This is a genomic window from Streptomyces sp. NPDC005262 (assembly GCF_042872425.1).
In the GTDB taxonomy this organism is placed as follows: domain Bacteria; phylum Actinomycetota; class Actinomycetes; order Streptomycetales; family Streptomycetaceae; genus Streptomyces.
Genome location: NZ_JBIAKK010000012.1, coordinates 1 through 55,274 on the forward strand (window position 1 = coordinate 1; position 55,274 = coordinate 55,274).

Sequence of the window (55,274 nt, forward strand, 5' to 3'; positions counted from 1 at the left end):
GTACTGCAGGGGGGACCCTGTGGGAGAGTAGGACGCCGCCGAACAATTATTCCGGGAAAGCCCCGCACCTCTGGTGCGGGGCTTTTCTGCGTTTACGAGCCATCCGTTTCCTGCGTCGGCGACCATACATAAGGGGTCGTGGTGGTCACCGCGTGGAAGCCGAGTCGGCGCAGGATCGGTGCGCTGTCGCTGGACGCGTCCACTTGCAGATAGCGGACTCCGCGAGCTGCTGCGATTCGGGCGCGGGCGGCGACCAGGGCGCGATAGATGCCGCGTCCACGCCACGCGGAGAGCGTCGAGCCGCCCCACAGGCCGGCGAATTCGGTGCCTGCACGGAAGACCAGCCAGGCCGCGGAGACGACTTCGCCGCCCGCCTCGGCGACCAGGACGACGAGGTCGTCCGGGGCGGCAGCGACGCGTCCCGCCAGGTCGTCACCGATCACGCTCAGGTCCTGGCCCCAGATGGTCGATTCCAGTGCCGCGATGCGGTGCATGTCCGCGCGCTCGGTGACCTGGCGGAGTACGACGCCGTCCGGGAGCACGGGCGGTGACGCCATGTCCTCGGCTCGGCCGACGAGGACGGTCTCCTCCGCCTCCGCTGTGAAGCCCGCGGCGCGCAGGCGGTCGGTGAGGTCGGACGGCAGGTCGTGGCCGCGTACCTTCCACTCGACCGCCTCTCCACGGGCGGCGAATCGGTCACGTTGACGGGCGATCAGCGCGTCGAGTTCGGCGCCGTGTACCCGTATGTCGCGCGGGGCGCTGATGAAGCCGCGGAACCGGCCGACGGTCCGGGTCAGTGGACCGTCCTGCTCGTAACCGACCCCCGCCGGAGGGTTGGCCGACACGCCCCGCATCTGCTCGTCATAGGCCGCGAGCAGGCCGGCCACCTCGTCCGTTGTCTTGCCATCCATGTCTGTCACGGGAGTAGACGGTACGAGCTGAGGTGAGGGGGCCGGGAAGGAATTCGATTGCCGGGGGGCATGGGGCGGGACAGGATCGATGCATGGACTATGTGATTCGGCCCGTACGCGCCGAGGAATGGGAGCTCGGCAAGGAGCTCCGGCTCGCCGCTCTGCAGGATCCGGTGGCACCTGTGGCATTTCTGGAGACGTACGAGCAGGCCGTGGCCCAGCCCGACGAGTTCTGGCAGGGCCGCACGGCCCGTGCGGCTGAGGACGGTGGCGACGACGTGCGTCAGTTCATCGCCGAGGCACCCGACGGGAGCTGGGCGGGGTCGATCACCGTGCTTGTCGAGCGTCCGGACGACGATCTGCGGTTCGGTGAACCGGCCACGGTCCACCAGGCTCATGTGGTCGGTGTGTTCGTGAGGCCGGAGGCGCGTGGCAGCGGGTTGGCCGAGCAGTTGTTCCGGGCCGGGGTCGAATGGGCGTGGTCACTGGGTGCGCCGCGGATCGAGCGGGTGCGGCTGTATGTGCACGAGAGCAATCCGCGGGCCGCTGCCTTCTACCGTCGGTTCGGTTTCGCACCGAGCGGGGAGACCCTCGCCGTACCGGGCGATCCGACGGCGCGGGAGCTGGAGTACGAGATCGTCCGCCCCGTCTGACGTCTTCAGTACCGGTCGGCACGCCGTCGCCCCGGACCGGGTTCGGCCGGTTCCGGGGGCTGCTGCCGGAAGTCCCGTTCCTGGCTGCTGCTCCAGCCACCGAGTCACGGCTGGAGCGGAGACGTCCAGCGTGCTCGGGCCTGTTCCTGTGAGCGGAGCAGGACCAGCGTCGGCAGGGCCTGGTCCTGGTTCGTCGAGAGCAGCTCCGGGAGCTGGGGAAGGGGCGCCACAGCCGCGACGTCGTCGAGGACGAGCGTCATTGGTGGGTCGAGCCGACCGTCGGTTGACCGTGCGGCCATGCGGCGGCCGTGCTCGACCACGTGTGAGGCGAGGGCGGTGAGCAGGGGCATCGCACCCGGTCCGGAGCGAGGATCCTCGATGGATTCACCTACCACATAAAGAGTGCCCCCTTCGCCGGCAAAAGATTCCAGCGCGAGCGAATCGGTTCGGTTCGGTGTGCAGGCCTCGCGGATGTGGACCGAGGAGAGTGCGGCGAACGCCCGTACCGTCAGTTCCTGTGCCATCTCCCGGCGTTCGGGATGGCCGGTGAGCGCGGACTCCAGCAGGCCGGCGAGTCCGGAGGCGGCCTTGGTGTGGGTGCGGAGGAGCCGTACCGGTTCATGGGCGTTGCCACCGAGAGCCCAGCGGTGCACCTGGCGGAACGGCCGACCGTCTATGGCGGCGGCGTGCAGCCAGCACTGGAGGAGGGTCTCCGCGGTCTCGGCCGTCATCGCGTCGATGCGAGCCTGAGGCCGGACCGGGGCGAGGAGGGCGATGGCGCGGGCGGCGGCCGTGTCCGGTGCTTCGCACCCGGCGGTGGGAGACCAGTGGAGCCGGGCCGGGGTGTCGCAGAGGTGACCCGGGTCGTAGACGAGGACCGGGCCGAGCTTGGCGCGGGCGTCCTTCGTCTCCGCCCAGACGGTGGGGTCGGACGTGACGACGAGGGCCGGGCCGTCGGCCTCCCGGATCGCCTGCACGACGGTGGGGCGACGGGTGGCGGCCGGGCCGTAGACGACGAGGGGTGTGCGCGGGGAGGGGACGACCGGTGCGAGGGGGAGGAGCTCTGTCCGCACGTCGGCCTCGGCGGGCGCTTCTGTTGTCGCTGTGGCCGTGGTCGCGAGGGCCGGCTCAGGGACAGGCGCGGGGGCAGGCACAGGAGCAGGAGCAGGCACAGGAGCAGGAGCAGGCGACGGTGTCGCAGCGACAGCTGCTTCCACAGCTTCCACCGCGGCGGGCTCTGCTTGCTGATGGTGCTCCGCGTAACGCTCGTCATGACGTTCCTGGCGGCTCTCTTCCCGACGACGTGCCCGCACCACTCGCCAGCGGGTCACCACGCCCATCACGAACACTGTCAGCACCATCAGCACCATGAGCTCGCCGATGAACAGGCCCCAGAACAGCCCGTATCCGGAGAGCTCGCCCGCCGGTGTGCCGGGCCAGGCGGCGGTCATGTCGTGCGGGGACGCCGCCAGCCGGCGCATGGCCAGTGGGGTCTCGGTGAAGGTGACGCCCTTCGGCCAGGCGCCGTGCGTGAACAGTCCGGACAGGCCGGTGGCCGTCCAGACGAGGATCGTCAGCCCGAGCAGGAAGCCCAGCAGGCCGACCAGCAGACCGTCCGGGACACCGCCGGTGCTCGATCCGGCCTGCTGTTCTGTGCGTCCCGCCATGTCATGCCACCGTTGACTCGGACGACTCGTTCAGTCGTTGCTGGTGCTCGATGCGTGCCGCGCGCTGCTCCGCCTCCAGCTCCGCGGCTCGTACGTCCTCCGGCAGGAGATCTGCGGCCGAGGACTCGGTCATGGCGCGGTCGGTGTAGACGAGGGGGCGTTCCGCCTCGGTGATCAGGTGTTTGACGACCTGTACATTGCCGTTGACGTCCCATACCGCGATGCCGGGGGTGAGGGTGGGAATGATCTCGACCGCCCAGCGGGGCAGGCCGAGTACGCGACCGGTCGCTCTGGCCTCGTCGGCTTTCTGCGCGTAGATCGTCCGGGTCGAGGCCATCTTCAGGATCGCCGCCGCCTCGCGTGCCGCGGCCCCGTCGACCACGTCGCTGAGGTGGTGGACCACGGCGACGAACGACAGGCCCAGTCGTCGGCCGAACTTCAGCAGGCGCTGGAAGAGCTGGGCGACGAAGGGAGAGTTGATGATGTGCCAGGCCTCCTCGACCAGGAAGATGCGTTTCTTCCGGTCGGGCCTGATCCAGGTGTGTTCCAGCCATACGCCGACGATCGCCATCAGGATCGGCATGGCGATCGAGTTCCGGTCGATGTGCGACAGGTCGAAGACGATCAGTGGAGCGTCCAGGTCGATGCCGGCCGAGGTCGGGCCGTCGAACATGCCACGCAGGTCACCGTCGACCAGCCGGTCCAGGACAAGGGCGACGTCGAGGCCCCAGGCCCGTACGTCGTCTATGTCGACGTTCATCGCCTCGGCGGACTCGGGCTCCGGGTGGCGCAGTTGCTCGACGATGTCGGTGAGCACCGGCTGCCGGTCGGTGATCGTCTGGTTGACGTAGGCGTGCGCGACCTTCAGCGCGAAGCCGGAGCGCTCGTCGAGGCCGTGGCCCATCGCGACTTCGATGATCGTGCGGAGCAGGGCGAGCTGGCCGGTCGTGGTGATCGAGGGGTCGAGCGGGTTGAGCCGGATGCCGCCGTTCATGGCCGAGGTCGGGTCGAGCCGGATGGGGGTGAGGCCGAGCTCCTGGGCGATGAGGTTCCACTCACCGACGCCGTCCTCCCCCTGCGCGTCGAGGACGACGACCTGGCGGTCGCGGAACCTGAGCTGGCGGAGCACGTACGTCTTCTCCAGCGCGGACTTGCCGTTTCCGGACTCCCCGAGCACCAGCCAGTGCGGGGCGGGGAGCTGCTGTCCGTACAGCTGGAAGGGGTCGTAGATGTAGCCCTTGCCGGAGTACACCTCGCGGCCGATGATCACGCCTGAGTCGCCGAGGCCGGGGGCCGCGGTGGGCAGGTAGACGGCCTGGGCCTGCCCGGTCGAGGTTCGTACGGGCAGCCTGGTCGTCTCCACCTTCCCGAAGAGGAAGGAGGTGAAGGCATCCGACAACGCGGACAGAGGATCTCGCATGGCGTGACTGCCCTCTCGGTTAGCGACGGATGCCGGTGGCGAACGGCAGCGTGTTCACAAAGGCGCGGTGATGCTCGCGGTCGCACCACTCCAGCTTCAGGTACGACTTGCCGGCCGAGGCCCGGATCGTCCGCTTGTCGCGGGCGAGGGCTTCGGGTGATCGCGACGACACGGTGATGTACCCCACGAGGTTCACCCCGGCCGCGCCGCTCGCGAGATCTTCACCCCGCTGGTCCAGCCTGCCGTGCGCGGCGATGTCGCGCGGGTCGACGGTCCGGTTCATCTTGGCCTGGCGGCTCGCCTCGGCCTCGTCGTTCGTCTTCTCCGTGAGCATCCGCTCGATGGCGACCTCGGTGGGTTCGAGGTCCATGCAGACCGCGACGGTACGGATGACGTCCGGCGTGTGGACGAGGAGAGGGGCCAGGAAGTTGACGCCGACGGGCGTCATCGGCCACTCCTTCACCCATGCCGTGGCGTGGCACCAGGGCGCGCGGGTCGTCGACTCGCGGGTCTTGGCCTGCAGGAACGTCGGCTCGACCGCGTCCAGCTCGGCGGGCCAGGCGTTGCGCTTCGTCATCGCCTGGATGTGGTCGATGGGGTGGTCCGGGTCGTACATCGAGTGCACGAGCGAGGCGAGCCGGCTCTGGCCGAGCGGCTGGCGTACCCGGATGTCCGCCTCGGCGAGGCGGGCGCAGATGTCGGTCAGTTCGCGCGCCATGACGACGGCGAGGCCCGCGTCCCGGTCGAGCTTGCGGCCGGCCTGGGGGCGGGCGGCGCGGGCCATGGCGTTCGCCTCGGCGGCCAGTTCGCGGTTGAAGTGCATGCAGGCGACGAGGTAGGCACGGTGCTGTTCGCTGGAGGTGGAGACCATCGACTGCAGCTGGTCGTACGACTCCTGCAGCCAGCCCGGGGCCGCCTTGTCGCCGCGCTGGGCGACGTCCTTGGCATGTGCGTCTGGGTCGGCGGGGAGGGTGCGGGCCAGCATCTGGATGCGGGTCACGAAACCGTCGCCGTTGGCCACATGCTTCAGCAGCGTGCCGAAGCGGTCGACCAGCGCTTCCTGGTCCTCGCTGTCCCGCAGGCCGACGCCTGGTCCCTCGATCTCGATCGCCGCGGTGACGGTGCGACGGTCGGCGTGCAGCAGTACGGCGATCTCGTCCGGGCCGAAGGGCGCGGCCAGCCAGTTGATCCGGCCGATGCCGGGGGGCGGCCCGATCTCGATCTCGCGGCCGTCGGTCCGTACGCCGGCTTCCATCGCGGCGGAACGGTACGTGGTGCCGCGGCGCAGGGACCGCTTGAAGCTGCGGTTGATCTCGAACCATTTGTAGAAGGTGCGGTGCTTGTACGGCACGTACACCATGGCCAGCGCCATCAGCGGGAAGCCGGTGAGGAGCACGATCCGCAGGGACAGGACGGGGACGATCAGCCCGCTCATCATGCCGAGGAACGCGCCGGCGATGATCAGCGCGATCTCGCCGGTCTCGCGGTTCTTGCCGACGATCGCGTTCGGCCGGGCCCGGCCGATGAGATACGTGCGGCGAGGCGTGACCGGATGGGACTGGGTCGTCAACGCCCTCCACCTCCTGTGCGGTTGTTACCTGAGTTGCCTGTACCGCCGCCACGGGTGGCGCGGCTGCTGTGCGGGGTGCCCGAGGTGGGACCCGATCCGCTGCGGGGCGGAGGTGCGGCGGAGGGGACGGATCCGCCGCCGACCCCGCCCCCGCCGCTGTTACGGGAGCTGTGTGCGGCCACCCCGCCGCTGACCGGGTTGGCGGGCCTGCCACCGCTGTTGCCGCCGCCCTGCCCCCCGTTGTCCCCGCCGCTGCGGCTGCTGTGGGTCTTGATGCCCTGTGAGACGAGAGCGGCGGGGGAGCTGATCAGGGCGGCGGCCTGGGCGCCGTCGGTGGCCTGCTTACGGTTGGTACGGGCGCCCTGGATCTCGTCGCCGAAGCCGGGGACGAAGCGATAGATCATCGCCGAGGCGAAGATTGCGAGCAGGATGATGGCGAGGCCGGAGACGACGGCGGAGAACGCGTTCGGCCCGCCGTCGGAGGAGAGCGCGCCGGCCAGTCCGAGCACGATGACGATGACGGGCTTCACCATGATCACCGCGATCATGATGCCTGCCCAGCGACGGACGTGGCCCCACATGTTCTTGTCGACGAGACCCGAATAGACGACGACGCCGAGGAGCGCACCGACGTACAGCAGGGCCGCCCGGATCACGAGCTCCAGCCAGAGCACACCCGCGGCGAGGATCGACACGAGCGAGACGACGATCAGCATGATCGGCCCGCCGCCGATGTCGGAGCCCTTGCTCAGCGCCTCGGCGAACGCCCCGAAGAAGACATCGGTCTGCCCGCCGGAGGAGGACGCGATGACGTCGGTGACCCCGTCGGTCGCCGAGACGACCGTGTAGAGGATGAGCGGCGTGAACGCGGACGCGAGCACGGTCAGCCAGAGGAAACCGACCGCCTCGGAGATCGCGGTGGCCACCGGAACGCCGCGGATGGCGCGCTTGGCGACGGCGAGCAGCCAGAGGACGAGGGTGAGCACGGTGGAGGCGGCGAAGATGACCGCGTACTGCTGCAGGAACTTGGGGTTCGTGAAGTCGACGTTCGCGGTGCCCTTTACTGCCTCGCTGAGCTTGCCGACGATCCAGGCCGCGGCGTCGGCGCAGCCGCGAGCGAGGGAGGACAGGGGGTCGAGGGCGTTGGTGGCGTCGTCGGGGGAGACGGTTTTGGGGCTGCCGGCGTCGCCGTTTTCGCAGTAGTCCCTGGCAGGGCCGACGATGAGGCTGCAGTTGTCCTTGGAAGGTGAGCCCGACGGTGTGGGCGACGGTGAAGGTGCAGCGGCCACGCGGGTCGCCAGGATCACCATCGTGGCCTGGATGCTGGCCAGGACCGCACCGATTTTGACTAGGTGGTGTGGACTAGCGGGCATAGGTGAACCCTCCGTACTCCTCGACAGCCTTGGCGATCTCGTCGGCGTTGGAGGCCGTACGGTCGGTGTTGACTGGTGCCGGGCCCTCCTTCTGGGAGAAGCTGTCGACCTTCCAGTCGTTGGCTTCCCACTGGAGCTTCAGCGTCATGGTGAACCAGTCGTTGCTGACCGGGTTGGTCGAGCTGACACCGGCTGTACCGAAGACCCCGGTGCACCACACCTCCACAGTGGTGGAGTTGGCCGAGGAGTGGGTCACTTTGGTTCCGACAGGAGCGGTCCGCGACACGTAGGTCATGCCCGCGGCGGCATTGCCGTCCTCGTCGAGGCCGACCTTGTCGAGGAAGTTCTTGTTGTACGCCTCATCGAACTTGGCTTCGAGCTCGTCGACTCTGCTTGCGACGAAGACCTGCCGCACGATCGCGGCGCGCTGGACGGGCTTGAGGATGTCGGCGGACACGAGCGCCACCGAGTAGTTCGCCGCTGCGCTCTGCGCCCCCTGCTCATCGTGCGCGAACCCCGACGCGATCGTGCCGTTCTTCCCCGTCACCGGCTTCGTGCCCGTCACCGGCTTCGTGCCCGTCGCCGCGGTGGGTGCTGCCCCCGCTTTGCCGCCGCCGCTCCCGTCCGAGGAGCCGTTGTCGTCGCCGCCGCCGCCCAGGTTCGCGAACGCGATAGCCGCGACGAGTAGAACGACCACGCCGACCACCATGGTCAGGGACCGCGAGTTGCGGGCCGGGCGGCGGCTGCCGCCGTAGCCGTCGCCGCTTGTGCCGTCGGCGAATCGGGTACGGGTCTGGCGCGTCCCGCCGAGGGTGCTGTATCCATCGTCTGTACGGCCCGAGCGCGAATCGCCGCCGTAGCCGTCGTCGCCGAGACTCATGCCGCGTAGGCCCCCTCAACCATGTGCGATTCCGCGTGGTACGACGGTAGCCGGGCTGGTTCCTGCGTGGGCGCGGTGTGGTGACTCGACATCAGGGAGACGCAACCTCTGTCGGTGGGCACGACGGACGGGTGGTGGGGGAGCGGGACCGGGGCGGCGGGGACGGCGCGTCCGGCCAGGCTGGCGGGCGGTTAGATGGCCATGCCGTAGACGATGGTGAACAGGGTCCCCAGCGATCCGATGATGAACACACCGGTCAAACCGGCAACGATCAGACCCTTGCCCTGTTCTGCGCTGAACGTGTCGCGCAACGCCGTCGCGCCGATGCGCTGCTTGGCCGCTCCCCAGATGGCGATGCCGAAGCAGAGCAGGATGGCAACGGCCATGACGACCTCGATCATCACCTTGGCTTCGTCGCCCAGGGCTCCGAACGGCCCCCACTTGGGTGCGATGCCGTTGATGATGGTGCTGATACCGCCCTTATCAGTGTCAGCTGCCAGGACCATGTAAGTCACCGCCCCTGTTGGGTAGTTCACTGCCCTTGCCACATGGCACGGGTCACTCTCTATCTTCGCTGATGAAACCGTCCTGGTACGACGACTTGGCGGCTCTCTTTCATGGGATCTCGCACGTTTGACCGGTCCGACCGCCCTGACCTGCGGATCGAATCGGTGCGTGGCCACATATATATGGTTACTCTGTGTATCACGGAGCGTGACCGCGGGCAACGATCGGCATCTCGCCACCCTGGCCGACGTCCGCTCCCCTCCCGCTACTGCACGCATCAGGGCAGGCGGGTTGAGGGGCGGTCAGAGAATGGGGCGGCGGGGTCCCGGCGGGCGGGGCGGTGTCGTCCAGGTCCTCGGCGGCCGGAAGTCGCACCAGGATCCGTCGAAGGGAAAGGATCCGGCCTCGGCGAGCCGTGCGACTCTCGTTCCCTCGGCGCGGATGGCTGCCGCTTCATCGGCCGACCAGTAGACCGGGTGGCCGGTCTTCTCGGCGAAGGACTCCTCGTCCTTCCACTGCCAGGACCGGTCCGGTGCCACATTGATGTCGAGCTCGTGGTCGGTGATGTCGATGTCGTCGCCGTGGTGGACGCGGCGCTCCAGATTCACGTACCAACCACGGAACTTCCCCCTGCGGCCGAAGAGCCAGAGCACGGAATGCGCGGCGCCGGTGGGCTGATAGAACAGGGCGCTGCCCATCGGCCAGCGGCCGGGTACCACCGGGTATCCGGCGGCGGGTCGGTCGTCCGGGGCGATGTCGCGAAGATGCGCACCTCCCGGGAGCTCCGTGCGCCACATGGGCGCGCCTGTCTCCATCCACACCAGTTGGCCCTCGTCCGTGCGCTCGACGAGGCGTACGGGTACCGAGGCGCTCAAGTGGCCGCCGATGAAGAAGTTCCAGTGCAGAATCCGGCCCGGTACGTCTTCCGTGATGTTGATCGAGTGCGCGAGACGGCTCATGGATCAGTCCTTGCTGCCGAGGCCTGACGGTGGTGATGTGCTCTGTTGTGCCCGGACAGCAGCGAGTTCAATGCGCGGACGGCTTCGTTGCGTAGTGAATATGCGCTGGTCGGACGTACGGAGAGCAGTCCCGAAACCGTTCCGGGGAAGCAGCCGGTGAGTGGCGCATCGCCGTCAGGAGAAGGAACGTCCGGTTCCGCCGGTACCCGGTGATCCGGATCCGGGCGCGCTGCCACCCGGACTGTCGGTCCGCGCGCCGGCTCATGCGGACCGACAGCCCGGCGCCCATAGGTCAGGACGGCGTGGCCGGGCTCTGGTTGTCGAGTTCGGCGAAGTGGTCGAACTCGCCGGCCATGACGCCCTTGGCGAAGGCCTCCCATTTCGTCCGGGTGGTCGTGACGATGTTGGTCGGGTCGCTGGTCTCTCGAAGGTGGACGAGCCCGTCGGGGTCGAAGGCGAGCTCGATCCAGGGGCCGGAGCCCTCTTCGCCTTCGGGAGCGGCGCGGACCCAGGTGAGTTCGACGGGGACCGCCCGGTCAGCCATGGTGGGCGGTGTCCTTGACGGTCCGGATGAGGGCGGCCCAGGCGGTGGGGGTGGTGTGGAGTATCGCGCCCTTGGGGTCGCCGCTCTCCATGACGTTGATCGTGCCGTCGTGGGCGGCGACGTGTATGCAGGCCTCGCCTTGCGCGCAATAGGACGACCTCTGCCAGGTGGATGTGGCCATCTCTGTTCCTTTCACAGGTCCTGGGCGATGTTGTGGACAAGTTCCCGCGACTGCTCGGGGCTCAGCGCAGCCGCGTCGAGCCGATCGAGCAGGAGGCGGTACTGCGACAGCTGGGCCTCGGAGTCGATGAACACCGGACCGTGGGACTGGTCGAGCTGGGCGGTATCGAGCGCGGGCACCGGTCCGCGTACGTAGTACAGCGACTGACCCGAGCCCGGGTAGTACGTGGCTTCGAACGGGATCACGCGCATGGTCACGTGGGTCTGTTCGCTCGCCTTCAGCAAGTGCTGAAGCTGGGCGCGGGCCACACCTGGGCCCCCGAACCGCATGCGGAGCGCAGCTTCATGAATGATCGCGTGATAAGGGGCGGCGTCCTGCCCGTACAACACCGCCTGGCGTTTGATGCGGTACGAGACGCGGTGCTCGATCTCAGGCGGTGACATCTCGGGCACGGCCTGCCGGTAGATCTCCCGGGCGTGATCGACAGTCTGCAACAGCCCAGGGATGTGGATGCTGTGCGCCGCGTGGAGGCTGGTGCCGTGGTGCTCGATCTCGGCGAGGTCGAGGAGTTTGGGCGGCAGGATGTCCCGGTACTCCTCCCACCAGCCACGCCTGCGGTCACCAGTCATGGCGACCAGAGCTTCGATCAGCGCTGGATCCGTGCACGAGTAGGTGTGGGCCATGACGCGTACGCGGTCGGCGCTCACCCCGAATCGCGCCACCTCGATGTTGCTCAACTGCCCGGAACCGGTGCCGAGGAGATCTGCTGCCTGCGTGGTGGTCATCCCGGCCCGCTCGCGCAGTTTGCGCAGCTCGGTGCCGAGCCGGGTGCGGCGCGCGGTAGGGGCGGTCCTGCCTGCCATCTCGAACTCTCCTCAGGAAGCTACCGAGTTGGTCTGTCACTCACACGAGTGGATCCCTTCAAGGATTCCGGTCAACGGGTGCAAAGAATCCTTGCGGAACCCTAATCTCTGATCCAGGCCACCCGCCCGGAAGTACCCCGCTCGACGGAGCGGCCTCGTCACCGGGCAACCAGAAACGCACGATCCAACTTCCCTCCGCGATCGGAGACTTCCATGGTTCCGGCCACCGTAACGCCGCCCTGGTCGTACACCCTCCAACTCCCACAGGATCCCCGTGCTCCCGGCGTGGCCCGCACCACCCTCCGTACCGTCCTGCGCGTGCACGGCATGAGTGAGCTCACCGAAACCGCCGAACTTCTGGTGAGCGAGCTGGTCACCAACGCGTACCTGCACTCCGAGGGGCCGTACTCCCTACGTCTGCGCGATGCCGGGCGGCATCGGATCAGGCTGAGCGTCTGGGACACCGACCCGCACATCCCGGCACCGTTCGAATGGAGTGCGGAGGCCCCGGCGGAACTCGCCGAACGTGGGCGCGGGCTCTACCTCGTGACCCTCTGGGCGGACAGCTGGGGTGCGTACCCGATGAGCGGCGGTCTGCCGGGTCAGGGCGGGAAGCTGCTCTGGGTGGAGTGTGCGTTGAAGCCGGACGCTGACCCGCTTCACGATTCCCGGTAGGGCTGTGTCGGTCGGAGGCCTGGGCGGCGCAGGGAGGGAGGAGCGGCGACCATGCGGAGCGTCAAAGGTCGGGGATCCCCGTGGCCAATCGTTACGCGGGACTAATGGTGTGGGCGATTCTCTATGTGACAAAAGTGATTTGAAGGTCCTTGACGGTCTACTGAGGCCGCAGGATGCTGAGCCGCCCCCCACGGCAACCCTCCTCTTTCACCGTTGGACTGCCCATGCGCCCGCTTGTTTCCGCCAGCACGCTCACGGCCACCGTGGCCGCCGCCCTGCTGCTCGCCCCTTCCGCTCACGCCACCGCCCCCGGCGACAACGGCACCGTGAAGATCCACGATGCCACGACCGGTGAGGAGCTCCTCAAGAACGAGCCCCACGTGTGCACCTTCTATCTCGATGCCTTCAAGTTCGACGGCAGCCAGCAGGTCGACTGGCACATCGAGGCCTGGGCCCCGACCGCCGACGTCAAGGGCGAGACCGTGAAGTCCGGATCCTTGACGCTCGACGGCGACGGGCACGGCCGTACGCAGGACCTTTCCCTGCCCGACGGCCACTACAAGCTGTTCTGGAACTTCGACGGCGAGCACGGCCGCGCCAAGCACAAGGTCTTCTGGACCGACTGCGAGGACGACGTCCAGCCGGGCGGCGGACCATCAGTGTCCGCCACCCCGTCCGGTCCGGCGCAAGCGACCGCGAGTCCCACGTCGTCTGCCCCCACGGGCACCGCCTCGACGTCCCCGGCTGCGGGTTCCTCCCCGTCGTCGTCACCGTCCGCGCAGGGTGGCGGCGACCTCGCGGAGACCGGTAACGGTGCGCCCGTCGGTTTGCTGTCCGCGGCGTCTGCCGCGCTCGTCGCGGCCGGTGGCTATCTGGTGTTCCGCCGCCGCAGGGCACAGCAGCAGTGACGCGTCGGTGCCCCCGGCTACGAGTGCGGGGGCACCGCAGTGCGTGGCCGGACCGGCGAGGCGAAGTCTGACGGCCGCGCGTAGATCAGGTCCTGGTGCTCGTCCGGCCCGCTTCCGACGATCAGGGCCGGAGGTGGATCCGCCCAGCAGGACGGCCGTGCCGGCCGATTCGTGCGTGCAGACCGCCGTGCCAGGCAGGTGTGCATGCCCCGTCGATGCTCGCGGGCGTGGGCAGCGTCTGAACCATGTCACCGGGGTGCGTACCCGATGTGCTGGGGGCTGGGCACGGCGGAAAGCCGCTGTAGGGAGTGCGAGTAGAAGCCGGACGAGTACCCGCTGCACGGCGCTAGGCCATAGGTGCGTATGTGGCGACGGCCCTCGCCTGCGCGACGGTGATCCGCTGGATGACCAGGATGACGAACACCGCGGCGGTCAGGTACAGAGCCTGGTTCACCACCGAGAGAACGACGGAGTCGGCGTAGCTCTCGGAGGTGGCCGTCAAGGCTCCCGCCATGTGCGCGATCCACGCCGCCCACCAGGCGTTGATGAGCGTGACGGTGGTGCCCGGAGCGGGGTCGTGGCCGACGGCCCGGTGGATGTCGAGTGCTGTACGACGAGGCCGCCACCACATCAGTACCGGCGTGAACCAGGCGCCCACCGCCCAGCCCGGTGTGTGGGCGAACGGGCCGACCGACAGTGCCTGGGCGTTGTACCGGCACCGGCGGAACCAGAGCAGGAAGGTGACGATCGTGGCGAGCCCCACGAGGAAGGATGCCGACACGTAGCGGGAGTAGAAGAGCCCGTGGTCGGTCGCATCGAAGAGCTTCGGCCGCGTGGGGTCGAGCAGGGCGTACAGCCCTATGAGGATCTGAGCAGCCCGCCCGAGCGACTGAGGGCTGCGGGGGGCGGCATCGGAAGGTGTCATGGCCGGTGAATGTAGACCATCGGGGTCGGCCGGATTTCGGTGGTACGGGTACGGGTGCGGTGGCCGTGCCCGCGGTTCGGGCAGGGCGCCGATATCAGGGTTCGTGGGGCGCGCCGCCGGCTCTTCGGGTTTCCCGCGGCAGCGGGCCATGGGCCGCTGCGCGCGTACTGCCCCCGGTCCTCAAGCTGCGCAAGGCGCCTGAGGACCGGGGGTCGGGGTGGTGTGTTCGCAGCTTCCGGGTCGGGTCGCCGGGCGTCCACACCATGCTGTTGTGCGGCTCAGTTTTCCGCCTCGGGTTCCGAGGTCCAGGTGCCCAGGGAGATCTCGGCGGTGATGCCTGGTCCGAAACCGGCCATGATGCCGCGCTGGCCGTGGAGGGTTGATGCCTCGTCGAACATGCGGGCCAGGGCGTCGAGTACCACCGCGCTGGCTATGTTGCCGTACTCGGTGAGTGTCGCCCGGCTGAAGCGGAACGCCTCGGGCGGCACGTCGAGGAACAGGCTCAGGTCGTCCAGGATGCGCGGGCCGCCCGCGTGGATGATGTAGAAGTCCAGCTTGCTGGCGTTCCACTGGTGCTGCTCCGCGACGGCCTTGAGAGCCGGGGCTAGTGGCTCCATGGTCCCGGGCACGCGTTTGTCGAGCTGGAAATGGAAGCCCGTGGACCGGACGGCGTAGGAGATCCAGTCCTCGGTGTCCGGAATGATGTAGGAGCCGTTGCGTTCCAGGCGGATCCCGGTGCCGCCGTGACCCCGTACCACCGCCGCGGCGATTCCGTCGCCGAACAGGCCGTTGGACAGCAGGGATCCGACACCCAGGTCGGTGGGTTGATAGCACAGCGAGCAGAACTCGCAGGCGACGATGAGGACATTGGCGTCGGGGTAGGCCGTGCAGAAGTCATGGGCCCGGTTGACGGCCGCACCGCCTGCGGCGCAGCCGAGTTGAGCGATCGGCATCTGTCGTGTCTCCGGCCGGAAGCCCATCTTGCCGATGAGCCAGGCAGTCGGCGGAGGCATCATGAAGCCCGTGCAGGAGACGTAGATGATCAAGTCGATCTGTGACGGCTCGAGTTCCGCCTGGTCGAGTGCCTGGCGGACGACAGTCGGCACCCGGTCCTTGGTCTGTGCCTCGTAGACGATGCTGCGGGCGTCGAACCCCGGGTGCTCCAGCACCTTTTCGATCGGCTGGATCAGGTGCCGTTTCTGTACACCGGTGTTCTCGATCAGACGGAGGACGAGATTGAGCTGCGGATGGTCGCCGTGCAACCGTTGTGCCAGTTCGAGTGTTTCGTCCTTGGTGATGACGTACTCGGGAACTGCAATTGCCGGCTTGCAGAGTACCGCCATGGATCTCCTCCTAGCGGACGGTGGTCCACACGGCCGAGCCCTGAACAGTCCGGGACATCCGCCTGCGGACGGCCGCCACTGCGGCGCGGTACGCGCGGGATTGCGCGAAGCGGGTCGTTGGTCGTTGCGGTGCCGCGATTCGATGTCCCTGGAGTGGGCGCGGACGGGCCGACCGACGAAAGACCAAGTTCTCTGGACAGAGGGTTTTTCGCCACACCTTGGCTGGCCCTCGCATCACGCTACGGCAGGCAGATGGGCGTCGCATTTCGGGCAGAACGCGCTGTCGGGACAGCCCTGATCGTTCCGGGGTCCGCCGCCCTCTGGGGGTGACACCGGGCCGGTCACGGCCCCTTCCGGGGTCGATGACAGCCCTTTCCCCGGTCGCGGCGAGCGGGGCCCGGGGGCGGTGTCTTCCGGCCGCCCCCGACCCGTTTTGCCCACCGTCGGCGACGGGTCCCGGGAGGGCCGGGGCGCACCGCAGCGTGCGAGGCGTGGCACCACACCGGCGGGCCCCGCCGGTGTCCGCGTGCCGTTGCGGTGGTGCTTCACCTGATCGGCGCCGCCCTCGTTGCCGGACGGCAGGGGTCGGTGCCTTGCTGGAGTACCGACGTCACCAGGTGACGGGAAGTGCGAGCGGATAGCGCCAGATCGACGTCTTGTTCCAACGCACTTCTTCCGCCGGCTTCGCCAGCCTGAGGTCCGGGAAACGTTCCAGGAGGGTTCCGAGTGCGACTTGGAGTTCCGTGGCGGCGAGCGGGGCGCCGAGACAGTGATGGCCACCCCAGCCGAAGGTCATGTGGGACGGACCGTTGCGTTCCAGGTCCAGCTCGTCGGGCCGGTCGAACTTCCGGCCGTCGCGGTTGGCCGTCAGGTAGGAGACGTGCACGATGTCTCCCGCCCGGATCTTCACCCCGCTCAGCTCCGCGTCCTCCAGAGCGACGCGGGGGATGCCGACACCCTTGCGGAAGGGGATGAACCGCAACAGCTCCTCGATGGCCTGCGGGAGCATCTCGGGACGCTCGCGCAGCATGGCGAGCTCCTTGGGCCGGGTGAGCAGGGTGTAGGCGATGTTCCCGATCTGGTACGTGGTGGTGTCCTGGCCCGTGATGAGCAGGACCATGGCCATGACGGTCAGTTCCTGGTCGTTGAGGAGCTCGTCCCCGTCGCGGGCCGTGGCCAGCGCACTGATCAGGTCGTCGCCCGGGTTCTCGCGCCGGTCCGCCGTCAACGTCTTGAAGTAGGCACGGAGGTCGGCCTTGGCCTGTACCGCGTCGTCCCGGTTCTCGATGGTGGTGTCCATCATCGTCCGTGCGTGAGCACGCAGTTGCGAGCGGTCGTCCTCGGGAATGTCGAGGACCTCGCAGATGGTGGTCAGGGGCAGCGGGGCGGCCAGGTGCTCGAAGAGGTCGGCGGGCGAGCCGTGCTCCTCCATCCGGTCCAGCAGCTCGTCCACGACATGCTGGGTGCGGACCTGCATGCGCTCCATGTGGCGCGGTGCGAAACCCTTGGAGATCAGGCTGCGCAGGCGGCTGCTGGCCGGTGGGTCCATCACGTTGATCGCCTCGTCCTGAACGATGGGCTCAGGAGTCATGCGCGGGAAGTTCTTGCCGATGATGGCGCTGCGGCTGAATCGCCGGTCGGTGGTCACCGTGCGCACGTCGTCGTAGCCGGTGACGAGCCATGCCTCTCCGTCGCCGTGGGGCAGCCGGATGCGGGCAACGGGTTCTTCGGACTGCAGCTGCCTGAGCAGCGGGTCGAATTCGAGGGCCTCGGCATAGTCGAACGGGCAGTTCCGCGGGGTGGTGACTGGTTCCATACGGAGCTCCAGATATGGGTTCTGAGGGGTGATGCAGCACCTATCGGGATGAACTAGGGCATAGGCATGTCTTGGGTACCCCGCCGACCGCCGGGGCACGCACCACTGTGGGGCGATTGGTCCACATGAAGGGGTCGCGGCCCGCCCCGATGACGTCCTGCGGGGCCGGTGGGGGCGGGGCAGCCGACAGCGAGGAACCGTCACCGGCAGTGCGGGGATGCCGTGGGGGTGGCGATCCGACGTCTGCTCGTCATACGCCGCTGGTCGGCACCACGTTGGTGGCATCCACTGCGGGGCGCAGCCCGTTGGCGAGCTCGACGGCGTCGCCCACGGCCCAGAAGTGGGTGAAGAACAGGCGGGGGCTCTCCGTCAAGTGGTGGTTGTGCAGCTCGACGAGCTGGATCCCGCCCCCCCGCAAGGCTCCCAGTACGTCCTGGACCTCCTCGGCGAGCATGACGCAGTCGCCGCTGAGCGCTGCCCTGCCGTCTCCCAGCGGCTGGAAAATGAACGCGCTGGTCGCGCCCAGACCGGAGGGCAGTACCAGATGGCCGTCGCAGATCGTCTCGCAGCGGGCGAAGACGGCCTTGTAGACCACGCCGTCGCTGGAACCCTTGGCGCCCAGCGCAGCTTCGATCCCGGCAATGTCCAGCTTGACGGTGCTCGGCGGGCCGGACGGTCCAGCCGGCTGAATGCCGGTGCGGTCGAATCCCGCGCGCAGGCCGTGCGCCAGCGCCAGCTCGTCATGGCCGTGTCCGTGGACGTGGACCCACCAGATGTCGGGGCTGTGGGCGGGCAGATGCTTGTGGAGCGCGGTCTGCGAGATTCCGTTCGCCTGCCAGGCGTCGATCACCTGCTGCAGTTCACTTTCGGTGACTGCCACATCGCCCATGCACATCGTGCTGCCGTCGGCGTAGCGGACGAAGGCCACGTGTGCACCCAGTGCGAGCGCCGGTGTGATGACGATGTCGCCCTCGACGACGACGCGAAGATCGTCGCGGGGGAAGGGGGTGTGGTACGTCGTCCCTCGCAGCAGGTTGCCGCTGCGCCCCAGCACTTTCGCTACGGCTGCCCAGTCCGCCTCGGTGGTGATCACCGGCTTGACCCGCATGTGAGGCCGGGACCCGGTCGCCGGGTCGGGCATCGAGCGAGCGGCAGCCGTCCCTGCCCCGACCAGCACCGGTGCCAGTGCGGCAGCGGCCAGCAGGCGCCGCCGCGTCGGGGCGGCCTGTTTGTCTCCAGTCATCATCTGATCTCCTCCATGGCGAGATGGAACCATGTGAAATGTGTTTTATTGGCGATGACTGGGCCTATATCGGCCAGACGTGTCTTTTCGATCCATCATCGAGCAGTGCCTTGAGCGGCGCCTTGCGCGGTGCATCGAACTTGATCGCTTGTCGCGAGGGCCGACCGGCTCGATAGAGGTCCGCGTCCGGATCGTTGACCAGGGGTTCGACGGCCCACCATTCGGGTGAATCCCGCTGAGGGCGAGGCAGGCGTAGGGCCTTGGAATTCAGGGCCGTAAGCCTGTCCCGAGTGCTGCTGCGGTCGGCGTGTCGGGCGCGCGGGATTTGGCACAGTGCCGCTCCACGATCAAGGAGCGGGGTGAGCGGCGTGGCCGTGGTGGGCGGGCAGAGGCAGAGGCTGCATGATCTGGGCGGAGCAGCGGGAGGTGGTGGTGGCGGGGACGAGCTGAAGCACAGCGATGGACCCTGGATGCGGGCTGCCGGGGGAGCGGAGGCGCTGCACACGCAGCTGGGTCCGGTGAAGTCCGAGCTGCAGACCGCGCACGAGGGCGTAGTGGCGGGGACCGCCGGGCTGGAGGCGCTGACCGAACTGGGCGCCGTACGGGAGTCGTGGCAGCGGCGGATCGAAGCCGCGCGCGGCGAGTGCCGGAGCCTCGCCAGGAATCTGCGGGACGTCGCACGCGCCCAGGCCGAGACGAACGAGGCCGTGAGGCAGTCCTTCGCACCGGTGGCGGCGCGCGGCGGTGGGCAGTGACTTCGACGCTCACTTGGTCGCAGTTGCGCGACCTGAAGTGCGCCGAGCTGGAGGGCGCCGCCGACGGGTGGGGCCGGGCGAGCAACCGGGCCGACGCGGGCCGGGACAGCATCGACAAGCAGCTGATGAACGGCTTGCGCGGTACGCAGCAGGGCGAGGCGGCCGATGCGGCGGTGGCGCGGCTGCGGCAGCTGAGCCGGAACTTCCAGTACGTGTACACGGAGTGCGGCCTGCTCCGTACCGCGCTCAACAGCCTCGCTCACGAGATACGGACCCAACAACGGAAGCTGCAAGAGGCGTTGGGCGATGCGGACGCCCTGAAGTTCACGGTGCACGCGGACGGGTCGGTGACGTACCCGGAGGCCGGCGAAGGCCTGATCGACGGAAAGCCGCTGCCGGGCGGGACGGCGAGCGGACGCGGGCTACCGGGACTGCTGCCGCCGTCGGGGCTCGTCGCGCCCAACCCGCTTGCGGCGAAAGCGCAGGAGATCGCGGACCGGGTGGAGAAGGCCGTACGGACGGCCACGGAGATCGACTGGCGGTACACGCGGATCCTGCGGAAGTTGAAGGCCGAGGAGGGCCTGAAGGTCCCCGACGCCACCTGGACGGACGCGGCGACGGACGCGGCAGCCGTACGGGGGGCGGCACGCGGGTACTTGAAAGACGCCATCCCGCACGATGCGAGCCCGGCCGAACGGAAGGCGTGGTGGGCCGGTCTGACGCAGGAACAGCGGGAGGAGTACCTCGCGGTGTACCCGGACCGGATCGGCAACCTGGACGGGATCCCGGCGGTCGTGCGGGATGCGGCCAACCGGGACAACCTTCAGCTGCTGATCGGGAAGCTGGAGGGGCGGGACGACGAGCGGGCGGAGACGCAGTTGGCGGGGCTGCGGGAGATTGACCGGCAACTGCACGATGCCCGGAAGCCGCCGATGTACTTGCTGGGGATCGGGGATGAGGGGAATGGGCGGGCGATCGTCTCGTACGGGAATCCGGATACTTCGAGGAATGTGTCGGCGTATGTGCCGGGACTGAATACGTCTCTGGATGAGGAGTTCGCGAAGGGGGACCTTAAGCGGGCTCGTGACACGGCGATCGGCACCATTGAGCATGATGCTTCCAGTGCGGCGATCGTATGGCTTGGATATGACGCACCGCAGTCATCGGACGGATTGAGAAGTCTAGCGGTAATGGGTGAAGACAGGGCGGAAAGGGGCGGTCTGGCATTCAACGGTTTCATGGATGGGCTCGTGGCTACGAATGACAACGAAAACCCGCACCTGACGGCCATTGGTCACTCCTATGGCTCGCGCACCGTCGGGGCTGCCACTCAGCAAGGTGACGGGATTCCCGGGGTGGATGACATCGTCCTCGTCGGCAGTCCCGGTGTTGGTGTGGACAACGCTGAGGATCTCGGGGTCGGGAAAGAGCACGTCTTCGTCGGTGCGGCCGAGAACGACGTGGTGACCAAGCTTCCTTCTAAACGGGAAGCTGTTGTCGGTGCGGTGGGGTTGATCGCTGGGGGGCCATCCGGTGCCTATTTCGCTGGAGATCTCGCCGACCAGGGAGATGATGATCTCTGGTTTGGCAAGGACCCGGCTAGTCGGGAATTTGGCGCGAGGAGATTTCCGGTGGGCGACGGTCCGCGACTGGTCAGCGACAATGGTATTTCAATCGATGCGCACTCTCAGTACTTTGATCCAGAAAGGGATGCGGTATCGGCCAAAAGTATCGCTTTGGTTGCTGCAGGACGCTCTCACAAAATCAAGATGGAGGAGTACCGATGAGTCGCCGTTCCCTGGCCACCGTGACGGCGTTACTGCTTTGTGCGTCGCTCTCTGGATGTGTGAGCGACGGGAAGAGGACAGATATGAACATGCAAGAAGCGGCTGACCGCGCCGATGCCATTCTTGATGCTGTATTGAATGAAATCCAACCGGAGGTTCAGTGGACGCATGGCCCGACCACTACGGGCAGCTGTGATGTGACTCGAAGGCGCACCGTAATGACCATTGTATCCGCGGAGCGCCGAGGCAGCTTCTTGGGAGTTGTAGATCGCTTTTGGCGTAAGGGCGGCTATCGAATCAAGGCGATCAATAATGATGTTGACGTTCCAGCGATCTTTGCGCAGACGAAAGACGGCTTCGGCGTCACCCTTAGCATCGGCGGCAAAGGTCAAGCCTTCTTCGAAGTTGACAGCCCCTGTGTAAAGGAGTCAGAGGTAGCCGAGTCCACCACCCCGCCCAACGGGCCCGCCTACGAGAATGTTTATCCCCTGCCCCGTCCCAACGTCCGCTCCGACTTCTGGTCGGCCGGCGCGTCCTGACGTTGCGGAATTTGAGACTCATCTTGGGTCCTGGGGCCCATGCCCCGCCGGGTGCCTGTGTGGTCGCATACGTGCAGTGGCGGACCGGCCGCTGATCACCGCACCCACTCACAAGGTAGGGGACTTGCCGTGTCTGGATTACAAGGGTTAGCGGTTCCGAGTGGTGCAGGTGCGGATGCTGATGCTGTGATTGCCCGTCCGGGCAGGCGGCCGCCGCCGAGAGTTCTGCAAGCGGTGCTGATCCTGGTCCGTGTGCTCTTCGTGGTCACCGTCGTGGGCTCGATCGACGTGCTGACGGTGGCGTCCTCGGTCGACGCGGTGGACGGCCGGTTGCTGGGGATGCTGTTGTACGCGGCGTTACCGGGCGCCGCCGGATTCGTACTGTCGCTGTACGTGCGGACCGGTGGCGTCTGGATCTGGCGCGGTCTGCTTGCCGTGCATGTCTGGCTTGCCGTTGGCGCGCTGGCATCGCTGAGCGGAGACGGTGACGGCGGTCAAGGTGTGCCTCAACTGGTGATGCCGATCGTCGTCACCGTTCTTCTTTTTCATCGAAGTCTACGCGCGTGGTTCGAACTCGGTGTCGAACAACGTGGCCTGCAGACGCCGTTCGTCCTTTTGCGGTTGATCACGTCACGCCGGGACCGTGGCCAGAGCGCGACGGAGCACCTGGGAACGGTCCTGGTGGTCGTCGCTCTGGTCGGTGCGCTCATGGCGACGGAGGTCGGTGGTCAGCTGACGGCGAGATCCGGAGTGCGATCTGCCAACTCACCGGGAGCGCCTGCCCGGCAACGGACGGGAACGTGGTGGCCGGCCATGGCGCCGGTGCGGATGGCGGGACATCGAGCGGTGGTGGAACGGGCTCCGGTGGTACGGGCGCGGGCGGTTCCGCAGTATCCGGCGGGTCGGACTCGGGCGGGTCGGATTCCGGCGGGTCGGGGTCCTAGCCACCAATCAGAACAAGGATCCCCACCTGACGGCCATCGGACATTCCTACGGGTCGCGGACCGTGGGCGCTGCGACGCAGCGGCTCGGTGGGATTCCGGGCGTCGACGACATCATCCTGGTCGGCAGCCCCGGTGTGGGTGTCGACCATGCAGTGGACCTCGGGGTGGGCGTCGGCCATGTCTTCGTCGGAGCCGTGGCGAACGACCCGGTGACCAAACTTCCGTCCAAGCTGCAGTCGGCCGTGGGTGCCGTGGGGTTGGTGCTGGCAGGTCCTGCCGGGGCGTACCTCGCCGGGGATCTGGCCGACCCGGGGGACGACGATCTGTGGTTCGGCAAGGACCCGGCGAGCAAGGCATTCGGGGCCAGGCGTTTCCCCGTGGCCGATGGACCACCGGTGATCAGCAGCCACGGCCTGAGCGCGGGGGCGCACTCCCAGTCCTCCGAGCCGAACGGCCCGTCGTACGAAGGTGTCTACCCGCTGCCCCGTCCTGACGTCCGCTCCGACTACTGGTCCGCCGGGGCGTCCTGATGGCTGGTCAGTGATACCGGCGGCACATGTGACCGTGGTGATCCGGACAACTCGCACACACCCGCGAAACTGCCCTTGAACCCCGCCCCGATGGGGGATGGTTGTGGGGTGCGTAAATTCTGGGTGGTCGGTGGGATCGGCATCGGGTTGGCCATGTGCTTCATGGCGCTGCTCGTCGTCGGTACGTACTCCGCCGCCGCCGGCCTCGGCAGCGCCGGCAGCAACGGGGCCGTCGGCCTGGCCAAGGGGGCGGTGCCGGCGAAGTTCCAGCCGCTCGTCCAGAAGTGGGGCAACCTCTGCCCGGCCATCAACCCCGCTCTGCTGGCAGCCCAGCTCTACCAGGAGAGCGGGTGGAACCCCAGGGCCCGGAGTCCGGCCGCGGCGCAGGGCATCGCGCAGTTCATCCCCGGGACCTGGGCCGGTCACGGGATAGACGGGGACAACGACGGGGACCGGGACGTATGGGATCCGGCCGACGCGATCCCGTCGGCCGCCAGCTACGACTGCGAACTCGCCGGGTATGTGAAGAAGGTGCCGGGGGACCAGACCGACAACATGCTCGCCGCCTACAACGCCGGTGCGTACCGGGTGATCAGGGCGGGCGGCGTACCGCAGATCTCCGAGACACAGAACTACGTCAAGATCATCCGGTCCCTCGAGAAGAGCTTCGCCCGGCCGGTCGGGCGGGTCGAGCCGTCGCGGCAGGCGGCCGGGGCCATCTACTTCGCGCAGAAGAAGCTCGGCACGAAGTACCTGTGGGGCGGGAACGGCACGGCGGAGCAGGGCGGCCGGTTCGATTGTTCCGGGCTGACGCAGGCCGCGTACCGGACCGTCGACATCGAGCTGCCGCGCGTGGCGAACGATCAGTACAACGCCGGGCCGCACCCGTCACGGGACGAGCTGCTCCCCGGTGACCTGGTGTTCTTCTCGGACGACCTGACCAACTCCCGGGCGATCCACCACGTCGGGCTGTACGTCGGCGGCGGATACATGATCAATGCGCCGTACACCGGGGCCGTGATCCGGTTCGACAAGATCGACACGCCCGATTACTTCGGTGCGACCCGCGTCACGAAGGACGGGGCCGCGGCTCTTCCGACGGCCCTGCCGACGGTATGACGCAGGGTCGGCCATGGCTGGAACTCTCCGTGAAGCCTGGGCCCTGAGCTGCGACGATGAGTCACTCTTCGATAACGTCATGGTGATCATTCGGTGGAGAGCGGAACGTACGCCCGGAGCGTGTCGTTCCCTGGACTGGGACAGCATGCGCACTGACCATGTGGCACTTCCCGGCACAGCCACCCGCATCACGCAGTAGCGATCGCCACAGGGATCGAAGCGGCGGTCGAAGCAGTGGTCGAACCGAACACGGGGGTTCGTCATAAGCGGTGCACACGGGCGTGCACCGCGGCAGCAGACAAGGCAAGGGGCCGCAGCAGATGGCTGGACTCGCACTGGATGGGTCGAACCCCGACGTCAGCCTGCTCTACGACATCAACGGGCTCGCGAAGTCCGCTCCGACCTGGTTCGACCGGGTCATGGAGTTCGTCGGTGAGTACGGGATCATGCTCGGCATGGTCCTGGTGGTCGTGTGGTGCTGGTGGAGCGTCCGCCGGCGCGGCACGGCCGAGGACTCGGTGACGGCTGTCACCGGGATCGTCTGGGCGCCGCTCGCCGCCGGTATCGCACTGCTCGTCAACATCCCGATCCGGGGCTTCGTGGAGCGGCCGCGTCCGTTCCGCGACCACCAGGGGCTCGACGTCCTCGTGTCGGGGAAGGACGACTTCTCCTTCGTGAGCGACCACGCGACCATGGCGATGGCTCTGGCCGTCGGGCTGTTCGTGGCCAACCGTAAGTTCGGCTTCGCCGCGATCGCCCTCGCACTGTTGGAAGGGTTCTGCCGGATCTACATGGGGGTCCACTACCCCACCGACGTCATCGGCGGATTCGCGCTCGGCACGGCTACCGCACTGCTGCTCGCGCCGCTCGCCATGGCGCTGCTGACCCCGGTGGTGACGGCCGTCTCCCGCTCGGAACGGGTCGGTCGGCTGGTGCGGTCGCGCCGGCCGGTGCCGGCCACGGCCGACGGCCGTGGCGGGGCGCTCGGGATCCCCGAGCCGCGCCCGGGATCGGGCGGCGGCGTCGGCGAGAAGGATCTGGCCGCGTAGGCGGCAGATGTGGGCGTGTGCATCGGCGCAGGTGTCGATGCGGACGTTCGGCGGCGGGCCAGGATCCGTTCCGTGGCCCGCCGCCCCATGTCACAGCGCCTGCGGGAACGTGAACAGCCGCCCGGGGTCGTACTGCTTCTTCAGGCGGGTCAGACGGCCGGTCGCCGTGCCGTAGTACGCCTGCCGCCAGTCGCGCAGTGTCGGGTCGGTGTAGTTCTGGTACGCCGCTCCGGACGCGTAGGGGTGCAGCGCCGCGTGTGTGCTTTTCAGCCAGTTCTGCTGGGCGGTTCCCGACGTCCCGGGACGCCAGGAGCCGATGTACTGGGCGAGCATCCGGGAGCGGCGGTGGACGAAGGCCGTCGAGGCCGGGGCGACCCGGTTGATCGCCCCGCCGAGCGCCGTCAGGGCGATCGATCCGCCGCCACCGCTGCGGCTCACGCCGATCCGGGTGAACGCCTCGGCCCGGTGGAGCAGGGCGCGAACGCCTGCCGGGGGCAGGGAGTGGTCGAAGAAGTCGGACGCGGCGGCGTACGTCTCGCGCTGGAGTGTGCCCTGCGGGGTGCGGCCGGGGGTCCTGCCCGGCAGATGGCACTGGGCCTCGGTGGTGGTCGAGCAGCCCGCGTACACGAGCATCGATTCCTGGTAGCTGCGGCGGCGCAGCGAGACCGAGGTGGCCGATGCGCCGATCCGGTCGGCGAGCCGGTCGACGGCGTTCTGCAGGTCGCCGTAGGTGCCGAGGCTGAAGGCGGCGATCGACACCGTCGGGTGGCCGCCGCCCGGGCCGGCCGCGAGATGCGCGGATGACCAGATCTCGTCCGGCTGGTCCGGGCCCCATGCCTGCCAGGCCGTGATCACGGCCTGGGCGCGTGACCAGGGCCACGACATGTACGCCATCACGGTCTGCGGGGCCGGGCGGGTGCGGAACTTCAGCTCGGTGACCACACCGAAGTTGCCGTTGCCCGCGCCGCGCAGCGCCCAGAAGAGGTCCGGATGGTGCTTGGCATCGGCGGTGACGGTCTTGCCGTCAGCCGTGACGAGTGTGGCCGCGGTGAGGCTGTCGCAGGTCAGGCCATATGCGCGGGACGCGACACCGTGGCCGCCGCCGAGTGTCAGCCCGGAGATGCCGACCGTCGGGCAGGAGCCGCCGGGGATCGTCAGGCCGTGCGGGGTGAGACCCCAGTAGACGTCGGCGAGTTTGGCGCCCGCACCGATGGTTCCGTCCCGGTCGACGCGGGAGAGTGACGAGACGTCAATGACCAGGCGGCCGTTGCCGCTCGACCAGCCCGCGTAGGAGTGGCCGCCGCTGCGGATGGAGACGGGTGTGGCGCTGCGGCGGGCGAAGGCCAGGCACTCGCGGATGTCCGCCTCGTGCCGGACGTAGGCGACCGCCGCGGGTTTCAGGTTGTCGAACCGGGTGTTGTAGAGCTGGCGGGCCGTCGGATAGGTGGCGTCGCCGGGGCGTACGAGCGTGCCGTCGAGGCTCATGGCCAGGGCGGACCAGTTCGCCGGACCCTTCGGGGTGGCGGAGGCGGGTGATTTCGACGGGGTGCGGGTCGTGGTGGTGGAAGAGCTGCTGCCGGAGTCGGAGCCGGATCTGGAGTCGGCCTTGTTGCATGCGGTGATGCCGGCGAGGGCTGTTGCCGCGCCCGCGGTGAGCAGGGTGCGCCGGTTCGGCAGGTTCATCGGACCTCCGGGTGATGGCCTCGTCGCGGGTCAGGGTGATCAGCGACCGGGGACGTGATCGGCGATCGGGGAAGTGATCGGCGACCAGAGGGGGATCGGTGATCAGGGAGCGGAGCGGTGCTCTTCGGCATCCGTGCGGGCGCGATCGCGCGAGCGGCGGGCCGGACCGTTCCAGCCGCAGCTGCAGCGGGCGATGCAGAACGAGCCGCGTTCGATGGTGAACGGCCTGTGGGCGGAGGGTGCGGTCGCTGCGCCGGGAGCGGCCGGCGGGGCCTCGTCGGTGTGCTGCTGATACACGCGTCCACGTTACTGGGGACGGCCCCCCGGTGGTGAGCGCTGAGGGCACGGCGTGACGGGGGACACGGGTGGTCGTTATGCGAAGGGGCGGGGTGCTCGGGCAAGCAGTTACGTCGTTGGGGGTTGGCAGGCGATGGTGGTGCAGCAGCACAGGTCCGGAGGCGGGGCGCGTGCTGTCTGCGCCCTTGCCGTGGTGGGCGTGATGGCGGCGGCCGCCGGATGCTCGGCCGGTGGCGGAGGCGGCGGTGTCGTCGGCGGCCGGGCCGTCGCGGACGAACGGGGCGGGGGTGATTCCGTCGACATCGTCCACCGGGCGGCCGAGGCGCTCGCCGGGGCCGACGGGAGGGGCGGAAATCAGCCAGGGGGACGGGCTGTTACCGGAAGCGCCGAGGTGCGTACGTCGATGGAGACCGCGGCCGGCGGGACACGGGTGACGATCACCGGCCGGGGCACGTACGACTTCCGCAAGCAGCTCGGCCGGCTCACGCTCGTGCTGCCGAAGGACGCCGCGGGTGAGGAGGAACACCGCCCCATCACCGAGCTCTTCACCCCCGGCGCGTTGTACATGAAGAACCGCGGCGCGGGAGTACCCGACAGCAAGTGGGTCAGGGTCGATACGACGGCTCTGGAGGACGGCAATCTGGTCACCGGCGGGGCCACCGACCCGATGGCCGCCGTCGAGCTGCTCCGCGGGGCGCGCGAGGCGACGTACGTGGGGCGGAGCGAGCTGGCCGGGGTGCCGGTCCGGCACTACCGGGGGGTCGCGGACATCGGGCGGGCGGCGCGGGCCGCCTCGCCGGGATCGCGCGATGCGCTGGCCGCGGCGGCGCGAGGGTTCCGCACGAACGCGGTGCCTTTCGACGTGTACCTGGACGGGGCGGGGCGGCTGCGGAAGGTGCGGCACCGGTTCAGTTTCGCCAACGGGGGCGACGGCGACCCGACGGTGCAGGTGGTGTCGACGACGCTGCTGTCCGGGTTCGGGGCGCCGGTCGCCGTACAGCTTCCGGACGACCGGGACATCTACACCGGGAAGATCCAGCAGGGGCAGCGGTAGCGGCGCGGGCGGCCGGGTGGGGGCGGGGCGCGTAGGCATCCGGCGGGGCCGAAATGGTCCGTCCGTGCCATGCGCGGCGCACGGTCCGCTCCCTACGCTAGGAAGTCGGCGACGGCAGTGAGAGGTGACGTACGTGGTGACGCTCAGGGCTCGGACCGATCACGACCATGTGGCCCTTGCCGAGATCGAGCTGTGCGGTGAGCTGATGATCGCGGCGTCGACGGCGATCGAGGAACGGCTCAGTGCCGACCGTATCGACGAAGTGCTCGACGTCAAGGTGCCTGCCAGAGCGGAACGCACCACCGTCCCCCGGCAGACCGACCACCGGGGGTGACGGACGAAGAGGGCCGGTCGGGAGGGCGTTGCGGAAGGGGTGACGGAAGCCCAGCTCAGGTGGGGTCACCTCAGGTACGCAGGAGGCGGGCGATCGCCTTCGTGGCCTCCTCGACCTTCGCGTCGATCTCCTCGCCGCCCTTGACCGCCGCGTCGGCGACGCAGTGCCGCAGATGCTCCTCCAGGAGCTGGAGCGCGAACGACTGGAGGGCCTTCGTGGACGCCGAGACCTGGGTCAGTATGTCGATGCAGTAGACGTCCTCGTCGACCATCCGCTGCAGGCCGCGGATCTGGCCCTCGATCCGGCGCAGCCGTTTGACGTGCTCGGCCTTCTGGTGGTGATAGCCATGTATGCCGCGGTCGTGGTCCGTGACGATCGATGTGGGGTCCATCGCTTCCGCAGGACCCGTGGACTCTGTGGCCTCGGTGGTGCTCATTGATGCCTCCCGTTTTCCCTTTATCCCGCCGCTTTATATACCCCTGGTGGGTATATCCTAACGAATTCAGCTGAAACGTGACCGGGGGCCCGTGCTGATCACCGTGTCCGATGCGCGACACTGAAGAACGCCGGTTAGCCGTGGCCGGATGATGCGCCTAGCATCAGCCTGACCGAATCCAAAGCATCCGAGGACCCCACGTGCGCTTTCGTCTGACCCCCAGGGAGACGAGCTTCTACGACATGTTCTCCGCATCCGCGGACAACATCGTCACGGGCTCGAAACTCCTGATGGAACTGCTCGGGGCGGACTCTGCCTCCCGAGTCGAGATCGCGGAGCGTATGCGGGCAGCGGAGCACGCAGGGGACGATGCCACCCACGCGATCTTCCACCAGCTGAACTCCTCTTTCATCACGCCGTTCGACCGCGAGGACATCTACAACCTCGCTTCGTCGCTCGACGACATCATGGACTTCATGGAGGAGGCCGTCGACCTGGTCGTGCTGTACCAGGTCGAAGAACTCCCCAAGGGTGTCGAGCAGCAGATCGAGGTGCTGGCGCGGGCGGCCGAGCTGACCGCCGAGGCGATGCCGAGTCTGCGGACGATGGACAACCTCACCGAGTACTGGATCGAGGTCAACCGTCTGGAGAACCAGGCCGACCAGATCCACCGGAAGCTGCTCGCCCATCTCTTCAACGGTAAGTACGACGCCATCGAGGTGCTGAAGCTCAAGCAGATCGTGGATGTGCTGGAAGAGGCGGCCGACGCGTTCGAGCACGTCGCCAACACGGTGGAGACCATCGCGGTCAAGGAGTCCTGAACCACGTGGACACCTTTGCGCTGGTCGTGACCATTGCTGTCGCGCTCGGCTTCACTTATACGAACGGCTTCCACGACTCGGCGAACGCCATCGCCACTTCGGTCTCCACCCGGGCGCTGACCCCGCGGGCGGCCCTGGCGATGGCCGCAGTGATGAACCTCGCCGGTGCCTTCCTGGGCCAGGGGGTCGCCAAGACCGTCAGCGAGGGCCTGATCGCGACGCCCGAGGGGGAGAAGGGGATGGGCATCCTCTTCGCCGCACTCGTCGGCGCGATCATCTGGAACCTCGTGACCTGGTACTTCGGGCTGCCGTCGTCGTCCTCGCACGCCCTTTTCGGCGGCATGGTCGGTGCGGCGCTGGCCGGCGGAACGATGGTGCACTGGGACGGGGTGCTCGACAAGATCGTCATCCCGATGTTCATCTCGCCCGTCGTCGGTCTGATCGTCGGCTATCTGGTGATGGTCACGATCATGTGGATGTTCCGGAATTCCAACCCGCACAAGGCCAAGCGCGGTTTCCGGATCGCGCAGACGGTCTCGGCTGCCGGGATGGCGCTCGGGCACGGCCTGCAGGACGCGCAGAAGACGATGGGCATCGTGGTGATGGCGCTGGTCATCGCCGACATCGAGGACCCGAACGACCCGATCCCGGTCTGGGTGAAGCTCGTCTGCGCGCTGATGCTCTCGCTGGGTACGTACGCGGGTGGCTGGCGGATCATGCGGACGCTCGGCCGGAAGATCATCGAGCTGGACCCGCCGCAGGGTTTCGCAGCCGAGACGACCGGGGCGTCGATCATGTTCGGCTCGGCGTACCTGTTTCACGCGCCGATCTCCACGACGCATGTGATCACCTCGGCGATCATGGGTGTGGGGGCGACGAAGCGCGTGAACGCGGTGCGGTGGGGGGTCGCGAAGAACATCATCCTCGGGTGGTTCATCACGATGCCGGCTGCGGCGCTGGTGGCTGCGGCCAGCTACGGGCTTGTCGTGCTGATGTTCGGCTAGAGCTAGAGCTAGAGCTAGGGCTGGGGCGGCTGGCTGCCGGGGCGTCCGGTAGCCGCTTCGTCCTCGATCCCGGACGGGCCTGATGCGCCCTTCGAGGGGTCCCCGATCGGTCCTGACCGGTCTGCCGAAGGACTTGATCCGGCCGTCGGCCGGCATGAACGATTTTCCGAGCGGCCCCGATGTGCCGGTCGGGTGGGCCGGTCCCGGAATGTCGGGTGGTCCGGTCCTGGAATTGGGTCCGCCCCCGCTCCCATGAGAGGAGCGGGGGCGGACCCTTTGCCTTGTGGGTGGCACCGCCATGCAGCACCCCAAGGCTGTCCTTGATCACCCGAAGCGGCCGGAGATGTAGTCCTCCGTCGCCTGGACCGACGGGTTGGAGAAGATCCGCTCCGTCTCGTCGATCTCCACGAGCTTGCCGGGCTTGCCGACCGCCGCGAGGTTGAAGAACGCCGTACGGTCCGAGACGCGGGCCGCCTGCTGCATGTTGTGCGTCACGATGACGATCGTGAAGCGTTCCTTCAGCTCGCCGATCAGGTCCTCGATGGCGAGGGTGGAGATCGGGTCCAGGGCGGAGCACGGTTCGTCCATCAGCAGCACGTCCGGCTCGACCGCGATCGCGCGGGCGATGCACAGGCGCTGCTGCTGGCCGCCGGAGAGACCGGAGCCGGGCTTGTTCAGGCGGTCCTTGACCTCGTTCCAGAGGTTGGCACCGCGAAGGGACTTCTCGACGGTGTCCGACAGCTGGCTCTTCTTGTACGAGCCGTTCAGCTTCAGGCCCGCCGCGACATTGTCGAAGATCGACATCGTCGGGAACGGGTTCGGGCGCTGGAAGACCATGCCGACCGTGCGGCGCACGGTGACCGGGTCGACGTGGGAGCCGTACAGGTTCTCGTCGTCCAGCAGCACCTTGCCCTCGACGCGGCCACCGGGGGTGACCTCGTGCATCCGGTTCAGGGTGCGCAGGAAAGTGGACTTGCCGCAGCCGGACGGGCCGATGAAGGCGGTCACGGAGCGGGGCTCCACGGTCATCGAGATGTCCTCGATGGCGAGGTGGGAGCCGTAGTAGGCGGACAGGCCGCTGACGTCGATGCGCTTGGCCATCTGAATCACTGCTTCTTTCGTGCCGCGTCAGCGGCCGGTCTTCGGGGCCTTCCAGCGGGCGATGCCGCGGGCCACCAGATTGAGGATCATGACGAAGGCGATCAGGACCAGAGCAGCGGCCCAGGCGCGGTCGTACGACGCCTCGCTGCCGATCTTGTACTGCTCCCAGATGTAGAAGGGGAGCGACGACTGGGCGCCTTGGAAGGGGTTCGGGTTGATCAGCTGGCTGCCGAAGACCAGCAGCATGATCGGTGCGGTCTCGCCGGCGATCCGGGCGATCGCAAGCATCACACCAGTGGTGATGCCGCCGATCGCGGTGGGCAGGACCACCTTCAGGATGGTGCGCCACTTCGGGATGCCGAGGGCGAGCGATGCCTCACGGAGCTCGTTCGGGACGAGCTTGAGCATCTCCTCGGTGGAGCGGACCACGACCGGGATCATCAGGATCGTGAGCGCCAGCGAACCCATCAGGCCGGACGGCTGGAGCTGCGTCATCAGCATGATCGACAGGATGAAGAGGCCGGCCACGATGGACGGGATGCCGGTCATCACGTCGACGAAGAACGTCACGGCCTTGGCGAGCGCGCCCTTGCCGTACTCCACCAGGTAGACGGCGGTCAGCAGGCCGATCGGGGCGGAGATCAGGGTGGCGAGGCCGACCTGCTCCAGGGTGCCGATCAGCGCGTGGTAGACACCGCCGCCCGGCTCCGTGCCGAGCACGCCGGCCATGGAGTGGGTGAGGAAGTAGCCGTCCAGGACCTTCGCGCCGCGGCTGACCGTCGTCCAGACCAGCGAGGCCAGCGGGACGACGGCGAGGAGGAAGCACACCCAGACGATGCTGGTGGCGAGCCGGTCCTTGGCCTGGCGCCGGTTCTCGACGACCGACGTCGTGACGTACGAGATGACGACGAAGAGCACCGCGGAGAACAGGCCCCACTGGATGCGGCTCTGCCAGCCTGCCGCCGCGCCGATACCGACGCCGAGCACGACCGCTGCGGCCGCGAAGGCGAGCGGGGCCCAGCGGGGGAGCGCCCGGCTGCTGAGGCTGTTCCTGGAAGCGGCCGCCATGGGGGTGGGGCGCTCCTGAATGCCGGTGTTGGCTGCCTGGCTCATGCGTTGGCCCCCGAGTACTCCTTGCGGCGGGCGATGATGAGCCGGGCCGCGCCGTTGACCAGCAGGGTGAGGATGAAGAGGACGAGGCCGGAGGCGATCAGGGCGTCACGCCCGAACTGGTCGGCCTCGTCGAACTTCGCCGCGATGTTCTGGGCGAACGTTCCGCCGCCGGGATTCAGCACATGCGCCGAGATGAGGAAGCTCGGCGACAGGACCGTGGCGACGGCCATCGTCTCGCCGAGCGCGCGGCCGAGACCCAGCATCGACGCGGAGATCACGCCGGAGCGGCCGAAGGGCAGCACCGAGAGGCGGATGACCTCCCAGCGGGTGGCGCCGAGCGCGAGGGCGGCTTCCTCGTTCATCCTCGGGACCTGAAGGAAGACTTCGCGGCTGACGCTCGTCACGATCGGCAGGATCATGATCGCGAGCAGGATGCCGACGGTGAAGAGCGAGCGGGCGACGCCGACCTCGGTCTTGTCCAGGACGTACGTCCAGCCGAAGAACTGGTCGAGCCAGAGGTTCAGGCCCTCCAGATACGGGACCAGGAAGAGGGCGCCCCAGATGCCGTACACGATGCTCGGCACTGCGGCGAGCAGGTCGACGACGTATGCGAGGGGCGCGGCCAGCTTGCGCGGCGCGTAGTGCGAGATGAAGAGGGCGATACCGACAGCGATCGGAACCGCGATGGCCATCGCGATGATCGAGCTGACGACTGTGCCGAAGAGCAGGACCGCGATACCGAAGACCGGCTTGTCGCCGACCGGGTTCCAGTCCAGCGTGGTGAAGAAGTTGCCCTGGTCCTGGGAGACGGCGAGGGTCGCGCGGTACGTGAGGAACACGGCGATCGACGCCATGATCACGAGCAGCAGAATGCCTGAACCCCGTGAGAGGCCCAGGAAGATTTTGTCGCCTGCGCGTCCGGGGGCCTTGGGCCTGGCGCGCTTGCGCTGCACCGGGCGCGCCGGTGGCGTATCTATCGGTGTGGTGGAAGCCATGGTCTTTCCGGTCTGTGTGGGGGAGCGGTGTCGCTCCCCTGGCGGCGGTGCACCGGATGGGGTGGGGCGGCAGGCCGGCCCGGAGGGGTGCACCGGGCCGGCTGCCATCTGTTGCCTGTGGAGCTGATTCAGCTGGTGTTACGGGTGTTGCTTCTGGTTACGAGAGGGAAGCGATGGTCTCGCGGACCTTGGCGTTGATCTCGGTCGGGATCGGCGCGTAACCGGCGTCGGTGAGGAGCTTCTGGCCCTCGTCACCGGCGGTGTAGTTCAGGAAGGACTTGACCGTGGAAAGCGTCTCGGCCTTGTTGCCCGTGTCGCAGACGACCTCGTACGTCACCAGGACGATCGGGTACGCACCCTCGGCCTTGGTGGTGTAGTCGAGGCCGAGCGCCAGGTCCTTGCCGGTGCCCGTGATCTTGGCGGCGGCGATGGCCTTGGACGCGTTCTCCGAGGAGGCCTTGACCGGGGCGGAGCCACCGGTGTTGATGTCGACCGTGGAGATGGACTGCGAAGAGGCGTACGAGAGCTCGAAGTAACCGATCGAGCCGTCGACCTGCTTCACCTGGGCGGCGACACCGGCGGAGCCGGACGCGGCCTGGCCGCCGGGAGCCGGCCACTTCTTCTCGGGCTCGTACTTCCAGTCGCTCGGCGCGGTGGCGGCGAGGTACTTGCCGAGGTTCTGCGTGGTGCCGGAGTCCTCGGAGCGGTGGAAGGCCTGGATCGCCTTGTTCGGAAGCTTCACGCCGTCGTTGAGCTTGGCGATCGCGGTGTCGTTCCACTTCTTGATCTTGCCGTCGAAGATCTTGGCAAGCGTGGGGGCGTCCAGCGTCAGGCTGTCGACACCCTCGAGGTGGAAGCCGATCGCGATCGGGCCGCCGACCATCGGGAGGTTGATGCCCTGGCCGGTCTTGCAGATCTTCTTCGAGTCGGCGACCTCTTCGGGCTTCAGCGCCGAGTCGGAGCCGGCGAAGCCGACGGTGCCCTGGTTGAAGGCGATGATGCCCTCACCGGAGGACGACGCCTTGTAGTTGATCTCGACGCCCTTGCAACCGGCCATGTAGTTCTTGACCCAGAGGTCCATGGCGTTCTTCTGTGCGCTGGAGCCGGAGGCGAGGAGCTGGCCCTTGGCGTCGTCGCACTTGACGTCCGACGCGGCGCTCGTCTTCTCGCCGCTGCCGCCGGAGGCGCTGCCGCCGCTGTTGTTGTCCGAACCGCACGCCGTGAGGACCAGGGCGCTGGAGACGGCGAGGGCACCGAGCGCGGTGGCACGAAGCCGGTTCTTGCGCTGAAGCTTCACTTTCGGGTTTTTCCTTCCAGAAGCCGCCGAGGTCTTGTTCGTTCTACGACGGCGTGCGTTGTGGTGGGTGGTGCGGCGTTTCGCCGCGCACCGTGCACTGCCGAAATTAGGCAGAACAGGTGAAGCGGCCTACGGGGGAGAGTGAACGGAAGGTGAACCGTGGCGGGCGGTGCGGTGCGGCGCTCGCGCTGAGGTCGCGTGATGTGCGCGGAGCGTGTGGGAACCGGGGCCGGTGGGCCCTCTGCCGCTCCGTCGCCGGATGGCTCGAAAGTGCCCCTATGCCGTTGGCAGGGCGGTCAGCAGTGCGTCCAGCAAGGCACGGTCACGGGGCTGGGTGAGGCGGGTGCGGGCCGCTTCCGGGGCGAGCCAGAGGACGCGGTCCACCTCGTCGCCCGGGACGAAAGCACCGTCCGTGGCCTCGGCCGCCCAGTACGTGACTTCCTTGGGACGGCCGTTCGCGACGTACCGGACGGTGGGCAGCGGGGTACCCGGCACGCAGTGGTGCCCGGTCTCCTCGAGGACCTCGCGCAGGGCGGCGTCCCTCGCCGGCTCGCCATGCTTGAGCTTGCCCTTCGGGTGCGACCAGTCGTCGTAGCGGGGCCGGTGGACCAGGCAGATCTCCAGCTCTCCGGAGTGCGGCGCCCGGCGCCACAGCACGCACCCCGCGGCCAGCACGGTGCTGCCGGTCATGGCGCGGTCACGGCCGCCGCGTACGGCCAGGTCTCCCGGAAGACCCCACGGGCCGCCTCCACCTCGTGCCGCTGGTCGGCGTGGAGCACCCCCAGGGCGTACGCGGTGGCCGGCGCGATCCGGGGTGTGCGGGCCGCCGCTGCGGCCGCCGCTGCCGCCTCCGCCGCGTCCCGGTGCAGGTCGAGCGCGTGCCCGGGCGCGGCCAGGACCGGGTCGGGAGCGCCGCGTACCACCTCGTGGGCGTACCGGTGCAGTCGCAGCAGAAGGCGGGTCTGGTGCCAGGGCGCGTCGTACGCCTCGTTGTACGGCTCGACCGCCTCGTCCGCCGGGAGCGCGGCCACGGCACCGAGCAGCCGCTGTTCGGCGCGGTCGGCGGGCCCGTGCAGCATCTCGACGGCCGGGGCGTCGGCCGCGGCGGAGAGCGGGACCTCGGAGGCGAGCAGGGCGACCGCGTCGGCGACCGCGTGGAACCGGGACGAGCCGAGCGCCTGGAGCGCCGCCGAATGCGCCCGGGTCCTGGCGAGGGTCAGCTGCCGCTCCAGCAGCGCCCCGGCCCGGGCCGCGCCGACGTCGAGCGCGGCGCGTTCCTTGGCGTGGACGACGGCCTGCTGGGCGACTTCGTGCTGGGCGGCATCGGCGTCGCGGGGTACGACGCCGGTGGCCTTCGCGCGGGCCGCGGGCAGCGAGGAGCCGGACAGGGCGTGCAGCGCGTCGAGGAGCCGGGTGAGCCGGGTCGCGTACGCGTGCTCGCGGGCCAGGGTGCCCGAGAGCCAGGCCAGTTCCGTACGGAGCTGTTCGGCCCAGCCCGGTTCGAGTGCCGAGCGGAAGGTGTGCAGGGTGCCGCTGATGCGGCGGGCCGACCGGCGCAGCGCGCAGGCGGCCTCTTCGGCGGCGACGGACCCGGCGTCCGTGGGAGCGCTGTTCTCGCGGTGCAGCCGCAGGCTCCGCAGGAAGTCCGCGGCCTGTTCCTGCAGGTAGGGGCCGAGGACCGCGCCCGCGGACACGTCCGTCCGGGTCGTCGTCGGGTGGTCAGGGCGTCGCACGCCGGCGCCTCCGGGCGTCAATGAGCATTTCCTGTATGTGCCGCAGCGGCTGACCGTCCGCGTCCGTGGCGTGCCGGGTCCAGTTCCCGTCGGGACCGAGGTGCCAGGAGGAGGTGGTGTCGGCCATACCTGTCTCCAGGAGCCGGTTGAGCGCGACGCGGTGGGCGGGGTCGGTGACGCGGACCAGTGCTTCGATCCGGCGGTCGAGGTTGCGGTGCATCATGTCGGCGCTGCCGAACCACACTTCGGGCTCGCCGCCGTTGCCGAACGAGAAGACCCGGGAGTGTTCGAGGAAGCGGCCCAGTATCGAGCGGACCCGGATGTTCTCGGAGAGGCCGGGGACGCCGGGGCGGATCGCACAGATGCCGCGTACCCAGATGTCCACCGGCACGCCCGCCTGGGCGGCCCGGTAGCAGGCGTCGATGATCGCTTCGTCGACCATCGAGTTGACCTTGAAGCGCACGTAGGCGGGGCGCCCGGCCCGATGGTGCGCGATCTCCTTGTTTATCCGGGAGATCAGTCCGTCGCGCAGGGACTTCGGGGCGACGAGCAGCCGGCGGTACGTCTCGCGGCGGGAGTAGCCGGAGAGCCGGTTGAAGAGGTCGGAGAGATCCGCCCCGACCTGCGGGTCCGCGGTCAGCAGGCCTAGGTCCTCGTACAGCCGTGCCGTCTTCGGGTGGTAGTTGCCGGTCCCGACGTGCGAGTAGCGGCGCAGCGTGTCGCCCTCCTGGCGGACCACGAGCGAGAGCTTGCAGTGGGTCTTCAGCCCGACGAGGCCGTAGACGACGTGGCAGCCGGCCTCCTCCAGCTTGCGCGCCCACTTGATGTTGGCCTGCTCGTCGAAGCGGGCCTTGATCTCGACGAGCACGAGGACCTGCTTGCCGGACTCGGCGGCGTCGATCAGCGCGTCGACTATCGGCGAGTCGCCCGAGGTCCGGTACAGCGTCTGCTTGATCGCGAGCACGTCCGGGTCGCCCGCCGCCTGCTCCAGGAACGCCTGGACGGAGGTGGAGAACGAGTCGTACGGGTGGTGCAGCAGCACATCGCGTTCGCGCAGCGCGGCGAAGATGTCCGGTGCGGAGGCTGACTCGACCTCGGCGAGATCGCGGTGGGTGCCCGCGATGAACTTGGGGAACTTCAGCTCGGGCCGGTCCAGGGACGCTATGCCGAACAGTCCGGTGAGGTCGAGCGGTCCGGGCAGCGGGTAGACCTCGGCGTCGGACACCTTGAGCTCGCGGACCAGCAGGTCCAGTACGTACGGGTCGATGGACTCCTCGACCTCCAGGCGCACCGGCGGGCCGAAACGGCGCCGCATGAGCTCCTTCTCCAGGGCCTTGAGGAGGTTCTCGGCGTCGTCCTCCTCGACCTCCAGGTCCTCGTTCCGGGTGACCCGGAACATGTGGTGGGCAAGGACCTCCATGCCCGGGAAGAGCTCTTCCAGATGCGCGGCGATGATGTCCTCGATGGGGACGTACCGCTGCGGAGACGCCTCCAGGAACCGGGTCAGCAGCGGCGGCACCTTGACGCGGGCGAAGTGGCGGTGGCCGCTCACCGGGTTGCGCACGACGACCGCGAGGTTGAGCGAGAGGCCCGAGATGTACGGGAACGGGTGCGCCGGGTCGACGGCCAGCGGCGTCAGCACGGGGAAGACCCGCTGCCGGAAGAACGTGAACAGGCGGGCCTGTTCCTTCTCGGTCAGCTCCGGCCAGCGGATCAGCTGGATGCCCTCGTCGGAAAGTGCGGGCGCGATGTCCTGCTGGTAGCAGGCGGCGTGCCGGGCCATGAGCTCGCGCGACCGGGTCCAGATCAGGTCGAGGACCTCGCGGGGCTGCAGACCGGAGGCGGAGCGGGTGGCGACGCCGGTGGCGATACGGCGCTTGAGGCCCGCCACCCGGACCATGAAGAACTCGTCCAGGTTAGAGGCGAAGATCGCGAGAAAATTCGCCCGTTCGAGGAGGGGCGTAGCAGGGTCCTCGGCGAGTTCCAGCACTCGCTCGTTGAACGCGAGCCAACTGCGCTCCCGGTCCAGGAACCGGCCCTGGGGCAGCTCGTCGCCGTCGACATCGGGTTCGTACGCATCCGCGTCCGCGTCGAGATCGGGATCGAGGTCGGCAGCGGTGGAAAGTCCGCCGTTCGCCGACGCGACGGCATGCGGACGGTGCGCGGCGAGAGAGCCGATGGACGGCTGCGCGGCGGGCTGGACCGGGACCTCGGAGCTGGGCTGCTGGCTCATGGCCCTATTGTTCCGCGCGGAAGGCCCCTGGGGCGCGTCGGACGGTACGGAGATCGCGGGAATCGCACGGTCTCTGCCGGGATTTTTCCCGTTGCGGGGGGTCGGCACAGCTGGCTGCATCCTGAGAGGGTTGCAAGCGCGTCTGAATGGCCGGTAACGGCGACATGACGTGCAGGAAGCGGTGTGCGGGTGCGCAGTTGCGGCGACGGGCCGCCTGTGCGGGGTCCGGGCCGCTCCGCTGAGGCCCGGACCCCCGGCGATCGGGGCGGTCAGCCGTGGCGGCGGCGCAGCACGCGGAAGGCGAGGGCGACGGCAGCGGCGGCGAGGACGAGCAGGATGCCGGTCTCGACCAGCTGGAGCGGCCAGAAGTGCGAGGCGGGGTGGTAGTCGAGGTAGCGGAGGGTGATGTCCTTCCCGGCCAGGCAGTCGGCGGCCGAGTCGGGGCACACGCCGGCGGGAAGCCGTTTGCCGCCGCTGGTCAGCCAGCCGTGCCCTGCACCGGAGGCCCCGTGGGGGATCCGGAGACCGCTTCCGGCCGCGGACGTACCCGTACGGGTCGGCCACAGATCGTTGCGCACGGTGTTCAGGGCGATCACCAGTGCGCCGTATCCGGTCACCGTCACGAACATGGCACTGACGGTGCGCCGCAGCACCAGCCCGGCGAGGGCGCCGAAGGCCAGCATGCAGAGGGCGTAACCGGCGGGGACGGTACCCATCGAGCCGTAGACCTCCCGGTTGTACCAAGCCGACGGGTAGTGGGTGAGGTCCGCCCGGGCCCGCGCCCACGCGTAGACGGCGGACAGGACGGACATCCCGGCCAGAGACAGCACGGCGGGCACCGCGAGGTTGGCGGCGAGCCAGCGGGCCGGGGTCACCGACTGGGCCCAGGCCAGCCGGTACGTGCCGCTCTCCAGCTCCCGGCCGAACATCGGGCCTGCGACGAACATGCCGATGAGGGCGGGCAGGAGCAGCATCACCACGCTCGCGTACGTGAGCAGACGGCTGAAGACGAACTCGCTGCTCAGGAAGTGCCGGACGGAGACACCGCAGCCGCTGACGGTGTGCTCGACCGAGCAGCCGGTGCCCGCGAACGTGTCGGAGACCGAGCTCATCCACAGATAGGTACCGGCCACGGCGACGATCCCGGCGCCCGCGAGGGCACCGGCGGTCCACAGCGTGCGGTGGTGCCGGCGTACTACGACCCGGGCGGGGCCGCGGAGACCGAGGGTGCTCATCGCGCCGCCACCGCCTCTCCGGGGACCGTGGCGTGCGCCGCGCTCGGTGTCAGCAGCGCCGGTGCCTCCGGTGACCGGAGATGCGCCAGCAGCAGCTCCTCCAGTGACGGTTCCGCGATCTCCCAGGCCGAGTCGTCCACCGGGCCCTCCCTCCGTACGAGTGCGGTCAGCTGCCGTCCCGTCGTGCGGGACTCGACGACGGTGTGCGGTGCCAGCTCCCGTACCGGACCCGTCAGCAGGGCGTGCGCGGCGAGGATGTCCTCCGTCTCGCCGCCGAGGCGGACCCGGCCGCCGTCGACGAGCAGGAGGTAGTCGCAGGCACCCTCCAGCTCGGCGAGGATGTGTGAGGACATCACGATGGTGGTGGCGTGCTCGGCGGCCTCCGCCATCAGGACGCCCATCAGCCGGTGCCGGGCGAGCGGGTCGAGGTCGGCCATCGGCTCGTCGAGCAGCAGCAGTTCGGGCTGCTTGCCGAGCGCGAGTGCCAGAGCCAGGCGAGTGCGCCGGCCACCGGAGAGCGTCCGGACCCTGGCGTCCCTGGGCAGGTCCCCGGTGACGCGCTCGGCGATGGCCTGGTCCCAGGTGGCGGGGTTCAGCTCGGCGCCCGCCCAGAGTGTCTCGGCGACCGTCAACTGCGGGTACAGCGGCTTGTCCTGGGCCACGAACGCCATCCGGGACCGTGCCTCGGCGGGCGTGGCGTCCAGGATCCGTACTGTCCCCTCGACCGGCCGGAGGAACCCTGCGGCGAGGGCGAGCAGAGTGGACTTGCCTGCGCCGTTGGGCCCGACGAGCGCGCACACGCGCCCCGTGGGCAGCCGGAACGAGCAGTCGCGCAGCGCCCATTCCCCGGCTCCGCGCCGGTACTTCACGCCGAGGCCGTTCGCCTCGATCGCAGCGCCTGTCATGTGTGGCTGTCCCCCTTGAACGTGCTGTCCAGTACGGCGGCGAAGAGCGCGTCCATGTCGTCGCGTTCCAGTCCCGCCTCCCGTGCCCGGCGGGCCCAGTCGGTGAGTTCCCCCCGCAGGGGCGTGTCGGTGGTGGCCGTGGAACCGAGGGTCCGGCGCACGAACGTGCCGAGCCCGCGCCGGGCCTCGACGAGACCTTCGCGTTCCAGCTCGCGGTAGGCCTTGAGCACGGTGTTCGGGTTGATCGCGGTCGCCTCGACGACCTCGCGTGCGGTGGGCAGCCGGTCGCCGGGCTCCAGCAGGCCGAGGCGGAGGGCCTGTTTGGTCTGCTGGACGATCTGGAGGTACGTGGCGACGCCGCTGCGCCGGTCGATGCGGAACTCGACCGCTGCGGACTCTGCCATGTTCACCCTTTCACTAATTGAGTAGTGAAAGGGTGGCGGAAAGAAGGGGCGGCGTCAAGCGACGCCGCCCCCCGGGAAAGCTGTGCCGCCCCGGACTCCGGGCGGGCTGCTCAGGACTCCGAACCGGCTGTTCAGGACTCCGTGCGGTACATCAGGTCCACCTCGTGGGTGGCGAAGCCCATCCGCTCGTACACCGTCAGGGCCGCCTTGTTGTCCGCGTCGACGTAGAGCATCGCGGTCGGCAGCCCCTCGGCGGCGAGATGGCGCAGCCCGATCGCGGTGAGCGCCTTGCCGAGGCCGCCGCCCTGCGCGTCGGGCCGGATGCCGAGGACGTACACCTCGCCGAGCTGCTCCTCGGCGTGCACCTTCGTCCAGTGGAAGCCGATCAGCTCGCCGTCGCGCTCGGCCAGGAAGAAGCCTTTCGGGTCGAACCACGGCTCTGCCTTGCGGTCGTCCAGGTCGCGCTGGGTGAGCGCCCCCTGCTCGGGGTGGTGGGCGAAGGCGGCGCTGTTCACCGCGAGCCAGGCGGCGTCGTCCTGGCCGGGCACGAAGGTGCGGACGGTGACGCCCGGCGGCAGCACGGGCTCCGCCATGTCCAGCGGGCTCAAGGTGCGGCGCAGCTGACGCAGCTCACGGAAGAGGGAGAGGCCGAGGACCTGGGCGAGGTGGCGTGCCGCGGACTTCCCTCCGTGTGCCCAGACGCGCAGCCGCTTCCCGGTCGCGGCGAGGAGGGCGGCGCCCAGCGCCCGCCCGTGCCCCTGGCCGCGGTGCGCGGGGTGCACGACCAGCTCGGCGGCCGGTGCCTCGACGGGGTCGGTGTCCTCCAGCTGCGCGTACCCGACGAGGGTGCCCGAGCTGGTGAGCAGAAGGTGGCGCACACCCTCCCGGTGCCCGCCCCTGAGCTGCAGCCGGCCCTGCTCGGAGACCGCGGGCCTGCCGTCGGCGCGGGTCGCTTCGTCGAGCAGATCGAGGACGGCTCCGGCCTGGTCGGCGGAGAGCACGTCGAGCGTCCGGATCTCACGCCCGGGAGCGGGGAGGGGTACATCAGTCGTCATGCGTACGAGCGTACGGCGGGGCGGGGCCGTGAGGGGGGCAGTGAGGTGTCGCGGGGCTCGGCCATTGCCGTGACGTTTTCGACCGGATAGGTGCGAGCTGTGGGCGGTGCGGGGGAGTTGATCCCCTTACCGACCACATGGCAACCGGTTCGTAACGCGAAACACCTGTCGCGCTACGCGCGTTGACTCTAGGCTGCGGGCCGAACCCTCCCGCTGAACTCACAAGGGGACCGATGTCAGCGACACCGCAGAAGAACCGTGCGTCACGGCGGGTGCTCGCCGCCGCGGCCGGGCTGGCCACCGTCGGCGCACTCGTCGCGGCGATGCCGGCCGGCGCCCAGGACCGCGGTCACGGGCACCACACGCCCGCGCGCACCGTCGACGTCCAGCTGCTGTCCTTCAACGACCTGCACGGCAACCTGGAGCCGCCGGCCGGATCGGCCGGCAACGTCACCGAGACGCAGGCCGACGGTACGACGAAGGCGATCCCGGCCGGTGGTGTCGAATACCTCGCCTCCTCGCTGCGCACCGCGCGCAAGGGGCACCCGTACTCCATAACCGCGGCCGGCGGCGACATGGTGGGCGCGAGCCCGCTGCTGTCCGGGCTCTTCCACGACGAGCCGACCATCGAGGCGCTCAACAAGATCGACCTCGACGTGACGACCGTCGGCAACCACGAGTTCGACGAGGGCGCCGTCGAGCTGGCCCGCCTCCAGAACGGCGGCTGCCACCCGGTCGAGGGGTGTTACGAGAAGGACAGGACGTTCCGGGGCGCGGACTTCCCGTACCTCGCCGCCAATGTGACGGACGAGAAGACCGGCAAGCCGATCCTCAAGCCGTACACGGTGTGGAAGAAGAACGGCGTCAAGATCGGCTTCATCGGGGTGACCCTGGAGGGCACGCCCGACATCGTCACCGCCAACGGCGTCAAGGGCCTGAAGTTCCACGACGAGATCGAGACGGTCAACAAGTACGCCAAGGAGCTCGACCGCCAGGGCGTGAAGTCCATCGTCGCGCTCATCCACGAGGGCGGGGCCCCGGCCTCCTCCTCGTACAACTACAACTGCGACAGCCCCGGCGCCGGTGACGGCATCTCGGGGCCGATCGTGGACATCGCCAAGGGCATCAGCCCGAAGGTCGACGCGCTGGTCACAGGCCACACGCACCAGGCGTACGTGTGCACCGTGCCGGACCCGGCGGGCAACCCGCGTCTGGTCACCTCGGCGGCGTCGTTCGGCAAGCTGTACACGGACACGACCCTCACGTACGACCGCCGCACCAAGGACATCGTGCGTACGTCGGTGAAGTCGTCGAGCTCCCTGAACCCGGTCTCGGCGAATCACATCGTCACCCGGGACCAGCCCAAGGCCACCGACATGACGGCCCTGATCGCCCGCTGGAACACCCTCGCGGCCCCGGTCGCGAACAGGCCGCAGGGCTTCATCAGCGCCGACATCAACGGCCGCGGTTCCACGGCCCCCGAGAAGCCGCTCGGCAACCTGATCGCCGACGCGCAGTTGGAGGGCCTGGCCCCCGCGGACAAGGGCGGGGCGGTCGTCGCCTTCATGAACCCGGGCGGCATCCGCGCGGACCTGGTGTACAAGTCGACCGGCAGTGAGGGCGACGGGGTGGTGACGTACGGCGAGTCGTTCACCGTGCAGCCCTTCACCAACATGATGAATGTCGTCGACCTGACCGGTGCGCAGCTGGTCAGCGCGCTCCAGCAGCAGGTCAGCGGCGCCAACGAGGCCAGCCCGAAGATCCTTCAGGTCTCCAAGGGCCTCACGTACACCCTCGACATGACGAAGACGGGCGCGGCCCGCGTCGTCGTCGACACGATCAAGCTGAACGGCGCGGCGATCGACCCGGCCAAGACGTACCGCGTCGCGATGAACGAGTTCCTCGCGGGCGGGGGCGACGGCTTCGCGGCGCTCGGACAGGGCACCGACAAGCTGGTCGGCGCGTCCGACCTGGACCTGTTCAACGCGTACCTGGCGGCGCACTCGTCGGCCACCGCGCCGTTGGCCCCGCCGGCCACGGACCGGATCACGGTCATTCAGTAGGGGTCCGGCGATCGAGTGAGCGGGGCGGTGGGCCATCCGGCCCACCGCCCCGCTGTCGTCACGGGTTCGGGCCCGGGCCTCGCCTAGTGTCGGAACATGACTGCAGAAGCCGAAGCAGAGGCGGACGACGGCCTGGTCACCGTCGCCTGCAACGGGTCCGTCCGCGAAACGATCGACCGGCTCCAGGAGGCGATCAGCGCCTCGGGCTTCCAGGTGTTCGCACGGATCGACCATGCGGACCATGCCGCTCGCATCGGCCTGGAACTCAGGCCGACCGAGCTGCTCATCTTCGGCAAGCCCGAAGGCGGCACGCAGCTGATGCAGGACCGGCAGACCGCCGGCATCGACCTCCCGTCGAAGGCGCTGGCCTGGCAGGATGCCGCCGGTGACACCTGGGTGACCTGCAACGATGCCTCGTGGCTCGCCGCCCGCCACGGTCTGGGGCCGGCGAGTGAAGCGGGCGTCGCCGCGGTGGAGGCGAGCACGGTGGCGGCGGTACGTCAGGCGACGGGCCCGGCCGCGGTCTAGGGCCTCTCGGCCGGGCGCGCGTACCGGCGACGCGGCCCCGTTCCCGTTGTGGCGTGTACCCGTCATACTCCGAAGGCTGACCCCCCACGCAGCCGACGGAGGCACCCGCATGAGCACCCGCAGAACCTTCTTGACCGGCGCACTCGCCCTCTCCGCCACCGCTCTCGCCAGGACGGAACCCGCGACCGCCGCAGCCCGCCGGGCAGCTCCCACCACGCAGGACTGGATGGCCGGCCTCGCCGACGCCACCCCCGTACAACGCCTGACCATCCCCGGAACGCACGACTCCGGCGCCCGCTACGGCGGCCCGTGGACCGAGTGCCAGAACACCACCGTCGCCGAGCAGCTCAACAGCGGCATCCGCTTTCTCGACGTACGGTGCCGGGTCACCGGCGACTCCTTCGCGATCCATCACGGAGCCTCGTACCAGAACCTGATGTTCGGTGACGTCCTCGGCGCCTGCTGGGACTTCCTGGCCGAGCGGCCGACCGAGACCGTGCTGATGCGGGTCAAGCAGGAGTACTCCGAGGAGAGCGACGCCGAGTTCCGGCGGATCTTCGACCTGTACCTCGACGCCAAGGGCTGGCGGCCGCTGTTCCGGATCGACCCCGCGCTGCCGGCACTGGGCGAGGCCCGCGGCAAGGTCGTGCTGCTCGCCGACAACGGCGGACTGCCCGGCGTCCGCTACGCCGATCCCGCACTCTTCGACATCCAGGACGACTACATGGCGGAACCGTTCGCCAAGTACCCGAAGATCGAGTCCCAGTTCCGCAAGGCCGCGCAGCAGCCCGGGAAGCTGTTCATGAATTACGTGAGCACGGCGGCCCTGATGCCGCCCCGCTGGAACGCGGACCGGCTCAACCCGCAGGTGCAGTCGTACCTCGACGGCTCCGAGGCGTCCGGCTGGACCGGGCTCGGGATCGTCCCGCTGGACTTCCCCGCCACCCGGCCCGGCCTGGTCGCATCACTGATCCGGCACAACTCCGGGGCCTGAGCGGTCGTCCGGGGCGGCTCAGGTGGTCTCCGGCGGCGGCTGCGGGGCGCCCGGCAGCCTGATGCATGCCTCCGTGCCGCCACCGGGCGCCCGGCGCAGCGTGACCTCGCCGCCCGCCTGCTGGACCGTGCGCGCGACGATCGACAGGCCCAGGCCCGAACCCGGCAGCTGGCGGGCGGACGGGGAGCGCCAGAAGCGCTCGAAGACGAAGGGGAGTTCCTCTTCGGGGATGCCCGGGCCCTGGTCCAGTACGGTCAGCTCCCCGCCGTGCAGGGCCACGGCGATCGTGCCGTGCTGCGGGCTGAACTTCACGGCGTTGTCGAGGACGTTGACGACCGCCCGCTCCAGTGCCGCCGGCTCGGCCCGTACGTACCAGGGTTCGAGGTCCGCGGTGATGGTCAGCTCGCGGCCGCGGAGCCGGGCCCGTTCCAGCGCGGCCGATGCGATGTCGTGCAGGGCGACGACCTGGAGCGGGCCGGGCTGGGCCGCGTCCGGACGGGCCAGTTCCTGGAGGTCGCCGATGAGCGCTGCCAGCTCGGTCATCTGCGCCGTGACCGACTTCATCAGTGCCCTGCGGTCGTCCGGCGGGATCGGACGGCCGGTCTCCTCGCTGCGGGCGAGCAGTTCCACGTTCGTACGCAACGAGGTCAGCGGCGTGCGCAGCTCGTGCCCGGCGTCCGCGATCAGCTGCGCCTGCCGGTCGCGGGAGGTGGCGAGGGCGGCAGTCATCGAGTTGAAGGAGCGGGACAGCCGGGCGATCTCGTCCTCGCCCTCGGCCGGGATGCGGAGTGTGAGGTCCTCGGTGCGGGCGACATGCTCGACGGCTTCGGTGAGCTCGTCGACGGGGCGCAGTCCGGTGCGGGCGACCCACAGCCCGGCGGCGCCCGCTCCGATGACGCCGATGCCGGACACCATGAGGAGGACGACCGCGAGCTGGTTGAGGGGGGCGGTGACCTGCTCCATGGGCAACGCCACCGAGACGGCGAGACCGGGCCGGACCAGTGGGCCGATGTGGGCCTCCGAGGTGTAGACGCGCATCTTGACGCCGTCCTTCGCCTCGGTGGTGTGCACCGCGTCCCGCCGCTCCCCGGCTGCGACGGCCCGGTCGGCGGACTGCACCGGGATCGCGGACTTGCCGGGCCAGGTGCACGGCCTCGTGCTCGTGGGTGTCACCACCTGGATCGTGTAGGGGATCTCCGGCCCGCCGGAGTCGCTGTCCTGCGGCAGGCCCTGCAGACAGGCTGCGTTGAGACTCTCGACGGTCTGCTGACCGACGTTGACCTGCCGCAGGCTGCTGTCGAGCTGCTCGATCAGCCGGTCCCGCGTGGTCAGCCAGCAGGCCAGGGCCACCGCCGCCACGGCGACCGCCACCGCGGTCGCGACCAGCATCGCCAGCCGGGAGCGCAGCGGCAGTGCGCGGATCCGGTGAAGCGGGCTCGTCACCCGTCACCTCCGCCGGCCCGCAGCGCGTACCCGACGCCCCGCACTGTGTGCACGAGCCGTGGTTCGCCGCCCGCTTCCGTCTTGCGGCGCAGGTACATCACGTACACGTCCAGGGAGTTGGAGCTCGGTTCGAAGTCGAAGCCCCAGACCGCCTTCAGGATCTGCTCGCGGGTCAGCACCTGCCGCGGGTGGGCCAGGAACATCTCCAGCAGCGTGAATTCGGTCCGGGTCAGCTCGACGCGGCGCGAGCCGCGGGTGACCTCGCGGGTGGCGAGGTCCATCTGCAGATCGGCGAAGGACAGCACATTGTCGTCGGGGATGTCACCGCCCGCCACGGCCGTGTACGAGCTGCGGCGCAGCAGGGCCCGGATGCGGGCGAAGAGCTCGTCCAGTTCGAAGGGCTTGACCAGGTAGTCGTCGGCGCCGGCGTCGAGTCCGGTTACGCGGTCGCCGACGGTGTCGCGGGCGGTGAGCATCAGGATGGGAGTGGTGGCGCCGGTGGAACGGATGCGGCGGGCGGCGGTCAGGCCGTCCATCCGCGGCATCTGGATGTCGAGGACGATCAGGTCGGGGGCGTACGACTCCGCCCTGGCCAGTGCGTCGATTCCGTCGACGGCGACCTGTGTGCCGTATCCCTCGAAGGCGAGACTGCGCTGCAGGGCCTCGCGTACGGCCGGCTCGTCGTCGACGATCAGGATGCGCTGCGGATCGTCTTCGGCGGGACTCATCGCTCGTCGTCCTCTTCTCTCTGCGCTGCCGGGGTGCCTTCAGCCTCGCACGGCCGTGGCGCGGCGTCGCGCGGCCCGGCGTCCGCGGCCGGTGGTGATCGTGGTGGTCGCACGGAGTTCCGTGGCGCGCCGGGCCGTCGCGGCGGACCGAGCCGCCAGTGCGAGCGGCAGAGCCAGGTCCGCCGGGCCGGTGGGGGTGTCGGACGGGTGGTTCATGGCTGATCTCCTCAGGAGCTGTCGCCGTCCCGCAGGGTGTCGAGGTCGGCCTTGAGCGTGTTCACCGGGATGGCGAAGCCGAGACCGACGCTGCCCGCACCGGAGCTGCTCGATCCGCCGGCCGAACTCGCGGAATACATAGCGGAGTTGATGCCGATGATCTCGCCGTTCATGTTGATGAGCGCACCGCCGGAGTTGCCGGGGTTGAGCGAGGCGTCGGTCTGGATGGCCTTGTACGTGGTGGTGGAGTTGCCGGTGTCGCCGTTGAACTGTCGTCCGCCGAACTCGAACGGCCAGTCACTGCCGCCGCCCTGCTGCCCCTGCCCCTGACCGCCCTCACTGTCCTTGGCGACGGTGACGTCGCGGTTCAGCGCGGAGACGATGCCGCTGGTGACGGTGCCGGTGAGGCCCTCGGGCGAGCCGATCGCGACGACCTGGTCACCGACCTTGATCCCGGAGGAGTCGCCGAGCGTGGCCGTCTTCAGCCCGCTCGCGCCCTGCAGATCGATCAGCGCCAGATCCTTGTCGGCGTCGGTGCCGACGACCTTCGCGGTGTACGTCCTGCCGGTGCTGAGCGTCACCTTGATCGACGAGGCGCCCGCGATGACGTGGTTGTTGGTGACGATCTCGCCGTCGGACGTGATGATCACGCCGGAGCCGGTGGACTCGCCCGCGGTCGATGTCGCGCCGATCTCGACGATCGTCGGTGACACCGCCTTCGCGACACCGGCGACGGTGCCCGTGCTGCTCTGCGAGACGGTCGTGCCGCTGACCACCGAACTGCTGTCGGTGCCGCTGGAACCGGTGCCGGTGAACTGACCGACGGCGGTGGCGGTGACACCGCCGACGACCGCCGCCGCGACCGCGACGGCCGCCAGCAGGGCGACCGGCCGCTTGGCCCGGCGCCCGTGCCCGGACGGCTCCGGGGCGGGCTGCGGCAGCCCTTGACCGTAGCCGCCGTAGTGGTCGCCACCACTGTGACCGGCGCCGCCGCTGCCGGGCCACACGGTCGTTCCGGGGCCCGTGGAGATCGGCTGCGCGGGCTGGTGCGCAGGCGGCGGCGGGTAGGCCGCGTCGCCGTTGCCGTACGAGGGGTACATCGGGTACTCGCCGCTCGGGCGCTGGCTCTCAGTCATGTCCCCGACTGTGTCCGGCGAACATGAGAGAAGCCTGAGCACGTCCTGAGAAGCCCGGCAGAACCTCGTATGCCCGATATAAAGGCCCTACAGGCGTCGCCGCCTACCGCCCCTGACCGGCCGCCGGCTCCCCGCACCCGCACGACCGCCGCACCACCAGCGCCGACGGGAACTGCTTCAGCCGCTCCCGCCGGGACCCCGACACCCGTAGCGAGTCGTCGAGCACCAGGTCCACCGCGGCCCGCGCCATCGCCGGGCGGTCCGAGGAGATCGTGGTCAGCGGCGGATCGGTCAGACCCGCTTCCTTCACGTCGTCGAAGCCCGCCACCGCGAGTTCCCCGGGCACATCGATCCGCAGTTCGCGCGCAGCCCGCAGCACCCCGATGGCCTGGTCGTCCGTCGAGCAGAAGATCGCCGGCGGGCGGTCCGGGCCCGCGAGCAGCCCCAGCGCCACCCGGTAGGCGTCGTAGCGGTTGTACGGGGCCTGGAAGAGCCGCCCCTCCGTCGACCGTCCCGACTCGTGCATCGCCCGGCGCCATCCTTCGACGTGGTCGGCGACCGGGTCGCCGACCGCCGGGGTCGTCTCCATGCCGCCGAGGCACGCCACGTATGCGTTGCCGTGTTCGAGCAGGTGCCGGGTGGCCAGCTGCGCGCCGCCGATGTCGTCCGTGACGACCGCGACGTCGTCGATCGCCTCCGGCCGCTCGTGCAGCAGCACGACCCGTGCGTCCCACGCCTCGATCTCGGCAGCGGCCCGCTCGCTGGGGCCCTGGCTGACCAGGATCAGACCGGACACCCGCATTCCGAGGAAGGCCCGCAGGTAGTGGACCTCGCGCTCGTCGCGGTAGTCGGAATTGCCGACGAGGACCATTTTCCCGCGCTCGGCCGCGGCCTGTTCGACCGCGTGCGCCATCTCTGCGAAGAACGGCTGCCGGGCATCCGGAACGATCATTCCTATGAGATCGGTCCGCCGCGACGCCATCGCCTGCGCGACCCGGTCGGGCCGGTAACCCAGCTCTTTGATCGCGCCGAGTACCCGCTCGCGCGTGGCCGGGGCAACCGGCCGGGGTCCGTTGTTGATGACGTAGCTGACGACCGCGGTCGACGTCCCCGCCAGTCTCGCCACATCGTCCCGCGTCACCTTGGCCACGCGCGGCAGTCTACGCGGATGGAACTACCTCTTGGCAGGCCGGACCGGGGCTTCTTCCGTGACCTCGGCTACCTCCGAGTGCTCCGGACGGGTGACGGGTTCGGCAGGTGCGGCCGCCGCGGTCCGGGCCTTGGCCTCCCCGGCCGCGCGCTCCACTTTTTCCGGTGCGACGAAGCGGTAACCGACGTTGCGGACCGTGCCGATCAGCGACTCGTGCTCGGGGCCGAGCTTGGCGCGCAGTCGCCGGACATGGACGTCGACCGTCCGCGTACCGCCGAAGTAGTCGTAGCCCCAGACCTCCTGGAGCAGCTGGGCGCGGGTGAAGACCCGGCCCGGGTGCTGCGCGAGGTACTTGAGAAGTTCGAATTCCTTGAAGGTCAGGTCGAGGACCCGGCCCTTCAGCTTCGCGCTGTACGTCGCCTCGTCGACCGACAGGTCGCCGTTGTGGATCTCCATCGGGGAGTCGTCGGAGGTGAGCTGCTGCCGGCCGGTGGCGAGCCGCAGCCGGGCCTCCACCTCGGCCGGTCCCGCCGTGTCCAGCAGCACGTCGTCGATGCCCCAGTCGGCGGTGACGGCCGCGAGACCACCCTCCGTCACGACGAGGATCAGCGGGCAGCCCGGTCCGGTGGAGCGCAGCAGCTGGCACAGCGACCGCACCTGCGGCAGGTCGCGGCGGCCGTCGACCAGGATGACGTCGGCACCGGGGGTGTCGACGAGAGCGGGTCCTTCGGCGGGGGCCACCCGCACGCTGTGCAGGAGCAGGCCGAGGGCGGGAAGCACCTCCGTCGACGGCTGGAGGGCATTCGTCAGAAGCAGCAGTGAACTCATCGCCGCCCACCTGCCTGGGTTGTCGGTCGATGATCGTGCACGGTTTGCTCGCCTTGCTCGCCCATTACGTCGGTCCTCCTCGTTCCCTGCGAGAGGGGCACTCCCGGGCTGGGCCCGGGGGAGTATGCGGCACTTCTTCGTACGGTTCGGTGCGGCCGTACGACACCTGTCATACGGGTTTTACGGTGCGGCCCCATGCCCCGGGACCGCTGAGCTTGTCGAAACGTCGTCGTAACAACGCACGGAAAGCACAAAAGGACCCGGGGGCTGCATTGCCCGGATCCTCTTCCCAGCAGAATAGCCCACATGAGTTCTGTGTCCGAGAGTTCGTTTCGGAGTTCTTCTGTTTGCTTGATCACCCCGGGAGCCCGGCGTACGACATTGCGGACCGATGACGGGCTGTCGATCGAGGCGGTGTACGAGCCGTGTACAGCCGGTGCCGGCCCCGCCGCCGCCCCGGTCGCGGTCGATACGGCGATCGTGATCGCGCACGGTTTCACCGGATCGGCGGACCGGCCCGCCGTGCGGCGTGCGGCGCGGGTGTTCTCCCAGCGTGCAGCCGTGATCACGTTCTCCTTCCGGGGGCACGGAGGCTCCGGCGGGCGGTCGACGGTGGGTGACCGCGAGGTGCTGGACCTGGCCGCAGCGGTGGCCTGGGCGCGCTCCCTCGGGCACCGCCGGGTGGTTACGGTCGGATTCTCGATGGGTGGTTCCGTAGTGCTTCGGCACGGTGCGCTGTATACGGCGCCCGACACGACCGCGGCCGAGGAACAGCTTCCCCTCACAGTTCCCGCGCACGGGGGGCGCACAGAAGCGCACGCGGATGCAGTGGTTGCTGTGAGTGCTCCCGCCCGTTGGTACTACCGGGGTACGGCCCCGATGCGCCGGCTGCACTGGGTGGTGACCCGCCCCACCGGCCGACTGGTCGGCCGGTACGGCTTCCGCACCCGGATCGACCACAACGAGTGGAACCCCGTGCCGCTCTCCCCGGTCGGTTCGGTCCCGCTCATCGCCCCGGCCCCGCTGCTGATCGTGCACGGCGACAAGGACCCGTACTTTCCGCTCGACCACCCGAGAATGCTGGTGGACGCGGCACAGGGTGGCGCCCAGCTGTGGCTGGAGCGAGGCATGGGGCACGCCGAGAACGCGGCGGACGAGAACTTGCTCACCCGTATCGCGGACTGGTCGGTCGCCGCGTGATTCATGATGGACAGCTGACGCGAGACGAAGGGAGCGCCGCCATGCCAGCGGGAACGATCCGCTACTGGGCCGCCGCCAAGGCGGCCGCCGGAACCGCGGAGGAGCCGTACGCAGCTGCGACGCTCGCCGAGGCGCTCGACGCGGTGCGTGAGCGGCACCCCGGTGAGCTCACCCGAGTGCTGCAACGGTGCTCGTTCCTGATCGACGGCGACCCCGTCGGGACCCGCAGCCATGAGACCGTACGCCTTGCCGAGGGCGGCACGGTCGAGGTGCTCCCGCCGTTCGCAGGAGGGTGAACCGCAGAACATGAGCAGCAGCGATCAGCAGCATCCGTACGGTCAGGAGTCCGGGGCCGGGTACGGGCACGCGTACGGACACGGGCAGGAGCCGCAGTCGTACGGCGAGCAGCCGTACGGGCAGCAGGCCCCGTACGACCCGGACGACCAGGCGTTCCAGGACCCCGGCGCGACGCAGACGTGGCAGGGGCAGACCTGGGACACCCAGTACCAGCCGACCGTCCGGCCCGCACAGCGCGGGCCGCAGTACCAGCAGCCGCCGTACGACCAGCAGCAGTACGACCAGCAGTACGCGCAGCAGCAGTACGAGCAGCCGCATGCCCAGCAGCAGTACCAGCAGTCGTACCCGGGCCGGCCGCCGGTACAGCCGCAGCAGCCGGTCGCCACGGCCGCCGCCGACGCCCGTCCCACGCCGCAGGGCGCCTCGGGCTCGTATCCGCTGCCTCCCGAGGTCCCGGCCGTCGCGGTCGCCGAGGCGGCGCCGGCCGATGGCGCCCCGGACACCGCGACGGGGCCCGACACCTCCGGTTACAGCGCGCCCACCACCCTGGGCAACAGCCGCGTCACCGACGCCCAGCGCGCCCGCGCCGAGGGCCGCTCGCCGATCATCGCGCCGGGCATGCAGCCGGCAGCGATCACCGCGGGTCTCGGGCTGCTGCTCGCCCTCGGTGCCGCGATCGGGCAGTACGCCCTGTTCGTACCGCTGGTACTGCTCCAGGCCGTGACCGCGGCGGGCTGGTTCCGGCTGAACGGCATGTGGCCGGCCCGACAGGGCATCGCCCTCGCCTTCGCCGGTGGGTTCGTCGCCGATGTCGTGCTGCTCGTGGCAGGACGGGACAACGCCCCTGCGGCGATCCTCGGCACCCTCGGCATCTGGGTGCTGCTCACCGTCGTCCTCCAGCTCCGCAGCCACGCGGGCGCCGACGAGCGGATGTACGGGCTGATGGCCACTGTCGCCTCGGCGGCCCTGGCGATCCTCGCCGCCGGGCATCTCGCGGCGGTGCCCGACGCGGTGACCGTGGGCGGTGCGGCCGTCGCGCTCGCCGTGCTTGCTCGCGCGCTGCCGCTACCCGGACCGGTCTCGGTCGTGGTGGCGCTGCTCGTCGCCGCAGGCGCCGGTGTCGTGGCAGGCGGGCTCACCGACCTCGGCGCGAAGGGGGCCCTCCTCGGGCTCGCGGCCGGCGGCTGCGCCCTGATCGGGCTGCGGGTGGCCAGCTATGACTACCCGTCACGTTTTGTGCACATGACCGCCGGTGTGGCGCTTCCGCTGACCGCAGCGGCGCCCGCCGTCTATCTGATCGGCCGCGCCCTCTCCTGACCCGGCGTGATCCCTGCGCCCCGCCCGCCCAGGGCGGTCCCGGCCCGATGCCTGTGCACCGGGCCGGGAACCGGGGAGGGCCCCCGGCTCGTCGATCACCCCGGGGGTGTCGTGCAGCCGCAGTAGGCTCACGGACACCAGGCGGGTCCGGCCGGATCGGGTGCAGGGTGGGGGAAGAAGAGGCATGCGCGCACTGCGAATACTGCTGATCATGGTGGTGGTTCTGGGCGGCATCTTCATCGCCGTCGACCGGGCGGCGGTGTACTTCGCCGAGTCGGAGGCCGAGGGCAGGGTGGAGATCAGCGGCTCCACGGTCGGCTCGACGAACGTCTCCATCAAGGGTTTCCCGTTCCTGACGCAGGTCGCCGGATCCTCGCTCGACGAGGTCGACATCGAGCTCAACGGCATCGAGACCGACGCCGGCGGCCGCAGGATCCGGATCAGCGAGATGAACGCCGAACTCCACGACGTCACGCTGGCCGACGGCTTCTCCAGCGCCACCGCCGCCCGGGC

Annotated in this window: 56 protein-coding genes (1 of these 56 running past the window's edge); 20 read left to right on the forward strand and 36 right to left on the reverse strand. The window is 69.2% G+C overall.

The features are described 5' to 3' along the window. Positions 1–92: 92 nt before the first annotated feature. Positions 93–911 carry a GNAT family N-acetyltransferase gene (locus ACFYP5_RS26100; protein WP_389040891.1) on the reverse strand — a complete coding sequence of 273 codons (819 nt, stop codon included), beginning with the start codon at positions 909–911 and terminating at the stop codon, positions 93–95. Positions 912–1,003: 92 nt separating this feature from the next. Here ACFYP5_RS26100 and ACFYP5_RS26105 point away from each other — a divergent pair, with 92 nt between their 5' ends. Then, positions 1,004–1,564 (forward strand): GNAT family N-acetyltransferase, encoded by a 561-nt coding sequence (locus ACFYP5_RS26105; RefSeq protein ID WP_389040438.1) that lies wholly within the window; start codon positions 1,004–1,006, stop codon positions 1,562–1,564. A gap of 104 nt (positions 1,565–1,668) precedes the next feature. Here ACFYP5_RS26105 and ACFYP5_RS26110 read toward each other — a convergent pair whose 3' ends face one another. From ACFYP5_RS26110 to ACFYP5_RS26155, 10 genes are all read right to left on the reverse strand, one after another. Further along, on the reverse strand, positions 1,669–3,231 hold the full coding sequence (locus tag ACFYP5_RS26110; RefSeq protein WP_389040441.1) for a type VI secretion protein: 1,563 nt from the start codon (positions 3,229–3,231) through the stop codon (positions 1,669–1,671). Between the two features lies 1 nt (position 3,232). Next, the gene (locus ACFYP5_RS26115; protein WP_389040443.1) at positions 3,233–4,651 is read right to left on the reverse strand and encodes an ATP-binding protein; all 1,419 of its coding nucleotides are present in this window, start codon (positions 4,649–4,651) and stop codon (positions 3,233–3,235) included. A gap of 19 nt (positions 4,652–4,670) precedes the next feature. Then, the gene (locus ACFYP5_RS26120; RefSeq protein WP_389040446.1) at positions 4,671–6,221 is read right to left on the reverse strand and encodes an SCO6880 family protein; all 1,551 of its coding nucleotides are present in this window, start codon (positions 6,219–6,221) and stop codon (positions 4,671–4,673) included. After that, positions 6,218–7,531 carry a hypothetical protein gene (locus tag ACFYP5_RS26125; protein ID WP_389040893.1) on the reverse strand — a complete coding sequence of 438 codons (1,314 nt, stop codon included), beginning with the start codon at positions 7,529–7,531 and terminating at the stop codon, positions 6,218–6,220. Before ACFYP5_RS26125 ends, ACFYP5_RS26120 begins: the two co-directional genes overlap by 4 nt. Positions 7,532–7,583: 52 nt before the next feature. After that, positions 7,584–8,474, reverse strand: coding sequence for a hypothetical protein (locus ACFYP5_RS26130; protein ID WP_389040449.1), 891 nt, complete (start codon positions 8,472–8,474; stop codon positions 7,584–7,586). Positions 8,475–8,665: 191 nt separating this feature from the next. Then, positions 8,666–8,980: a hypothetical protein gene (locus ACFYP5_RS26135; protein ID WP_030924923.1), complete on the reverse strand. Its 315-nt coding sequence runs from the start codon at positions 8,978–8,980 to the stop codon at positions 8,666–8,668. 303 nt (positions 8,981–9,283) lie between these two features. Beyond that, on the reverse strand, positions 9,284–9,940 hold the full coding sequence (locus ACFYP5_RS26140; protein ID WP_389040452.1) for a DUF402 domain-containing protein: 657 nt from the start codon (positions 9,938–9,940) through the stop codon (positions 9,284–9,286). Positions 9,941–10,232: 292 nt separating this feature from the next. Next, positions 10,233–10,484, reverse strand: a complete 252-nt coding sequence (locus ACFYP5_RS26145) for a DUF397 domain-containing protein (protein WP_389040455.1) — start codon at positions 10,482–10,484, stop codon at positions 10,233–10,235. After that, positions 10,477–10,665 carry a DUF397 domain-containing protein gene (locus ACFYP5_RS26150; RefSeq protein ID WP_389040458.1) on the reverse strand — a complete coding sequence of 63 codons (189 nt, stop codon included), beginning with the start codon at positions 10,663–10,665 and terminating at the stop codon, positions 10,477–10,479. The genes ACFYP5_RS26145 and ACFYP5_RS26150 overlap by 8 nt, the downstream gene beginning before the upstream one ends. Before the next feature lie 11 nt (positions 10,666–10,676). Beyond that, on the reverse strand, positions 10,677–11,528 hold the full coding sequence (locus tag ACFYP5_RS26155; protein WP_389040460.1) for a Scr1 family TA system antitoxin-like transcriptional regulator: 852 nt from the start codon (positions 11,526–11,528) through the stop codon (positions 10,677–10,679). Between the two features lie 213 nt (positions 11,529–11,741). Here ACFYP5_RS26155 and ACFYP5_RS26160 point away from each other — a divergent pair, with 213 nt between their 5' ends. After that, positions 11,742–12,203: an ATP-binding protein gene (locus ACFYP5_RS26160; RefSeq protein ID WP_389040463.1), complete on the forward strand. Its 462-nt coding sequence runs from the start codon at positions 11,742–11,744 to the stop codon at positions 12,201–12,203. Positions 12,204–12,427: 224 nt separating this feature from the next. Then, positions 12,428–13,111 (forward strand): LPXTG cell wall anchor domain-containing protein, encoded by a 684-nt coding sequence (locus ACFYP5_RS26165; protein WP_389040466.1) that lies wholly within the window; start codon positions 12,428–12,430, stop codon positions 13,109–13,111. A gap of 346 nt (positions 13,112–13,457) precedes the next feature. Here the strand turns inward: ACFYP5_RS26165 and ACFYP5_RS26170 are convergent, their stop codons facing one another. From ACFYP5_RS26170 to ACFYP5_RS26185, 4 genes are all read right to left on the reverse strand, one after another. Continuing rightward, positions 13,458–14,036, reverse strand: a complete 579-nt coding sequence (locus ACFYP5_RS26170) for a DUF4328 domain-containing protein (protein WP_389040469.1) — start codon at positions 14,034–14,036, stop codon at positions 13,458–13,460. A 278-nt stretch (positions 14,037–14,314) separates the two neighbouring features. Beyond that, the gene (locus tag ACFYP5_RS26175; protein WP_389040472.1) at positions 14,315–15,379 is read right to left on the reverse strand and encodes a type III polyketide synthase; all 1,065 of its coding nucleotides are present in this window, start codon (positions 15,377–15,379) and stop codon (positions 14,315–14,317) included. 610 nt (positions 15,380–15,989) lie between these two features. Beyond that, the gene (locus tag ACFYP5_RS26180) at positions 15,990–17,195 is read right to left on the reverse strand and encodes a cytochrome P450 (RefSeq protein WP_389040475.1); all 1,206 of its coding nucleotides are present in this window, start codon (positions 17,193–17,195) and stop codon (positions 15,990–15,992) included. Between the two features lie 250 nt (positions 17,196–17,445). After that, positions 17,446–18,441, reverse strand: coding sequence for a DUF1259 domain-containing protein (locus ACFYP5_RS26185; protein ID WP_389040478.1), 996 nt, complete (start codon positions 18,439–18,441; stop codon positions 17,446–17,448). 356 nt (positions 18,442–18,797) lie between these two features. On the opposite strand from ACFYP5_RS26185, the gene ACFYP5_RS26190 reads away from it, so the two are divergent. The 3 genes from ACFYP5_RS26190 to ACFYP5_RS26200 are packed head-to-tail and all read left to right on the forward strand — an operon-like array spanning position 18,798 to position 21,519. Beyond that, on the forward strand, positions 18,798–19,193 hold the full coding sequence (locus ACFYP5_RS26190; RefSeq protein WP_389040481.1) for a hypothetical protein: 396 nt from the start codon (positions 18,798–18,800) through the stop codon (positions 19,191–19,193). Continuing rightward, entirely contained in the window at positions 19,190–20,980 is a 1,791-nt protein-coding gene (locus tag ACFYP5_RS26195) for an alpha/beta hydrolase (protein ID WP_389040484.1), read from the forward strand. The genes ACFYP5_RS26190 and ACFYP5_RS26195 overlap by 4 nt, the downstream gene beginning before the upstream one ends. Further along, positions 20,977–21,519 carry a hypothetical protein gene (locus ACFYP5_RS26200; protein ID WP_389040487.1) on the forward strand — a complete coding sequence of 181 codons (543 nt, stop codon included), beginning with the start codon at positions 20,977–20,979 and terminating at the stop codon, positions 21,517–21,519. The genes ACFYP5_RS26195 and ACFYP5_RS26200 overlap by 4 nt, the downstream gene beginning before the upstream one ends. A 357-nt stretch (positions 21,520–21,876) precedes the next feature. Here ACFYP5_RS26200 and ACFYP5_RS26205 read toward each other — a convergent pair whose 3' ends face one another. Next, positions 21,877–22,068: a hypothetical protein gene (locus tag ACFYP5_RS26205; RefSeq protein ID WP_389040489.1), complete on the reverse strand. Its 192-nt coding sequence runs from the start codon at positions 22,066–22,068 to the stop codon at positions 21,877–21,879. 430 nt (positions 22,069–22,498) lie between these two features. On the opposite strand from ACFYP5_RS26205, the gene ACFYP5_RS26210 reads away from it, so the two are divergent. The 3 genes from ACFYP5_RS26210 (at position 22,499) to ACFYP5_RS26220 (ending at position 25,161) form a co-directional block, all read left to right on the forward strand. Then, positions 22,499–22,993 carry an alpha/beta hydrolase gene (locus ACFYP5_RS26210; RefSeq protein ID WP_389040895.1) on the forward strand — a complete coding sequence of 165 codons (495 nt, stop codon included), beginning with the start codon at positions 22,499–22,501 and terminating at the stop codon, positions 22,991–22,993. A 108-nt stretch (positions 22,994–23,101) separates the two neighbouring features. Then, positions 23,102–24,112: an NlpC/P60 family protein gene (locus tag ACFYP5_RS26215; RefSeq protein ID WP_389040492.1), complete on the forward strand. Its 1,011-nt coding sequence runs from the start codon at positions 23,102–23,104 to the stop codon at positions 24,110–24,112. A 320-nt stretch (positions 24,113–24,432) separates the two neighbouring features. Then, a complete protein-coding gene (locus ACFYP5_RS26220) occupies positions 24,433–25,161 on the forward strand; it encodes a phosphatase PAP2 family protein (RefSeq protein ID WP_389040495.1) in 729 nt (242 codons plus the stop codon). Positions 25,162–25,251: 90 nt separating this feature from the next. Here the strand turns inward: ACFYP5_RS26220 and ACFYP5_RS26225 are convergent, their stop codons facing one another. Both ACFYP5_RS26225 and ACFYP5_RS26230 read right to left on the reverse strand, forming a co-directional pair. After that, entirely contained in the window at positions 25,252–26,844 is a 1,593-nt protein-coding gene (locus ACFYP5_RS26225) for an FAD-binding oxidoreductase (protein ID WP_389040498.1), read from the reverse strand. Between the two features lie 102 nt (positions 26,845–26,946). After that, entirely contained in the window at positions 26,947–27,141 is a 195-nt protein-coding gene (locus ACFYP5_RS26230; protein WP_389040501.1) for a hypothetical protein, read from the reverse strand. 133 nt (positions 27,142–27,274) lie between these two features. On the opposite strand from ACFYP5_RS26230, the gene ACFYP5_RS26235 reads away from it, so the two are divergent. Further along, the gene (locus ACFYP5_RS26235) at positions 27,275–28,195 is read left to right on the forward strand and encodes a hypothetical protein (RefSeq protein WP_389040503.1); all 921 of its coding nucleotides are present in this window, start codon (positions 27,275–27,277) and stop codon (positions 28,193–28,195) included. A gap of 133 nt (positions 28,196–28,328) precedes the next feature. Continuing rightward, positions 28,329–28,529, forward strand: a complete 201-nt coding sequence (locus ACFYP5_RS26240) for a hypothetical protein (RefSeq protein WP_389040506.1) — start codon at positions 28,329–28,331, stop codon at positions 28,527–28,529. A 70-nt stretch (positions 28,530–28,599) separates the two neighbouring features. Here the strand turns inward: ACFYP5_RS26240 and ACFYP5_RS26245 are convergent, their stop codons facing one another. Then, entirely contained in the window at positions 28,600–28,965 is a 366-nt protein-coding gene (locus tag ACFYP5_RS26245) for a metal-sensitive transcriptional regulator (RefSeq protein WP_389040509.1), read from the reverse strand. Positions 28,966–29,165: 200 nt separating this feature from the next. Here ACFYP5_RS26245 and ACFYP5_RS26250 point away from each other — a divergent pair, with 200 nt between their 5' ends. Continuing rightward, the gene (locus ACFYP5_RS26250) at positions 29,166–29,786 is read left to right on the forward strand and encodes a DUF47 domain-containing protein (protein WP_030924980.1); all 621 of its coding nucleotides are present in this window, start codon (positions 29,166–29,168) and stop codon (positions 29,784–29,786) included. A 5-nt stretch (positions 29,787–29,791) separates the two neighbouring features. Beyond that, a complete protein-coding gene (locus ACFYP5_RS26255) occupies positions 29,792–30,790 on the forward strand; it encodes an anion permease (RefSeq protein ID WP_389040511.1) in 999 nt (332 codons plus the stop codon). Positions 30,791–31,114: 324 nt separating this feature from the next. On the opposite strand, the gene pstB is transcribed toward ACFYP5_RS26255, so the two are convergent. The 11 genes from pstB to mshD all read right to left on the reverse strand — a co-directional run bounded on the left by pstB (position 31,115) and on the right by mshD (position 42,861). Then, positions 31,115–31,891, reverse strand: a complete 777-nt coding sequence (pstB, locus tag ACFYP5_RS26260) for a phosphate ABC transporter ATP-binding protein PstB (protein WP_030972091.1) — start codon at positions 31,889–31,891, stop codon at positions 31,115–31,117. Positions 31,892–31,918: 27 nt separating this feature from the next. Further along, positions 31,919–33,004: a phosphate ABC transporter permease PstA gene (gene pstA / locus ACFYP5_RS26265; RefSeq protein ID WP_389040514.1), complete on the reverse strand. Its 1,086-nt coding sequence runs from the start codon at positions 33,002–33,004 to the stop codon at positions 31,919–31,921. After that, complete coding sequence (gene pstC / locus ACFYP5_RS26270; RefSeq protein WP_389040517.1) at positions 33,001–33,999, reverse strand: phosphate ABC transporter permease subunit PstC; 999 nt, start codon at positions 33,997–33,999, stop codon at positions 33,001–33,003. Before pstC ends, pstA begins: the two co-directional genes overlap by 4 nt. A gap of 157 nt (positions 34,000–34,156) precedes the next feature. After that, positions 34,157–35,296: a phosphate ABC transporter substrate-binding protein PstS gene (gene pstS, locus ACFYP5_RS26275; RefSeq protein WP_389040520.1), complete on the reverse strand. Its 1,140-nt coding sequence runs from the start codon at positions 35,294–35,296 to the stop codon at positions 34,157–34,159. A gap of 276 nt (positions 35,297–35,572) precedes the next feature. Continuing rightward, a complete protein-coding gene (locus tag ACFYP5_RS26280) occupies positions 35,573–35,986 on the reverse strand; it encodes an NUDIX hydrolase (protein WP_389040523.1) in 414 nt (137 codons plus the stop codon). Beyond that, complete coding sequence (locus tag ACFYP5_RS26285; RefSeq protein WP_389040526.1) at positions 35,983–37,029, reverse strand: CHAD domain-containing protein; 1,047 nt, start codon at positions 37,027–37,029, stop codon at positions 35,983–35,985. The genes ACFYP5_RS26280 and ACFYP5_RS26285 overlap by 4 nt, the downstream gene beginning before the upstream one ends. Further along, the gene (locus ACFYP5_RS26290) at positions 37,016–39,262 is read right to left on the reverse strand and encodes an RNA degradosome polyphosphate kinase (RefSeq protein WP_389040529.1); all 2,247 of its coding nucleotides are present in this window, start codon (positions 39,260–39,262) and stop codon (positions 37,016–37,018) included. Before ACFYP5_RS26290 ends, ACFYP5_RS26285 begins: the two co-directional genes overlap by 14 nt. Positions 39,263–39,531: 269 nt before the next feature. Then, on the reverse strand, positions 39,532–40,497 hold the full coding sequence (locus ACFYP5_RS26295) for a hypothetical protein (protein ID WP_389040531.1): 966 nt from the start codon (positions 40,495–40,497) through the stop codon (positions 39,532–39,534). Further along, complete coding sequence (locus ACFYP5_RS26300; protein WP_389040534.1) at positions 40,494–41,402, reverse strand: ABC transporter ATP-binding protein; 909 nt, start codon at positions 41,400–41,402, stop codon at positions 40,494–40,496. Before ACFYP5_RS26300 ends, ACFYP5_RS26295 begins: the two co-directional genes overlap by 4 nt. Next, positions 41,399–41,806 carry a GntR family transcriptional regulator gene (locus tag ACFYP5_RS26305; protein WP_389040537.1) on the reverse strand — a complete coding sequence of 136 codons (408 nt, stop codon included), beginning with the start codon at positions 41,804–41,806 and terminating at the stop codon, positions 41,399–41,401. Before ACFYP5_RS26305 ends, ACFYP5_RS26300 begins: the two co-directional genes overlap by 4 nt. A 131-nt stretch (positions 41,807–41,937) precedes the next feature. Beyond that, positions 41,938–42,861: a mycothiol synthase gene (gene mshD / locus ACFYP5_RS26310; RefSeq protein ID WP_389040540.1), complete on the reverse strand. Its 924-nt coding sequence runs from the start codon at positions 42,859–42,861 to the stop codon at positions 41,938–41,940. Positions 42,862–43,094: 233 nt separating this feature from the next. Between mshD and ACFYP5_RS26315 the strand changes: the two genes are divergently transcribed. The 3 genes from ACFYP5_RS26315 (at position 43,095) to ACFYP5_RS26325 (ending at position 46,446) form a co-directional block, all read left to right on the forward strand. Beyond that, the gene (locus ACFYP5_RS26315) at positions 43,095–44,924 is read left to right on the forward strand and encodes a bifunctional metallophosphatase/5'-nucleotidase (RefSeq protein ID WP_389040543.1); all 1,830 of its coding nucleotides are present in this window, start codon (positions 43,095–43,097) and stop codon (positions 44,922–44,924) included. A gap of 96 nt (positions 44,925–45,020) precedes the next feature. After that, positions 45,021–45,452 carry a DUF302 domain-containing protein gene (locus ACFYP5_RS26320; RefSeq protein WP_389040546.1) on the forward strand — a complete coding sequence of 144 codons (432 nt, stop codon included), beginning with the start codon at positions 45,021–45,023 and terminating at the stop codon, positions 45,450–45,452. A 109-nt stretch (positions 45,453–45,561) separates the two neighbouring features. Beyond that, complete coding sequence (locus ACFYP5_RS26325; RefSeq protein ID WP_389040549.1) at positions 45,562–46,446, forward strand: phosphatidylinositol-specific phospholipase C; 885 nt, start codon at positions 45,562–45,564, stop codon at positions 46,444–46,446. 18 nt (positions 46,447–46,464) lie between these two features. On the opposite strand, the gene ACFYP5_RS26330 is transcribed toward ACFYP5_RS26325, so the two are convergent. The 6 genes from ACFYP5_RS26330 to ACFYP5_RS26355 all read right to left on the reverse strand — a co-directional run bounded on the left by ACFYP5_RS26330 (position 46,465) and on the right by ACFYP5_RS26355 (position 51,947). After that, positions 46,465–47,889 (reverse strand): ATP-binding protein, encoded by a 1,425-nt coding sequence (locus ACFYP5_RS26330; RefSeq protein ID WP_389040552.1) that lies wholly within the window; start codon positions 47,887–47,889, stop codon positions 46,465–46,467. Beyond that, complete coding sequence (locus ACFYP5_RS26335) at positions 47,886–48,617, reverse strand: response regulator transcription factor (protein ID WP_389040555.1); 732 nt, start codon at positions 48,615–48,617, stop codon at positions 47,886–47,888. The genes ACFYP5_RS26330 and ACFYP5_RS26335 overlap by 4 nt, the downstream gene beginning before the upstream one ends. A gap of 39 nt (positions 48,618–48,656) precedes the next feature. Further along, a complete protein-coding gene (locus ACFYP5_RS26340; protein ID WP_389040558.1) occupies positions 48,657–48,833 on the reverse strand; it encodes a hypothetical protein in 177 nt (58 codons plus the stop codon). A gap of 11 nt (positions 48,834–48,844) precedes the next feature. Continuing rightward, the gene (locus ACFYP5_RS26345; protein ID WP_389040561.1) at positions 48,845–49,969 is read right to left on the reverse strand and encodes a S1C family serine protease; all 1,125 of its coding nucleotides are present in this window, start codon (positions 49,967–49,969) and stop codon (positions 48,845–48,847) included. Positions 49,970–50,072: 103 nt separating this feature from the next. Next, entirely contained in the window at positions 50,073–51,119 is a 1,047-nt protein-coding gene (locus tag ACFYP5_RS26350; RefSeq protein WP_030925025.1) for a LacI family DNA-binding transcriptional regulator, read from the reverse strand. A gap of 24 nt (positions 51,120–51,143) precedes the next feature. Beyond that, positions 51,144–51,947, reverse strand: a complete 804-nt coding sequence (locus ACFYP5_RS26355; RefSeq protein ID WP_389040564.1) for a response regulator transcription factor — start codon at positions 51,945–51,947, stop codon at positions 51,144–51,146. A 306-nt stretch (positions 51,948–52,253) separates the two neighbouring features. On the opposite strand from ACFYP5_RS26355, the gene ACFYP5_RS26360 reads away from it, so the two are divergent. The 4 genes from ACFYP5_RS26360 to ACFYP5_RS26375 form a co-directional block, all read left to right on the forward strand. Then, complete coding sequence (locus tag ACFYP5_RS26360; RefSeq protein ID WP_389040567.1) at positions 52,254–53,147, forward strand: alpha/beta hydrolase family protein; 894 nt, start codon at positions 52,254–52,256, stop codon at positions 53,145–53,147. 41 nt (positions 53,148–53,188) lie between these two features. Continuing rightward, positions 53,189–53,443 carry a MoaD/ThiS family protein gene (locus tag ACFYP5_RS26365; RefSeq protein ID WP_030925031.1) on the forward strand — a complete coding sequence of 85 codons (255 nt, stop codon included), beginning with the start codon at positions 53,189–53,191 and terminating at the stop codon, positions 53,441–53,443. A gap of 10 nt (positions 53,444–53,453) precedes the next feature. Next, positions 53,454–54,761, forward strand: a complete 1,308-nt coding sequence (locus tag ACFYP5_RS26370; protein ID WP_389040570.1) for a hypothetical protein — start codon at positions 53,454–53,456, stop codon at positions 54,759–54,761. 184 nt (positions 54,762–54,945) lie between these two features. After that, positions 54,946–55,274, forward strand: partial view of a DUF2993 domain-containing protein gene (locus ACFYP5_RS26375; protein WP_389040573.1) — the beginning only. It continues 361 nt past the right edge of the window; only the first 329 of its 690 coding nucleotides appear in the window; it begins with the start codon at positions 54,946–54,948; its stop codon lies beyond the right edge, outside the window.

Excerpts from the sequence above, each read along its gene's own strand:
- ACFYP5_RS26100 (WP_389040891.1), bottom strand. The coding sequence starts at position 911 with ATGGATGGCAAGACAACGGACGAGGTGGCCGGCCTGCTCGCGGCCTAT.
- ACFYP5_RS26105 (WP_389040438.1), top strand. The coding sequence starts at position 1,004 with ATGGACTATGTGATTCGGCCCGTACGCGCCGAGGAATGGGAGCTCGGC.
- ACFYP5_RS26110 (WP_389040441.1), bottom strand. The coding sequence starts at position 3,231 with ATGGCGGGACGCACAGAACAGCAGGCCGGATCGAGCACCGGCGGTGTC.
- ACFYP5_RS26115 (WP_389040443.1), bottom strand. The coding sequence starts at position 4,651 with ATGCGAGATCCTCTGTCCGCGTTGTCGGATGCCTTCACCTCCTTCCTC.
- ACFYP5_RS26125 (WP_389040893.1), bottom strand. The coding sequence starts at position 7,531 with ATGGTGATCCTGGCGACCCGCGTGGCCGCTGCACCTTCACCGTCGCCC.
- ACFYP5_RS26130 (WP_389040449.1), bottom strand. The coding sequence starts at position 8,474 with ATGAGTCTCGGCGACGACGGCTACGGCGGCGATTCGCGCTCGGGCCGT.
- ACFYP5_RS26135 (WP_030924923.1), bottom strand. The coding sequence starts at position 8,980 with ATGGTCCTGGCAGCTGACACTGATAAGGGCGGTATCAGCACCATCATC.
- ACFYP5_RS26140 (WP_389040452.1), bottom strand. The coding sequence starts at position 9,940 with ATGAGCCGTCTCGCGCACTCGATCAACATCACGGAAGACGTACCGGGC.
- ACFYP5_RS26145 (WP_389040455.1), bottom strand. The coding sequence starts at position 10,484 with ATGGCTGACCGGGCGGTCCCCGTCGAACTCACCTGGGTCCGCGCCGCT.
- ACFYP5_RS26150 (WP_389040458.1), bottom strand. The coding sequence starts at position 10,665 with ATGGCCACATCCACCTGGCAGAGGTCGTCCTATTGCGCGCAAGGCGAG.
- ACFYP5_RS26155 (WP_389040460.1), bottom strand. The coding sequence starts at position 11,528 with ATGGCAGGCAGGACCGCCCCTACCGCGCGCCGCACCCGGCTCGGCACC.
- ACFYP5_RS26160 (WP_389040463.1), top strand. The coding sequence starts at position 11,742 with ATGGTTCCGGCCACCGTAACGCCGCCCTGGTCGTACACCCTCCAACTC.
- ACFYP5_RS26165 (WP_389040466.1), top strand. The coding sequence starts at position 12,428 with ATGCGCCCGCTTGTTTCCGCCAGCACGCTCACGGCCACCGTGGCCGCC.
- ACFYP5_RS26170 (WP_389040469.1), bottom strand. The coding sequence starts at position 14,036 with ATGACACCTTCCGATGCCGCCCCCCGCAGCCCTCAGTCGCTCGGGCGG.
- ACFYP5_RS26175 (WP_389040472.1), bottom strand. The coding sequence starts at position 15,379 with ATGGCGGTACTCTGCAAGCCGGCAATTGCAGTTCCCGAGTACGTCATC.
- ACFYP5_RS26180 (WP_389040475.1), bottom strand. The coding sequence starts at position 17,195 with ATGGAACCAGTCACCACCCCGCGGAACTGCCCGTTCGACTATGCCGAG.
- ACFYP5_RS26185 (WP_389040478.1), bottom strand. The coding sequence starts at position 18,441 with ATGATGACTGGAGACAAACAGGCCGCCCCGACGCGGCGGCGCCTGCTG.
- ACFYP5_RS26200 (WP_389040487.1), top strand. The coding sequence starts at position 20,977 with ATGAGTCGCCGTTCCCTGGCCACCGTGACGGCGTTACTGCTTTGTGCG.
- ACFYP5_RS26205 (WP_389040489.1), bottom strand. The coding sequence starts at position 22,068 with ATGAAAAAGAAGAACGGTGACGACGATCGGCATCACCAGTTGAGGCAC.
- ACFYP5_RS26220 (WP_389040495.1), top strand. The coding sequence starts at position 24,433 with ATGGCTGGACTCGCACTGGATGGGTCGAACCCCGACGTCAGCCTGCTC.
- ACFYP5_RS26225 (WP_389040498.1), bottom strand. The coding sequence starts at position 26,844 with ATGAACCTGCCGAACCGGCGCACCCTGCTCACCGCGGGCGCGGCAACA.
- ACFYP5_RS26235 (WP_389040503.1), top strand. The coding sequence starts at position 27,275 with ATGGTGGTGCAGCAGCACAGGTCCGGAGGCGGGGCGCGTGCTGTCTGC.
- ACFYP5_RS26245 (WP_389040509.1), bottom strand. The coding sequence starts at position 28,965 with ATGAGCACCACCGAGGCCACAGAGTCCACGGGTCCTGCGGAAGCGATG.
- pstB (WP_030972091.1), bottom strand. The coding sequence starts at position 31,891 with ATGGCCAAGCGCATCGACGTCAGCGGCCTGTCCGCCTACTACGGCTCC.
- pstA (WP_389040514.1), bottom strand. The coding sequence starts at position 33,004 with ATGAGCCAGGCAGCCAACACCGGCATTCAGGAGCGCCCCACCCCCATG.
- pstC (WP_389040517.1), bottom strand. The coding sequence starts at position 33,999 with ATGGCTTCCACCACACCGATAGATACGCCACCGGCGCGCCCGGTGCAG.
- ACFYP5_RS26280 (WP_389040523.1), bottom strand. The coding sequence starts at position 35,986 with ATGACCGGCAGCACCGTGCTGGCCGCGGGGTGCGTGCTGTGGCGCCGG.
- ACFYP5_RS26290 (WP_389040529.1), bottom strand. The coding sequence starts at position 39,262 with ATGAGCCAGCAGCCCAGCTCCGAGGTCCCGGTCCAGCCCGCCGCGCAG.
- ACFYP5_RS26295 (WP_389040531.1), bottom strand. The coding sequence starts at position 40,497 with ATGAGCACCCTCGGTCTCCGCGGCCCCGCCCGGGTCGTAGTACGCCGG.
- ACFYP5_RS26300 (WP_389040534.1), bottom strand. The coding sequence starts at position 41,402 with ATGACAGGCGCTGCGATCGAGGCGAACGGCCTCGGCGTGAAGTACCGG.
- ACFYP5_RS26305 (WP_389040537.1), bottom strand. The coding sequence starts at position 41,806 with ATGGCAGAGTCCGCAGCGGTCGAGTTCCGCATCGACCGGCGCAGCGGC.
- mshD (WP_389040540.1), bottom strand. The coding sequence starts at position 42,861 with ATGACGACTGATGTACCCCTCCCCGCTCCCGGGCGTGAGATCCGGACG.
- ACFYP5_RS26315 (WP_389040543.1), top strand. The coding sequence starts at position 43,095 with ATGTCAGCGACACCGCAGAAGAACCGTGCGTCACGGCGGGTGCTCGCC.
- ACFYP5_RS26320 (WP_389040546.1), top strand. The coding sequence starts at position 45,021 with ATGACTGCAGAAGCCGAAGCAGAGGCGGACGACGGCCTGGTCACCGTC.
- ACFYP5_RS26325 (WP_389040549.1), top strand. The coding sequence starts at position 45,562 with ATGAGCACCCGCAGAACCTTCTTGACCGGCGCACTCGCCCTCTCCGCC.
- ACFYP5_RS26335 (WP_389040555.1), bottom strand. The coding sequence starts at position 48,617 with ATGAGTCCCGCCGAAGACGATCCGCAGCGCATCCTGATCGTCGACGAC.
- ACFYP5_RS26340 (WP_389040558.1), bottom strand. The coding sequence starts at position 48,833 with ATGAACCACCCGTCCGACACCCCCACCGGCCCGGCGGACCTGGCTCTG.
- ACFYP5_RS26345 (WP_389040561.1), bottom strand. The coding sequence starts at position 49,969 with ATGACTGAGAGCCAGCGCCCGAGCGGCGAGTACCCGATGTACCCCTCG.
- ACFYP5_RS26355 (WP_389040564.1), bottom strand. The coding sequence starts at position 51,947 with ATGAGTTCACTGCTGCTTCTGACGAATGCCCTCCAGCCGTCGACGGAG.
- ACFYP5_RS26360 (WP_389040567.1), top strand. The coding sequence starts at position 52,254 with ATGAGTTCTGTGTCCGAGAGTTCGTTTCGGAGTTCTTCTGTTTGCTTG.
- ACFYP5_RS26365 (WP_030925031.1), top strand. The coding sequence starts at position 53,189 with ATGCCAGCGGGAACGATCCGCTACTGGGCCGCCGCCAAGGCGGCCGCC.
- ACFYP5_RS26370 (WP_389040570.1), top strand. The coding sequence starts at position 53,454 with ATGAGCAGCAGCGATCAGCAGCATCCGTACGGTCAGGAGTCCGGGGCC.